The sequence below is a fragment of the Blautia caccae genome (assembly GCF_040095955.1).
GTDB lineage: Bacteria > Bacillota > Clostridia > Lachnospirales > Lachnospiraceae > Blautia > Blautia celeris.
This window is the reverse complement of the sequence record NZ_JBBMFP010000011.1, coordinates 57,672-115,342: the sequence shown is the minus strand read 5'-3', so window position 1 is coordinate 115,342 and position 57,671 is coordinate 57,672. Positions and strand designations below refer to the sequence as shown.

Genomic DNA, 57,671 nt, shown 5'->3' with positions numbered 1-57,671 from the left:
CTTTGTGACATCCGTCTTGATGGCAATGGTCTTCACGCCGTTTTCCTCGGCAATGCTACATGCTGTCTTCTCTGCCTCCTCAATATCCACGTCCACGATTGCCACATCACTGCCGGCCTCTGCAAGGGCGATCGCGATCTGTTTCCCGATACCTCTGGCGCCTCCTGTTACGAAAGATACTTTCCCATCCAGTCTCATTTTCTCGATAATTCCCATGTTTTTTTCTCCTTTTCAAAGTGGATTTGTTTTTGTGATTCTATTTTGTAAAATCATTTTGTAAAATCTATTTATATAATAATCCCCGGATATCAATTCGTCAATATGTATAACTATCCAAATATGGATGGGGATTTTTATGAATTTCTACCAAAGGTGTTTGCCGGCTGTTTGTGCTATACTCTATTGTATAAAGTTTTTTTATAAATATCCTTTACAAATCTCCGGGCCAATGTGTCTGCCGGGCCGGAATCATGGTATAGATTTTCACAGAGAAAGGAAAAGAAACATGGGAAATATTACATTGACGGATATAAAGAAAAACAATTATTCTTTAATTTACAACCTGCTGTATGAGCAGGAAAAGCTCTCCAAACAGGAGATTGCCAACCAGCTTCATCTCAGCCTGCCCACGGTCACACAGAATCTGGTTGCTCTGGAGGATGCCGGCCTGATTGAAAAGGGAGGACAGTTTGCATCCCAGGTGGGGAGAAAAGCCGTTGCCTACACGCTCTGCCTGCAGGCAGGGATTGGAATCGGTGTGGAGATTTTAAAGAAGCAGATCCGGATTCTGGCCGTTGACTTGAAGGGGCAGATCTGCGGATGTATGGAATATGAGTTATTGTACAGAAATGATGATGCCTACTATAAAGAGATTGCCGGATATGTCAGCACCTTTATAGAGGACAGCGGATTTACGAAGAAACAGATTCTGGGTATCGGCTTTGCTGTACAGGGTCTGACAACAGCCGACGGACAGGAGATCATCTTTGGCAAGACCCTGGGTTATACAGGGCTTAAGATCACTGCCCTTTCCGGATACCTTCCATATCCCTGCATGTTCCTGCACGATGCCAAATGTGCCGCTGCCACAGAGCTGTGGAACCGCAGGGATCTGACCGACGCCATTTATCTCTCCATCGGCAAGCATCTGGGCGGTGCGGTGATCATCGGCGGACAGACCGTGATGGGAAAACAGGACCACGGCGGCGCAGTGGAGCATATGACCCTGATTCCCGGCGGCAGGCAGTGCTACTGCGGCAAATCCGGCTGCATGGAGACATACTGTTCTGTCAATGCTCTGCTTTTGGAGGATGAGAGCCTGGAAGAATTCTTTGACGGACTCAGGAATGGAAAGGAAGAGAACAAGGTACGTTTTGAGGAGTATCTGGAGAATCTTTCCACGGCGGTAAATAATCTGCATATGGTGATGGACTGCGATGTGATCCTCGGCGGGCATATGGCGCCTTATCTGACGGAGGAGGATCTGGCTGCGCTCCATAAAAAAGTGAAGGAAAAATCCGCGTTTCCGGATGAGGCGGATTTTATCTTTTTGTCCGAGGCCGCAAGGGATTCGGTGCCGGTGGGGGCAGCGCTTGCATATGTGAAAGGGTTTTTAGAAGAGATTTAGATAGATAAAACACCAGTTTTTCGCTGCCGATCTGTGGCACGGCCGCAGCCTAAATAAGAATCCAGCTCTCCTGCATCCTCTTCAGAGACTTGACCTTCCGCTCTGTCACTTTATCCTCCGGCAGTATCTCACTGCACAGGATGGGGGATTCTGCCGTGTATCTCCTTCGCCCGGCTGCGGCGGCCCGGCTGCTTTGGTTGGCATAGCAGTACAGGCATCCGTGGGGACAGGTATCATAGGCACCGATATCTATACTCTCCACACAGCCGCATTCGCTTCTCTGGTTTTTGTCTTTTTTCACATCCAGGCTGCAGCCGCACAGACGCCGGATCAGTTCCCCGTCCACACAGCTTCCGTGGGCGATCCCGTATTTCTGCAGGTCTGCTTTTTCCGCGCAGGTCACGATCTCCATACCGTGAACATGGGCAGTGCGGGCCAGCTCCCCGGCGAATCTGCCCAGGCTTTCCTCCTCCAAATTCTCACATTCCAGCATTTCCAGGTTCTTTTTTATCTTCGGATAGTAGTCAAGAAAACTGATCACCACCCGCTCTGTATAACCCTCCAGCGCCTCTGCGATTCCGGAAAATGCCCGCAGATGATATTGCGGTGTATAGCGGGCATTAAAGAAAACCGGGTCATAGCGCCACACCACCCGTTCTGCCCCTATAGTCTCTGCCAGTGTTTGGAACGCGGGAATCAAAACCTGTTTCTTATCCGGCAGCCCCGGCTCCACATCCCTTCCGTACCCGGTCAGGGTAAACTGAAAATAATACATATACGGATCAAGAAGCGGCAGCTTCTCAAACATAGGGACCGGATTCTTGGTCCAGAACACAATACAGTCCACCACCTCCGGCTTAAGGGATATCCTGCTCACCTGATGAAAGTTAAAAGGATTGCGGACACAGGCATATCCCTCCTCAATCCTTTTAAAAAACCAGTCCCGGTAATAGGCCGGTATATCTGTCCTTCGGCTCACACTCAATATCATTCACGCCACCTCTTTTTCGAAAATATGTTCGTTTTTCTGATTATACACCTTTTTTTCACCGGACACAACTGTGACACAAATTTCAAGGAAAATCCCCCAAAATTCGTCTTGTCCCTTCCCTCCCCATTGTCTATACTTATAGACATGAAAAGGTTTATGACAGGAGGAAAAATCATGAACAGAGAATACCATGTAGCCGTCACCGGCTCTGACTATGCAAAGGGGACGAAAGAGGATCCCTTCCGAACCATACAAAGGGCAGCCAAAGCCGCCGAGACAGGAGACAAAGTCATTGTACATGAGGGCGAGTACCGGGAATGGGTCAAGCCGGAACACAGCGGCTACAGCGACATCAGCCGTATTGTATACGAGGCAGCCGAGGGAGAAAAGGTCGTGATAAAAGGCTCCGAACGGATCCAAAACTGGGAGAATACAGAGGGGACCGTTTGGAAAGCAGTGATTCCAAACACTGTTTTCGGTGACTACAATCCCTACAAAGAGCCGCTCTGGGGTGACTGGTTCATCTATCCGGATGACAATTCCGTCCATGCAGGAGATGTCTACTTAAACGGCAAATCTTTCTACGAAGCAAAATCCCTGGATGAGGTGAGAAATCCCCAGATCCGCACAGAGGGATACAACCCGCCGTGGACCAAACACCCGGAACCCATCAAAGATAAAGAGTGGACCATTTATCAGTGGTATGCTGAGACAGACCATGAAAATACATATATTTACGCCAATTTCCAGGGAGCTGATCCCAACAAAGAGCTGACCGAGATCAATGTGCGTAAGTGCTGCTTCTACCCTGAAAAAACTGGCATGAATTATATCACCGTGCGCGGCTTTGAGATGGCACAGGCTGCCTGCCCCTGGACACCGCCTACTGCTGACCAGCCGGGCCTTCTGGGTGCTAACTGGAGCAAGGGCTGGATCATTGAAAACAATATGATACATGATGCGAAATGCAGCGGCATCAGCATTGGCAAGGAGGCCTCCACAGGCCATAACCTCTGCACCAGAAGACACAGAAAACCGGGATACCAGTATCAGATGGAGGCAGTGTTCCGCGCCCTGAAGATTGGCTGGAGCAAGGAAAAGATCGGTTCCCACATTATCCGCAACAACGTCATCTATGACTGCGGACAGAATGGTATCGTAGGCCATATGGGCTGTGTGTTCAGCCAGATCTACAACAACCATATCTATAATATTGCCGTAAAACACGAGTATTTCGGCTATGAGATCGCAGGCATCAAGCTGCACGCAGCCATTGACGTACAGATCCACGACAACAATATCCATGACTGTACTCTGGGCACCTGGCTTGACTGGCAGGCACAGGGCACGCGCGTCAGCAAAAACCTGTATTATAACAACGACCGTGACCTGATGGTGGAAGTGACTCACGGGCCTTATATGGTAGACAACAACATCTTTGCCTCTGCCTACAACTTCGACAATATCGCCCAGGGCGGTGCATATATCCACAACCTGTGCTGCGGAACCATGAGAAGAGAGGATGTCCTGAACCGATCCACTCCCTATCACTTCCCGCACAGCACGGAAGTTGCCGGCACCACACCTGTATACGGCGGAGATGACCGTCTGTACAACAACATTTTCGTGGGCAGCGTGGATGCCTATACGGAGCAGTCCTTATGCGGAACCATAGGCTACAACGGCTCCACCAAAACCCTGGAGGAATATATGGAAACCGTTGCTTCCATGGGAAATGAGGACCTGGAAATGTTTGAACAGGTAAAACAGCCTGCCTACATCAATCACAACGCTTATCTGAAAAATGCCCCGGCATTTGACGCGGAGAAAGAGAACTACACAAGTGCTGCTGATCCCCAGGTAAAAATCTCCGTGGAGGGAGAGGAAACCTATCTGGAAATCCATGCAGAAAAAGAGATGCTTCATATGCCCGCCGGAATCATCTCCACAGAAACACTGGGTATGGTCCGCATTCCGGAAGCCCCCTTTGATGGCCCTGATGGTGAATCCATTGTTCTGGATACTGACTATAACGGTGCCGTACGCTGTGAAACACCGGCTGTTGGACCTTTAGAAGGACTGAAAGAAGGATATAATAAAATAAAAGTCTGGGGATAACCCAAAACCTCAGAACGGGACACCCCATAACAGGGTGTCCCGTCTTTCTTTGCAGCAGAGCTATTTTTATTTATCTAAATACCGTTTCTCGTATTCATCCACAGAAATGGGTTTGCTGAACAGAAATCCCTGGGCCAGCTCCACACCGCAGGTCCGGAGAACCTCAAGCTGTTCCTCCGTCTCAATTCCCTCCGCCACGATCTGAATGCCCATCTTTTGCCCCATATCCACAATGGAGCTGACAATAGCCTGGGCCTTGGGATTACTCACCACATCGTCTACCATGCTTTTATCCAGCTTCAAAACGTCGAACTCCACTGCGGATAAAAGGGCCAGATTGGCATATTCCGTGCCGAAATCATCAATCGTCACAATGAATCCCGCCTCTCTGAGGCTTTCTATCAGGACACAGATATCTATGTCATTGCCATTTCTCACAGTCTCCGTAATCTCAATTTCCAGACATGTCGGTGATATCCGGTATTTATCGCAGATGGAAAGAAGATGCTCAATAAAATGCGGCTGTGTCAGGGAATACCTTGAAAAATTCACAGATACGGGGAAGCCCTTTTTCCCTTCCCTGCCCCATGCCTTAATCTTGGAACAGATAAATTCAAACACAAAGAAATCAATCTGGCTGACTGTCCGTGACTCCTCCAGCAGAGGCAGAAAATTTCCCGGAAGGACCAGGGAGCCATCCCTTGACTGGTACCGGATCAGTGCCTCCGCTCCCACTGCCGTCCGGTCCGCTGAGGAAATCTTCGGCTGCAGATAGACCACAAACTGGTTTCTGCTGATTTCCTGCCTGAGGATTTCCGGGTCAGTCAGATAGAGCAGCTCATCGCTGTGATGGCGGTACCTCTTGGAAGCCGGGTTATTTCTGTAGAATTCCTTTTTGTCCTCGTACATCTGCGCATCCGCGTTTGCCACGACCTGTCCCACATCCACTAATTTCTCAGTCCACTGGGAGCCGATAGCAGCTTTGCACAGTGCATCCCGCTTAAATGCAGCCCTCAGCTCATTGACTCTTTGGCAGAATCGTTCCTTTGGCACATCATGGCAGATGATCACAAACTCATCGCCTCCCACACGATAAAAACTGCCCTCCTGAAAGACCTGTTTCATGCGCTCCGCGCATTCTGTGAGTATTTTATCCCCAAAGGCATGGCCGTACCGGTCATTGATGTCCTTAAGTCCATTGACATCCAGATAAACGATGCCCACGCTTCCCTCTTTGCCGGTCATCCTCTGCATGTCCTCAATATAACGGTTTCTGTTATAAAAGGAGGTCAGAGTATCGTATTAACTGAGATGGGCTAACTGCTGCTCATCCTCTGCCCTCCGGTAGGCAAGCAGGATAAAGTAGCAGATAGTCTGAAGGATAGAACCAATGTTCATCAGACGGTCCTCCGGAAGATTGTCCACCCCCAGACAGCCCATCAGCACATCATCTATCTCCAGAGTGGAGATTGCCACATTGCGGATATTCCGTTCTCTGGCAATCGCTTCACTTCCCTGAAATATTGTCATGAACTCTTCCGCGTCTTTCATGACAATACAGCCTTTTTGATTCAGAACCCTGCGCCACTCCTCCAGTTGTGCAGCGGATATATCCTTCAGAGCCTCATGCCGGGAACCCGCGTTTTCGGCACACCATTCATAGTCATTGTGAAGAAATCCCTCACGCAGATTAAACATATAGGTTCTCTCTGCCTTTAAAAATGTTCCGATTTCCCGCAGTACATCTCCCACTGCCTCTTTCATATCTTTTTTACAGTACAGTGTCCTGACACACTCCATCACCATCTGCTCTGAGCTCAGAGCGTATTTCAGTTTTTCTTTCTCCTGCTCCGCGTCAGTGGTGTCAAAGGCCAGCTCCAGCCGTGCCCGTCTTCCTTCCCACTCGATCAGGCGGTCTTTCAGAAGATAATGGCGGCCTGTAATGGGATTGGTAATCTCCCAGGTATAGTTCTCCCCGCTCTTTAAAAATCTGTTGGTACAGAATGGACAGGGACTATCTCTTCCCTGAAGGACACGGTAACAGATCTTCCCCTCAATATCGTCCAAATGAAAGCTTCGTTTTCCTGCGTCGTTGATAAATAACAGCTCATATGTATCCATATCTGAGACGTATAGGAGCTCCGATATTTCGTTCATGGGAGCCTGCAGGTCCTGCGTCATTCTGGAGAGCTTACGGCTCTTTTCCAGATTGGCGTTTTCCATCATTTCCACTTCTCTGCGCCGCTGTTCCTGCTTTCTCATATAGACAGCAAGCAGAATCGCCGCAGCCGTACATATCAAAGTCAGCGCAGCAAAGCAAATCTGTGCCATACGGACATAGCGCTCCGCGTACTGCTCCGCAGTACCCACACTCTCATCTGCCAGTTCAAAAAAATCTTCGCTCAGATTATAAAGCCTTTGGCTGTCCGCGCCCGCCCGCACCTTCCGGATTTCCTGCTTCATCTCTTCCCAGCGTTCCTGCATGAGCGCCACCATTTCCTGGTACTCATCGTCCTTCAGCCTGACCAGCCTGTTCTCGCCTTCTCCTGTGCGCAGTTCCTCTATGATGCCGTCCAGTTTTGAAATCAGGGCATCATCCCGGCGTCCCTCCAATTCTTCTTTAACAAGTCTCTGGGTTGCTCCGCGAACAACTCCGGTGTAATTGATGACCCTTGCATTTCCCTGAAGATTCCCCATAGAATACAGGGACAGGAGTCCCGACAATACAAGAACGACCAGCAGGAAAATGGTCATCATCCTCTTCTGCATATTTATTTGCCCTCAAACTTTCTCACAGACAGCCACACAGTTTCCCAACCGGACGGCAGTATTCCGTTAATCTCTAAACCACTTTTCTTAAGTATAGAATGTATTCTGCTGCAAGTCAATTGGCTTTGTCTTTGTCTGTTAGAAACCTTTTTCTGTACTTTATTTTCACATAATCCAGTATTCTTCTTAAATAGATGGAGTCATAGGCTCCACCGATCACTCCGGCCACGGGGATCCCCTGCAGGAATTTCATATACAGAAGCTCTCCGGAAAGAACAGCGGATGTCTCCTTTATCTGTTCCCTGCTGTCATATCCTTTAGGGACAACAGGTTCCAGAATATATCTGTCTGCTTTGGCGTTCATCTGTTCCAGTGTCTCTGCGTAGGACAGTGACCCCTGTATAAGCAAAAGTATGAAATACTTTTCCTCCTCCGTATCATATGGGTATCCGTAGTGAAGCGCTGTCTCATAGATACTTTTCAGTATCATCCCCGTAAAAAGCGGGATATCCGGAAGACCGATTCCCAGGACACCGAGTCCCACCCCTTCCACACCGGCCAGAAGCAGATTTCTGTTCCCTGCAGCCTGCGCTTTTTTCGTAAATGTGCGCAGTGTCTTTTTGTTCTCCATCAGTCCCGCAGCGTAGGCGTCCACTTTATAATTGTGCTCTATCTTCTCCCTGGAATATGTCTTCTCTATAAAATCCGTACCTTTTTCAAAAATAAGGCCGAATGCCTTTTCAAATGCTTTATCCAGCGTCTCCTGCAGCCTGGCCGGAACTTTCTCCTCCAAAGTCCGGTCCAGAAAAGATGCCTTCTTCTCCGCGTTTTTCTTCAGAAATGCCTGCTCCTTTTTCAGGACAGCCTCCATCTCCGCACGCAGCGGTGATTTTTTATTTCTCTTGATCATGGTACCACCTTTCCGGAAAATTCCTGCCTCACTCTTCTATATATATTCCAGTTCGCTGAAAGCTTTTATAAATTCTTTCGTTCCATAACCCTCGAATTCTGCCTCCAGCATAGTTTCATCCTCCCGCACAACCACACCTGTTCCGTATCTGGGATGCCGGACACGCTTTGTTGGGGCTGGCTCCTGTTCCCGCAGACTTCGCTTCTGTTCCTGCAGACTTCGCTTCTGTTCCTGCAGACTCCGCTCCTGTTCCTGCAGACTTCGCTTCTGTTCCTGCAGACTCCGCTCCTGTACCTGCGTTCTCTGTTCCTGCACCTGGCGTTTCAGCTCCTGCAGGCTGACAGCGGGTCCCCGCTCTTCCTCCCCTTCCAGAAGGCGCGGCGGAATCATGCGGATGTATCGGCTCTCCCCCGGCATGGCCCTCTCACCGGGATTTGTATAATAAGACAGCTCCAGTCTGTCTTTTGCCCTGGTGATTCCAACGAAAAACAGCCTGCGTTCTTCCTCTTCTCCATCCATGTCTCTGGTTTTAAGGGGAATCAGGCCATAATTTACCCCTGTGATAAACACACAGGAAAACTCCAGCCCCTTTGATGCGTGCAGTGTCATAAGCTTCACACTGTCTTTCTCTTCGCTGATCTCCTCCCTCAGCACATCCAGCCCGTAGAGAGAGGAGGAATTGATAAACGCCCGCATTCCCGCCTCCCGGTTCTCTTGCTGCTCCTTCACATAGTCAAACATGATCTGAAACAGCCTGTGCACGGCATCCCTGTCCTCCATGTAAGAAGCAGACACAGGATTCAGATACCGCTCCAGTTCAAAATAGGAAAACAGTGCTTCCTCATCTCCGAGTTCCTCACAGATTCGGCTGAATCCGCACATCTTATCAAACAGAAGACTGGCTCCCGGCTTACTGTTGCAGACAATCTCTTTTGCCTTCTTCTCACTGATTCCCTCCCCGTACTCCCGGCTGGCGAGCACATAGATGCCGGATGGGGTATCTTTTTTATTCAGTGAAAAGCGCAGCAGGCGGATGCACCACCGAAGCACAGGCACATCCCCCACCGTTCTTTTTAATGAGACCTCAAAGGGAATCCCCTCTCTGGAAAACACATCCTCAAACATTCCGGACTGGCTCTGCAGGCGGTAAAAAACAGCCATCTCCCCGTATGGCGTGCCCTCCCTATGCAGCTTTTTTATTCTTCCCGCAAGATAGCAGGCATCCTGAAAAGCATCATACTGCCGTTTCACGATTATTTTATTCCCCGGCTCCCGCACGCCTGTAAGGGGGCTGCCGTTCTGCAGAAAGCACCGGGCAGCCTCCAGGATAGAGGAGCTGGAACGGTAATTGATGGGGAGGGTCAACTCTTTTGCCCGGTATTTATGTTTCAGGGTATAAAAAATTTGAAACGCACTGCCCCTCCAGCTATAGATCACCTGATTGGGATCTCCCACGGCAAAAAGATTGGCGCCTCTGCTGACCAGCCGGTCAAGGAAAACAAGCTGCTGGCTGTCACTGTCCTGGACCTCGTCTACAATGACCCATTTGGGAGACGGAGAATTTCCAATCTCCTCCCTCAAAAGAAGATTGGCATTTTCCAGCAGGTCAAAAAAGGTCATTTTGTCCTGACTGGCCTTTTCCTCCCGCAGCAGACGGACCAGATCAAAGATATCGTCCTGATATTTTGAAACTTTTTTCTCCTCCCCGCGGACAGCCATTGCCGACTCCAGTCTTTTCTTCAGGCGGTTCTTATATTTTATTTTCAGTTTGTGCTGCCGGATCAGATCAAGTGCCAGCTCCAGCTCTTCCTCAGGGTCTATGACCAGAAAATCTCTGGTATATCCCAGCTTTTCCACCGGAAGATATTCCCGCAGATAATACAGGGCTGTGCTGTGAAAAGTACCGAATCCTCTGAGCTTTTCCACAGGCAGCTCCGGTTCTGCGGCCAGAAGCCTGGACTTTATCTCATCTGCGGCTTTATTTGTAAAAGTAAGGACCGTCATCTCCTCATAATTCACCTTTTTCACATGGTGGAGATACTGCACTTTGGATATCAGCACTGTGGTCTTGCCGCTCCCCACATTTGCATTTACTATGCAGGCAGGGCTTTCATCCAGAACTGCCTCTTTCTGATAGGGATTCAGTCTGTCCAGCTCTTTTTCATTGTATAATTCCATATTTTCATCCTCGCCCGCAGCCGTACGGTTCAAATCACTGAACTGTTGTCCTGCTGTTTGTTACTGCATTTTGACTGGGGAGTATTCGCCCCATCGCAAAACAATTTTTATTTGGTATCATTTAGATGGGAATACCTTCGCCTGATTTTTTCTTCTGTATCTTTCCTGTTTTCTGTTCCTTCCGCCAGACGCACCTCCAGGCGCAGGGACGGGGGTGCATCCGTATAGAAGGAAATGATGTTTTTCAGGCTTAATCTGTTAGACGGTTCCAGGATCCAAGCCTGGTAAAAAGTGCTGGATGTGGGAAGAAACAGGGTGTCTCCCTCAATGCTTACCTGCTCCACGGTATTGAAAAACGCAGCCATGGTTTCCCCTTTCCGGCCTAAAAAGACGCAGAACTCCTTCCATTTCCGGGGCAGTTCCTCAAAGGAAAAGGGCTTCTGCATATAAGTGGAAGGTGTATGTTCCGGCAGTTTCATGCCCATAGGGGAATCCAGCTCTAAAAGCAGGTTTTCCAGGCCCCAATAGACAATCTTCTTATCCAGACGGTAATCTCCCACACAGGCAGCGCAGCCATCCTTACATTTGCAGCCTCCCACCATTTCCATGGCATGTTCTATGATTTTCGGCATCAATTCATAGGCTTTCTCCGCGTAACCCAGACCGCCCACATACTCGTCAAAAATGTACAGGCACACTTCCTCCTGAAGCCCTGCGCCCAGATCCAGTGCATTGCCGGACATAGTGACACCTATGTCCTCCTGTTCTGTCATGGTCGCCATGCGGGCCGCATTTCTGATGGCATAGCAGATACCGTCAAAATGGTTATTTCTCAAAATCTGTCCGTTTCCCGATTCCCTTATAAGACTCCGGTACACCTGCACAACGTTTTTAGGAATGGTGATCCAGGTACTCTCCGTGTCAAAATCTTTTGACAAAGGACGTGTAAGCTGCCCGTAACCCAGGTTCTGGTGGTTGTGAAACTGCAGCTTTTTATACATGTAGACAGATTCTTTTACATTTACATCACCGAAAAAAACTTTTGTCCTTTTGTAATCCTTTTCCGCATTTCCGTGTATGACCCGGATGGTGGTGCTGCTGCCCGGCATAGTGTAATAATTTCCACGGAAAGGAACCGCGTAGGAGGTCTTTGTCTCCTGATCCATGCGGACCACTTCATACTGGGCACCTCCGTGCATGTACACAGCGCCCTCATGGATTTCACGGAACGCCTGCATCTCATCCATCTCTGTTATGATTCTGGCATTTTCCTGGTCCACCAGTTTATATCTGACTTTATCGATATTCCTCAAGCTGAAATCTCCTGCCGGAAAGGTGTCTCCGCACCAGGAAAATCTGCCGTCCTGGGCGCTCAGCTCTTTGACTCTCAGCAGCACCGGGATCGTCTCACCCAAATCGGGAAAGACAGCGATATCATCAAGGGTGAGAGGCAGCTCCGCCGCCGCTGCCCGGATGTGGGCAAGCTCAATCAGCAGGTTGTCCCGGTCCACCACTGCACTTTCGCTCTCCCCGTCGAACAGCCAGTCCGGATTAATGGAAATGTACTGGTCAAAGGGCAGGTTATCCAGGATCAAATAGTTGGAACATGCCTTGCCGCTCCTTCCGGCCCTGCCGGTCTGCTGCCAGAAGGAAGCCTTGGTTCCCGGGTATCCGGCGAGTACGGTTGTGTCTATCTTGCCGATATCAATGCCCAGCTCCAGAGCGTTGGTGGAAATCAGGCCGCAAAGCTCTCCTGTGGTCATTTTGCGCTCGATCTCTTTTCGCTCCTTTGGGGTATAGCCTCCCCGGTAGCCGGAGATCCGGTCAGCAGGCCCTGTACCGGATATATCCTCCCCGTCCAGCATGTCCCGGGCTTCTTTTAAGATGACCTCCACATTTCTGCGGGATTTTGCAAAGGTGAGAAAACTCTGTCCTTCCTCGGCAAGCTGTGCCGTCATGGCTGCTGCCACAGCGGTACTCTGTACCTGGCCGTAGTATTGGTTGTCTTTTCCGTAAATCTTTGGCGGCTGGAGAAAGAAATACCGCTTTTCAGGTGCCGGAGAACCGTCCCTGTCAATGCGGATGAATTCTCTCTGGCACACTGCCCGGGCAAGTTCCACGGGGTTTGCTATGGTAGCGGAACTGCAGAGGAACCTGGGTGATGCGTGATAGTATCTGCAGATTCTGGAAAGACGGCGGAACACATTGGCAAGATGGGAGCCAAAGGCGCCGCGGTAGGTGTGGAGTTCATCTATGACAATGTATTTTAAGTTGGAGAATATGAAGTCAAAGCCGGCTTTGCTGTGGTTTGGGAGAAAAGCGCTGTTGAGCATTTCCGGGTTGGTCAGGATAATGTTGGCATTCTTCCTGATACGGCTGCGCTCCGTGGGCGGCGTATCACCGTCGTACACCCCTGCCGACAGTCTGTGTTCTCCAAATGTCTCGATCCAGGGGCGGATGGCACGGTACTGGTCGCTTGCCAGGGCTTTTGTGGGGTAGAGGAAAATGGCTCTTGACTGAGGATTGGAGAGGATTTCCTGTACGACCGGGAGGAGGAAACCCAGGGTTTTGCCGCTGGCGGTGGAGGTTGTGATGACGATGTTTTTGCCCCGGGTGGCCTGGGTGAACATTTCGGCCTGGTGGGTGTAGAGGCTGGGGATGCCGTGGGTGGCCAGGTGGGTGCGGATTTCCTCTGACAGGGTCTGGGGGTAGGGGGCGTACTGCGGGGGGATGGAAGGGGTTGTTTTTTGGTAGGTGATGAGGTTTTCTATTTGCATGGTTTTGACTCCTGGGGTGATTTTTTTGTTTATAGGAACGTTTGTTCTTAGTTTAGCATTTTTTTTGGGGGGATGCAATGGGGTTGTGGCTTCGATTGTGGCTCACGGACGGAACCATCAGAGGGCCGGGAGCGGGAGGGCAGAGGCCCTCTGATGGTTCCTGACGGTGAAGTGCGGATGTAAGAGTAAACAGAGCAGTTTTTAGATTAATTGAGGATTTGCGGATTGACATTGGGGGTGGATGTGGTATTATGGAAGCAAGTGTTTTAAATCGTATGTTTTAAATCAGATGATTCAAATTATATTTTGCTGAATATCTATGTGTATATTATGAGAATGGAGGGGTTTGGGATGCCGCCTAGGGCTAAGTTTACGAGGGAAGAGATTGTGGATGCGGGGTTGAGGATTGTTCGGAGACGGGGGATGGGGGGTGTTACGGCCAGGGAATTGGGGGCGGAGCTGGGGAGTTCTGCAAGGCCGGTGTTTACGGTGTTTCAGAGTATGGAAGAGGTGCAGGCGGAGATTGTGAAGGCTGCCAGGGAGGTTTATAACAGGAGTGTGAAGCGGGGGCTTGAGCAGGATATGGCTTTCCGGAGTGTGGGGATGGAGTATATCCGGTTTGCACAAAGGGAACCTCAGCTTTTTCGGCTTTTGTTTATGACGGAGAGGGAGGAAATGCCTGATGTGAAGGATGTGCTCTTCGCTATTGATGATAACCATGAGGAGATTCTGCAGTCGGTTCGGGAGCAGTATGGATTGAGTGATGAGGATGCGTGGACTTTGTACCGGCATTTGTGGGTCTATACTCATGGGATCGCTGCTCTCTGCGCTACCAATGTGTGCAGTTTTGAGGAGAAGGAGACTGAGGAAATGATGACTGAAGTTTTTACAGGAGTATTGAAAAATATAAAGGCAGGTGAACGGCATGATCAGAGCTTGTGATCTTTTTAAGTCTTATGGGAGTGCCGATAATCCGTTTCCGGTGCTTCGGGGGATTTCCCTGGATATTGAGGACGGGGAGTTTGCCGTTATTTTAGGGGCTTCCGGGTCCGGGAAGTCTACGCTGCTGAATGTTTTGTCGGGATTGGAGACGCCGGATCAGGGGGATGTCTATTATGAGGAGAAAAAGATCACCGGGCTCAGTGAAAGTGAACTGACACGGTTTCGGAGGGAACAGGTGGGGTTTATTTTCCAGCAGTATTACCTGCTGCCTCATATGAATGTGGATAAGAATGTGAAAATGGGGGCAGACCTGTCCGGTAATAAGGATTACCGGGAGGTGATCGAAGCTGTGGGGCTTGGGGATAAGCTGGAAAAGCTTCCCGGGGAGCTGAGCGGCGGGGAACAGCAGCGTGTCTCCGTGGCAAGGGCACTGGCGAAAAAGCCCAGGGTGCTGTTTCTGGATGAGCCGACAGGCGCTCTTGATGAGGCTACCGGAAGGCTGGTGCTTGACTATATCTGCAGGCTGCAGAAAATGTATCATTTTACGGTTGTGATGGTTACGCATAATCAGAATATTGCGCAGATGGCCCACAAGGTCATTCTTATGAACAGCGGTAAGATCAGGGATCTGTACAGAAATGACACACAGAAAACAGCTTATGAGATAGGATGGTGATGGTATGGTAGTGGGACTCAAGGACGCCGCTAAATTTACCGGAATTTTTATTATATCCTGCTGTGCAGTGTTTGTCTGTACCCTGTTTTTGAACTTTAATATGGATATGGCAGGGATACGGGATGAGATTGCGCCCGGGCCTGTCACTGTGTTTTATGAGGCTCAGGTCTCCTCCGGCAAAATGATAAGCAGCGTGAGCGGAGGGTGCCTTCTGCTCACCTCTGTGGTCATACTGTTCTTTTATATTAAGCATTATATTGACAGTCACAGAAAAGAACTGGGGATTTTAAAAGCTCTGGGGTATTCTGATTTTAAGATCGCACGCGGGTTCTGGGTGTTTGGGTTCAGTGTGCTGTTTGGAACCGGTGTTGGATTCGGGGGAGCTTTTCTCTTGATGCCCAGATTTTACAGGGTGATGAATGAAGAGAATATCCTGCCGGATATTGCCGTACAGTTTCATTTCTCACTGCTTGTCTGCCTGGTTCTGATTCCTGCTGCATTCTTTTCCGCTCTCGCTGTCCTTTACGGATGCCGAAAGCTGGGAAGCCCTGTGCTGACACTTCTCAGCGGGAAACAGGGCGGGATCTTCAAGATAAGACGACAGAAAAAAAGCGGCAGAAAGAATCTTTCCTTTCTGCAGGATTTAAGGCAGAGCACGGCCAGAAGCCGTATCTCACTTGTGTTTTTCATTGGATTTGCTTCTTTTTGTTATTCTTCTATGATGCAGATGACTTTCGGTATGGATGAACTGGCAAGCCCTATGTTCACGGCCATCATATTTGTGATCGGGATTGTGCTCTCTTTTACCACGCTTCTTCTGTCTGTCACAACCGTTGTTGACTCCAATACCAAGACCATTGCCATGATGAGGGTATTTGGGTATTCGCAGAAAGACTGCAGAAAAGCCATTCTGGACGGGTACAGACCTGTGGCTTACACAGGATTTGCCATCGGCACCGCGTATCAGTACGGGCTGGTGAAAGGCATGGTTTCCATTATTTTTAAGGATGTGCCTGAAGTTCCCGATTACACCTTTAACTGGCAGGCGCTTTTTATCACTCTGCTCTCCTTTGCTGTGGTATATGAGTGTATGATGCTTTGTTATTCTGTGCGGATCAAAAACATTTCTTTAAAGGAAATCATGCTAGAGCGTGTTTGAAAATTGCTTTCGGCAAGCTGTGCGTCACAGTTTGTGGGAGATTTGACCCCGATGAAGGAGGCGTAGCGGGCTACGCTGACTGAATTGGGGGCAAATATCCCGCAAAGTGGGGCGTGCAGATTGTCGGAATGAATTTTCAAACAGGCTCTAGACTGACCATTCTTCTCACTGCTGCATTTTCCCTTGCATACTTTTCATAAAATGCGTATGATATACAAAAGTAAACCAGGAGGTTTCATATGAAATTAACCGTTCTAGTGGACAACAACACGTATATCGACCAATATTATGCAGGGGAACCGGCAGTCAGCTACTACATCGAAACCGATGATATAAAAATTCTCTTTGACACCGGGTATTCGGATATCTTTATTAAAAATGCGTGCTCCATGGGCATTGACTTAGATTCCCTCACGCATATTGTTCTCTCCCACGGCCACAATGACCACAGCAGAGGATTAAAATATCTGCGGCATCACTATGATCTGCCGGATATCCGGCTTATCGCACATCCCCTGTGTTTCCAACCAAAATACTACGAAAATGAATACATAGGCTCCCCCTATTCTTTGGAAGAGATCACTGAAAACTTCCGATTTGAGCCTGCCGAATCACCCGTTTTCCTCTCCGAAAACTGCCTTTTTCTCGGCCGGATACCCGATCTGCATGACTTTGAAAAACGCAGCCCCATCGGTACAGCCACAGCAAACGGTCAGGAAACAGAGGATCTCTGCCCGGATGATTCCGCCTTGGTATGCAGGACAGACAAAGGGCTTTTCATCGTCACCGGCTGCTCTCACAGCGGAATCTGCAATATCACGGACTATGCACGCAGTGTCTGCCGGGAACAGAGGGTTGCAGGCATCATAGGCGGATTCCATCTCTTTGATACAGACACACGGCTTGCCCGTACCATTGAATATCTGAAGGCTCTGTCACCGGATATCCTGTATCCCTGCCACTGTGTTTCCCTTAAGGCCAAAGCCGAAATGCTGAAATATATGGACATCGAAGAGGTCGGCGTGGGCCTTACCATAGAATTGTAGACAACAGGTGAAAAAATGTTTAAAATAGGAGAATTTTCAAAACTGACGCAGGTATCCATCCGGATGCTGCGCTATTACGACGAAGCCGGCCTTCTGAAACCGGCCAGCACAGACCCCTGGACCGGCTACCGTATGTACTCTGCCGACCAGATTCCCACCCTGAATAAGATCATTTATCTGCGCGACAGCGGTTTCCAGATCTCGGAGATCGCCGCTGCTCTTGCAGCAGAAAATGAGACTTCCCTCCTGGAACAACTGGATCGGAAATACAGGGAAATCCGGGAAACCATTCAGTCAGAACAGGACAAACTTCAAAAGATCGAACTGATCAAAAAAGATATCCTGCACGGAAAAAATGAAATGCAGTATCAGGTCTTCATAAAATCCATCCCCGCCTGCCAGGTCCTCTCCCTCAGACGAGTCCTGCCGGATTACTATGCCGAGGGCCTTCTGTGGAAGGAAATGTCCCGCTTCGCACAGGAAAACCGGATACAGGTTTCCTCTAACACCTTTTCCATTTACCACGACAGGGAATACAAAGAGACCGACGTGGACGTGGAAATATGTGCACCGGTAAAAAAGCCCGGCAAAAGTACGGAAGATTTCGTTTTCCGCCTTACAGAACCAGTCCCTTCCATGGCGTGTACAATGGTTTACGGCCCGTTTTCCAACATCGCCGGCGCCTACCTCTCCTTTGCGGACTGGCTGCAGAAAAACGTCCGCTTCCAAATGGCAGGGCAAAGCAGACAGATCGTCCACCGCGGCCCATGGAACGAAGAGGACCCCAAAAACTATCTGACAGAGATACAGATACCCTTAGAGAGTGCCTGAGCAATCACTCCGGCCTCCATATAAAAAGCAGCTTGACTCTCACACCGTGTCAGGGTCTACATTGACCTTACAAATAAATTATATGGAGGAACACATTATGACAACATACCAGTTACATCCCATCGGAACCATCCACAACAACGGAGAGGACATGTTTATAACCCTCAGCCCGGAATACATCCCGGCTCTGCAGGCCTTAGACGGCTTCAGCCACCTACAGGTACTCTGGTGGTTCAGCGACTTTGACACCAAAGAGGCCCGGGCCGTACTGGAAACAGAACAGCCCTACAAAAATGCCCCTGCCGTCATGGGCATCTTCGCCACAAGGTCCCCCATCCGTCCAAACCCCATAGCGCTCACGACAGCGCCTGTCACATACATTGACTACGAAAACGGTGTCATCCATATTGCCTACATGGATGCCAACGACAACACCCCGGTCCTGGACATCAAGCCCTACACACCCAGCATGGACCGCATAGAATCCCCAGCCGTCCCCGCCTGGTGCAGCCACTGGCCCATAAGCCAGGAGGAATCCGCTGACTTCCCCTGGGAAGACCAGTTCAATTTTTAACAAAAGTTATAATGTAGTTTGGAAAATATTCTTGAATAAATTGATGAAATCTGCTATGATATAGATATGAAAAGGAACAACCGCCCACAAGTTGGGTTGGCCTGTAATCAGAATAGAAAAACCACCCTGTGACTGGTCAAGTTTTCGGGTGGTTTTTCTATTTTAAGTTAGTGACAAATCAAATAAATGAATGTCAGCAACGCTAAAATAAACATTCCAAAGGCCATTAGGTCTTTAAAGTCGAAATGTTTCATAGACATCACCTCCATTCTATGTAGAATGAAGGCCAACGCCACCCTGCAACACGGTTGTTCCATTTTCAAAGTATAGCATACTTTTTGCACATTCTCAATAAGCAATCATCACATATTGTCGGCCCAAATCCTAGATTACTCCCTTTTGCAGCATCACATTGGCGTAGACCGCCCCTTCCCCTGTCGCCACAATCGCATACGCCTTCCTGGCTTCCTCGTAGAAAGCAAACCTTTCCACATTCCGGATCACTTTGTCCCCCCGTTCTTCATACTTCCTCACGATTTTCCTGTAAGTATCCCAGATAGGCGTCTTGGCATCATCTCCGGGCATAACCTCCATAAGACTCATTGGATGCTCTACATACCCGTCAAGCGGGATCAAACTGAGCACTGCGTCCAGCACCTCCGGCACTCCGTGTCCGTCCATTCTTATAACGATACAGTCCTTTCCCATACTCTCCGCAGGAAAATTCCCGTCCGCGATCACGATCCTGTCACTGTGCCCCATCTCCGCCAGTACTTTCAAAAGCTCCGGCGATATAATTTTCGGAATTCCTTTTAACATCTCATTCACCTTTTATCCTTCACATATATTTTTCACTGCCCAAAACAAAACACGCCCCATCTGCTCCCGGCATAATTCCCGGCACCATATGAGGCGCGCCTCTAACCGCTGTTTACCGGCCTATCTGTCCTCTTCGGAATACTTCTTATATCCGGGATGCCTTCCCGTCACACCGTATCCCTTCCGCATGGAAATCAGCCTGTCGATATTTTCCCGGGAAATTTCCTTTGCCCCGCCGAGCAGGTGGGCATTCAGACTGATCTGCGCGAAAAGCTCCAGGGTCTCCATCCGGTAATACGCGGTGATCACATCCGCTCCAACCGTCAAAGCCCCATGGTTCTGCAGAAGCACAGCGTCGTGCTCTCCCAGATAAGGAGCAATGGCCTCCGGTACCTCGTAAGTGGAGGGTGTCCCATATGGAGTCACCGGCACAGAGCCGAGAGCGATCACGGTCTCTATCATGGAATACTCATCCAGAGGCTTATTTGCCACTGCAAATCCTGTGGCCACCGGCGGATGTGCATGGAGGACAGCCCCCACATCCTCCCGTTCCTGATAGCAGCGCAGATGCATCTTGATCTCCGAAGAAGGGCGGCACCCTTCCTCTGCTTCCAGAATATTTCCGTCTCCGTCAATGTGCACCAGCTTTTCCGGGGTGATAAAGCTTTTGCTCATTCCCGTGGGGGTTGCCAGAAATGTCCCGTCCTCCAGTTTCACGGAAACATTTCCGTCGTTTGCTGCCACCCAGCCCTTCTGCCACATTTTATGGCACACATCGCAAATCTGTTCCCTGAGCTCCATATAACTTAATTCCATTTCATTTCCTCCATATTTGTGTCACCGGACAAATGCTCTGTACTGTCCGTAAGCTTCCTGCCACAGTTCTGCATCCTGCGGCTCATACACTTTCATATTTTCTGAATTCCGGATGATGCTGCGAACCTCTTTCAAATCCTTTACTTCCCCTGCCGCCACAAGCTGCATGGCCAGGTTTCCGTAGACAGTTGCCTCCACAGGCCCTGCGATCACGGGAATGCCGCAGGCATTTGCGGTCATCTGACACAGAAGGGCACTCTGGGCCCCGCCGCCAACCAGATGGACCGCCTGATATGACCTGCCCGTACACGCGCAGATTTCATCCAGCACCATCCTGTATTTCAGAGCGAGACTTTCGTCAATGCAGCGCACCACCTCACCCACACGCTCCGGAACCTTCTGCTCTGTACGTCTGCAGAACTCCCGGATACGGCGCGGGATATTTCCCGAAGGCACGAACTCCGGCGCGTCCGGGTCTATAAAGTAGACAAAGGGCGCCGCGTCTCGGGCCATGGATTCCAGATGCCCGAAACTGTACTCGCAGCCCTCGCGCATCCACTGTCTTCTGCTCTCCTGGATCAGCCAGAGACCGATGATGTTTTTCAAGAAAGATGTCTTGCCGCCGCATCCGCCTTCATTTGTCATATTGCAGGCAAATGATCTCCCGTCAATCTGAGGCACGTCAAGCTCTGTTCCGAACAGCGACCAGGTACCGCAGCTTAAGAACAGAAAATCATCCGTTTCTGCCGGCACTGCTGCCATGGCACTCTGCGTATCATGTCCTGCCACTGCTATGACATCCATAGGACCAATGCCCAGCTCCCGGCATATTTCATCTCTCAGACTTCCCAGCCGTGTTCCCGGCATGAGCACGGGTTTTAATATCCGGGAAGGAAGTCCCAGACCTTCCAGCACCTCCCCGGACCAGTCCTTTTTGACAGCATCCAGCATCTGGGTGGTTGACGCAATGGTATACTCACTTCCCATTTCCCCTGACAGAAAATAGGAGAACAGATCCGGCATTAAAAGCATACTCTCTGCCTGCTCCAAAAGCTCTTCTCTGTATTCCTGCTCTGCCATAAGCTGAAATGCCGTATTGATCTCCATGAACTGGCTGCCTGTGATCTCATAGAGTCTTTCCCTGTCCATGCGTGAGAAAGCCTTTTTCAGCATTCCCTCTGTTCTGGCATCCCGGTAGTGGACCGGGCTTGATAAAAGCATACCGTCTCTGCCAAGCAGTCCGTAATCCACACCCCAGGTGTCCACACCGATACTGCTGATATCCGCCCCTGACCTGCCCTGCATGATTCCTGCTCTTGTGATTCCGGTCTTAAGCTCATGAAACAATCGTAGGAAATCCCAGTACATGGTACTTCTGTCTTTTCCGTTTAAGATCACAGGCTCATTGGCAAAACGGTGCATCTCCCCAAGAGAGATTTTTTCACCGTCAAAGCTGCCCAGCATCACTCTGCCGCCGGAGGCTCCGTAATCTGCTGCCAGCATCTGTTTTCCCAGCATTTCCATCTTCCTTCCTATTTATATAGCGGACCGTAAGCTGCACATGCCCTGTAGTCCTGTCCTTCTTTGTCCATACCAAACGCGTTCCATGCAGCGGGACGGAAGATTTTTTCCTCCGGTACGTTGTGCATGGCAACAGGGATTCTCAACATGGAACACAGAGTGATCAGATCTGCACCGATGTGGCCATAGCTGATGGCGCCGTGGTTGGCTCCCCAGTTGTTCATCACATCATACGCGGTCTTAAAGGCGCCCTCACCGCTCACTCTCGGAGCAAACCATGTACACGGCCAGGTGTAGTCCGTGCGTTTCCAGATCGTGTCTGACACCTCAGCCGGAAGCTTGATGGTCCAGCCCTCTGCAATCTGCAGCACCGGTCCCAGCCCCTTGACCAGATTCAGACGGATCATAGTCACAGGCATCTCCGCATCTGTCAGGAATCTGGATGAATAACCGCCTCCCCGGAAATATCCGAAATCCGCGGCATTCCAGGTAGTTGCCTTCATAATGGCATCCTGGTCCTCCTCGGTCACGTCAAACCATGGTTTGATCACACTGTTTCCGTTTTCATCCTTTGCCTCCCCGCAGGCATCCAGACAGGCTGCGCCGGAGTTGATCAGATGAATGAAACCGCCGGCCTGTGCTGCTTTGCCCTCCAGAGTATAGCCGGTAGCTTCTTTCACAGCCTCCGGGCTCCAGTATGTACGCACATCCGCAAAAATCTGCGCCCGGTTGGTGAGCAGCTTCATGAACATCATGCCAAGGCCGTTGAGCACATCGTTCTCTGTGGCCAGGATATACGGCTCTCTGGCTCCGTTCCAGTCAAAGGATGTATTTAACATGGCTTCTGCAAAGTCTGCATTGGGATAAAAGTCTGTCCACTGTCTCTGTCCCTGGAAACCTGCTGCCAGGGCATTGTGTCCCACTTTTTCTTCCTCGCATCCCTCCGGAAGGTTTGCATTTCCGTTCATCAGATCTTTAATGATGCACATCATCTTCACAACGAATTCCCAGTCTGCGTCCTTCTGCTCTCTTGTCTTCTGCACCGCCTCCGGATTCTTGTCAAATCCCTCTATGCAGTGTTCCTTTGTCCATGAGAGCGCTTTTTTAAACTCTTCCTCATCATAGATGCCCTCTGTCATGCGGCGGATCAGCTCCACTTCATCTACCGATTCCACCCGCATTCCCAGATAGGATTCAATGAAATCCGGGTCAATGATGGAACCGCCGATTCCCATGGTCACAGAACCGATCTGCAGATAGGATTTGCCTCTCATGGATGCTGCCGCCACTGCCGCACGTCCGAACCGCAGCAGTTTTTCCCTGACATCATTGGGGATTTCCGTGGCATCCGCTGCCTGTACATCATGGCCGTAGATTCCAAAAGCGGGAAGTCCCTTCTGTGCATGGGTTGCCAACACACTTGCCAGATATACGGCACCCGGGCGCTCTGTTCCGTTAAATCCCCAGACTGCTTTTATGGTCTGGGGGTCCATATCCATGGTCTCTGCCCCATAGCACCAGCACGGTGTCACAGTCAGGGTAATATCCACGCCCTCTCTTCTGAATTTGTCCGCGCAGGCCGCTGCCTCCGCCACACGTCCTATGGTGGTGTCCGCAAGGACTACCTTGACCGGCTCGCCGTTTGAGTATTTCAGGTTCTCCTCAAAAAGACGCGCTGCGGATCTTGCCATATTCATGGTCTGTTCTTCCAGGGATTCCCTTACCTTCAGGTATCCTCTTCTTCCGTCAATCGTGGGTCTGATCCCGATCACAGGATATGTTCCGATCAATCTGCTCTCTGCCATTTTTCGTACCTCCATACATTTAAAGTTTTTAACAGTTTTCTTATATTCCCATCCTAATCTTGTTTCAAACATATTTCCTGTGATATAATGGCAAAAAACAGGACAATATTCACCTTTTTACAAATAGTCAGGAGGCAGCTATGCACTATCTGGATTACAACGAAAAACAGGCCCACGGCACGGCGGATTTTCCCCTTGCCTATTATTATGTGGATGAGCATCATCCGCGTTACCACATGCCCTTTCACTGGCACAAGGAGACAGAACTGCTCCGGGTCGTGGAGGGACAGCTCCGGCTCAGTCTGGATGACCGGGAGTATGTGGTGAGTGCAGGAGAACTGATCTATATCGGGGAAGGCGTCATCCACGGCGGAGAGCCGGAAAACTGCATCTATGAATGCGCCGTTTTTGACCCAAAGCCTCTGCTCATGCACACACACGCCATCCGCCGCTACCTCTATCGAATTCAGCGCCGCCAGATCCAGATTCTCATGCGCTTTACCCAAAAGCAGCCGGAGATCCTAACCCGCGCGGAAACCCTGTATGGTTCCCTGCGCAAAAAAAGCCCCGGATGGGAAATGACTTCCCTCGGAGCACTTTTTGAACTATATGGTATGATTTTTGACAGGGAATATTACACGCCCTGCGCCTACGGCGACCATACACAGGGAAAACTAAAGCAGCTAAAACCTGTGCTGGAATATATGGAGCTGAATTATCAAAGCCCCATAACCCTGGAGGACCTGTCCAGGCTGGCCGGCATGTCCTCCAAATATTTCTGCCGCTTCTTCCGTGCAGTCATCCACAGGACACCTATTGATTATCTGAATTATTACCGCATTGAGCGGGCCTGTTATCTCATGGCCGCAGAGGACATTTCTGTTACGGAGGCTGCCTACCGGTGCGGATTCAATGACAGCAGCTATTTTGTCAGGGCCTTTAAAAAATACAAAAATGTGACACCCAGACAGTATATGCAGCGCCTGGAAAAGTCGTAACTGTTCACTGCGTGCACAGTAACAGAAAGTCCGCTTAATATCTCTTTATTTTCTTGGAAGGCGTCTTTTCAAATTCTTCCTCCCTGATCTTCAGGCCGTGAATCTTTTTATAGGGAGGAAGGCCTTTGTTAAAGTTGTCGATCACTTCCTGAAGCTTTTCCCTGACATCCCTGATCCTCTTTTTAGAGGCATATTCATAGTCCGGGAATATCTCAGCTTCAATGACGGATTCTGTCTCCCTGACAATGACCTCTTTTACCAGAGGAGATCTGCTGATCTCATTTTCCAATTCCTCCGGGGATACATTTTCTCCGTTTTTCAGGATGATCAGGTTCTTCTTCCGCCCTGTGATGAACACAAAATCATCCTCATCCACATAGCCCAGATCCCCTGTTTTCAGCCAGCCGTCCTCCAGAGCTTTTTCTGTCTCCTCAGGCATCTTGTAATATCCCATCATGACGCTGGAACCCCGTACCCAGATTTCCTCATCCACAACCTTGGCCTCACAGTTTGGAAGGAGTTTTCCCACAGACCCCTCTTTGGAATCCCATTCCAGATTGGTGCTGATGACAGGGGAACATTCTGTCATGCCGTACCCCTGAAGAATGGTGATGCCGTACTCAGCAAACGCTCCCACCATTTCTGGGGGAAGATAGGCCCCGCCGCTGCAGATGGTCTTTAAACTGCCGCCGAAAGCAGCCTTTGCCACCATTTTTTTCGGCAGGATACCTGTGGATTCCTTCAGTTTCTTGTATATGGATTCAATGACCATGGGGACTAAAAGCACGATCTCCGGCTTGAACAGCTTCATATTTTTTGACACATGCATGATAGAGTCATTGATGCAGATGACCATGCCGATGTAGATTCCTTTCAGGATATCCATGGTAAAGCAGTAGGCATGATGGATGGGAAGCAGGGTCATGGATACCGTACCTGCAGGTATCTTCATATCCAGGCAGGAGGCATTGTCAGCCAGATTGCGGTGTGTGAGCATTACCCCCTTGCTTTTGCCTGTTGTGCCTGAGGTAAATAAGATGGCACACAGTTTGTCCGGGTCCAGTTCACAGGAAAAGCTCCCTGCATGGTTTTTCAGAAGGACATCCAGGGATTTTGCCTGTTCGGTATCCTCTTTTGCCTGCATGGAAACCATGCACTTGATCTCCGGACATTTCTCCCCTGCCAGTTCCGCCACATCCCTGCGCAGTTCATCATAGACGAGTACACTGATATCAGCCCTGTTCAAAAGCTCGCACACATCCGCTGCCGGAAGCTGAGCATCCAGGGGCACGATCACGCATCCGCTGTCCGCCGCTCCGAAATAAGAAATGATCCACTCATATGTAGTCGGCCCGATGACCGCCACGTGTTTTCCCAGCATTCCCATGCCCTCCAGGGCTCTGCTGAAGGCCTCACTGTCCCTTTTTAAGTCCAGATACGTCTTTGTTACCACTTCTTTTCTCACTTTATAACGGATGGCCGGATTTTCCCCGTAGGTCTTGGCTGCATAGCCGATAATATCCTTCATGGTGTTGATCTGACTGCTCATATTTCCCCTCCTGCTCTAGTCCTGAAGACTCTCGATGTAGTGTACCGCTTCGCCTACGGTTCTGATCTCCGCAACCTGGCGCTCCTCCACCTCAATGTCAAATTCATCCTCCAACTCCCCTACCATGCTCATAAAATCATAGGAGGTGAAACCAAGGTCCTCCACGAACCTGGAATTCTCCGTAACCGCATTTTTATCCACTTCCACATATTCACAGATCATGTCTTTTAATTTTTCTAACATTTCTCATTTCCTCCCAAAAATATTATACAGATTCGATAATCTCTCCCACTGTCATGTCCGGATTCTCCACGCCTTTGAAGATGATTCGGCACAGATAGTAATACAGATACTGCAGGTCCTCAAAATGCACCACTCCGGTCTGGTGTTCAAAATTAAAGTTCATGCCATTGTCCTCTGCTCTGTGCATAACCGTCAGATAAAGGGCATGGGCTGCCGCGCCGTTACTGTACCATGCAGATTTATATTGAATGTTCTGCAGACGCTCCAGCCCTTTTCCCTGAAGTGTCAGAGGCTGGTAGGTCAGGCTCAGAGGCTCATACGTCTGCCCTGACTTTAATTTATAATATTTGTTCCTGTATGCATAATAGGCCGTCGGGTCATAGTTTGCATGGCGGAAAATCTGGTTCTGCCCATCCCGGATCTTCTTCAGGCCCTCCATAAACGTATCCTTCTTCTCCACCACTGTGCGGAAGGGGAAACAGTGAATCCTGGTGCCGCCGCATTTCTTTTCAGCCAAAGTGGCTCTTCTGGCAACTGTGGTGTTGATGGAGACATCATCGTTGCCGTTCACCTTCTGCAGATACGTGCGGAGCCCCATCATCAGCAGGCACACCATGGAAATATGGTGTTCCTCGCAGAACTGCATCAACCTCCTGGATGGATCTGCCTCTAACTGGAAGGTGATAATATTGGCATCCACATTGTCCGAGACGTTGGTGACTGCCCTTAACTCGGGATTCTTCTCTTTTTCCCGCTCAGCTTCCAGCTTGCCGGGACCGAAAATGCTGTTGAAGACAGGTTCTGAGGAGGAGATCATCTTCTCAAAGAACTCTGTGTCCCGTTTCTTTGCCTTGGAATCCGCCTCATACTCCAGGTCCTTTTCAAGCTGCGCTATGTAGGATTTCATCTCCTTTGGATATTCCATGCCCTCATATTTCATGTTGGCATAGATCTCTATCACATCCTTGAGAAACAGGATCAGAGACTGGGCATCCATGGTCATGTGGTCCACCAGCAGGTAGATGCCCTGAAAACCATCCGGCGTAATGATCATGACTACCCGGTTTAAGGGGGAATCGAACCGTTCAAAGGGAATGGAGGTCCATTCCTTCATCTTATCCACAGCATGGCACTCCTGCCATCCGGTAAAATCAAAGAACTCAATCTCCCTCTCCTCCCTGTCAGCAATGTACTGATACACGCTGCCGTCCTCGTCCTGTGTAAAACGAAGGCGCATGGACTCACATCTGGCGTATGCCTTATAGACAGCCTCCTTCAGCGCGCCAAAATCCAGGCTCTGCTGAATGGTCAGGCTGGTGCCGATATTGAGCACCTGCTTTTTCGGACAGTATTTCTGATAGAAAAAGTGCAGCTTCTGTGCTGCGGTCAGCGGATACAGTGGTTTGCCAAACTTCTCTTTCATATGTTAAACTCCTCTCATTTTCAAACGGGAACGGATTCCCCGCTGTTTCCCTCTCCGGTTACATCTGATACATAAATGCTCTTTCCCGCAGGCGCCCAGGCCTCCCCTGCCGTCTCCAGAAATTCCGTCAGCTTCTGTTCATACAGCGCCTGCTCTTTGTAAAAAGCTTCCACATGGCCCGCTCCGTGTACTATGAGCATGTTCTTCTTAGATGCGCAGTTTTCATATATCTCAAAGCACATACTGCAGGGAACAAAGGTGTCCGCATCCCCGTGGATAAAAAGGATGGGAACCTTTGCCTTCTTCACTTCCAGAGCCGCACTGCACTGCTTCAGCCCATATCCCGCCTTTTCCCTGCACATGCGGTCCGATATCTTAAGAATGGGATAGGAGGGCAGATGGTACTGGTCCTTCAGCACATGGGCAAACACGTCCCAGGCGGTGGTAAAGGCGCAGTCCGAGACGATTCCCTTCACCTGCGGCGAAAGTTTTAGTCCGCTTGCCATGAGAACCGTGGAGGCCCCCATGGAGGTGCCGTGAAGCCAGATCTCACAGCCGCTGCCAAAACGCTTTGCCGCATACTCGATCCAGAGAAGCGCATCCTCCCTGTCCAGGCAGCCAAATCCGATGTATGTGCCTTCGCTGTCCCCGTGTGCCCGCTCATCCACCAGAAGCATCTTAAATCCTTTCGGCAGATAATAATTGGATAGTCCAATGTAATCACTCATTCCTCTGCTGGTATAACCGTGAAAACAGATCACCAGCTTTTTGCCTCCCTGCCCCGGAAAATATGTCCCGTGGAGCTTCAGCCCATCGCCGGACGTGATGTACACATCCTCCCGTTCCTGCTCCATCATCCACGCTTTCATCTTCTTGATCTTCGGCATATACAGATCCCAGTTTGTCCCTGCCATATCCATGGTCCTTTTGGTCTCTGCCTTCTGCCGGAGCATGGTGCGCCTGAAAAAATAAGACGCAATTCCGTATTCCCCCGCAGCAGCCAGCGCCCCTGCTCCCAGTAACAAGCTCCATCCGTTCATAGATACTCCTCCCGTCTCCGCGGCTGCCTGCGCATCCGCGGTGCATCACTCTCAGTTCCCGGAACGTGTTTATTTTTTCAGAATTCTTCTGACTGTCCTCTTAGGTGTCTTATCTTCTGTCTTTACCTGTTTCTTTTTTTCTTTTCCGGCCTGCTTGGAGAAACTCTGAAGCATCAGTGCTTTGTCAAAGCTGCCTTCCACCTGCAGTTTTCCCTGTGTGAATGCCGCGACAGCATCCATGGTGCCCCCTGCAATGCCCAGAAGTGTCTCGGCTGTGGTTGTAAACAGCACATCCCTGTCGAAATATTCATATGGCTCTATGTACAGCTTCCCCTCTGATACTTCCGCGTAAAAGGCTCCCTCGGCCTCTCCCCTGATATTAAACTGATAGGCAATGTGCTCCTTGATCCCGCTTACATCCGCCTGCATAAAAATGTCTCTGATCTCACTCACTAATTCCTGATACGTCATTTATTTTTCCTCCAAACATATTTCGCCATTTTTCGACCACCGGTCGAATTTAGGTTGTAAACAAGATACCACTTTTTCGACCGATAGTCAAGTTTACATTTTTATGCTATCATGTTACTATCAAAGAAAAACGGAGAATGGTATTTATGCAAAACAATAGAAAAAAGGATATGATCCTGGATGCCATGCAGAGATTGATGAACCAAAACAGCGCCCAGTCCATATCTGTCAGCGATGTTGCCAAAGAAGCGGGCATCGGGAAGGGAAGTATCTACTATTATTTCAAATCCAAGGAAGAAATTCTGGAAGCTGTCATCGAACGCTCCTATTCCGCTGCCATAGAAAAAGCCAAAAATCTGCTGGAAGCCCCTGATATGGATGCCCTGACCAAGATGGAGATCATATTCCGCACCTGCCGGGAATCCTCCATGGAGCTTCTCCGCCAGGAGTCCAACAATTTTTTCGAGCTGCAGCAGAGCGCTCTTCTGCATCAGCAGTATATCCGCATTATGGTGAGAAACCTGCGCCCGATCCTGTCAGACATTATCCGCCAGGGCAACCGGGAGGGGTCCATGCACTGCAAATCCCCTGAGGAGGTTTCCGAGATTGTCCTCATTATCCTGACCATTAAGCTGGACAACCATCTCACAAGAGACAGCAGGGAGCACACCAGAAAGACCCTGGATGTATTCTCCTATATGCTGGAGACCAGCTTTCACATTGAAAAAGGAAAATTAGATTATCTGTGGGAGGATTGAACCTGCCGGACCTGCGCGCCGGAATACGGTTTTTCGGCACAAAAAATGCAGCCGGATTTTGTTCCCGGCTGCACGCTCTTATTTTACTGCTTCTATAAATGTTGCCCCGTCAATACATTCCAACCCCGCTGCATTTGCAAATCCCACGCTCTTTAAAAGCTCAGTCTCATGCTCCAGGGTCAGAGGAATGTCAAAGTGTACAAACTGATCCTCCGAGATCCCTCCTGCCTTTCGTTTTCTCCGGCATTCCAGCCGCAGGAGATTTTCCTCCTCCTCACAGCAGGCAATGTAATCCCCTTCCAGGAATCGTCCTCCCGGCTTCAGAGCTTTTTCGATCTTTGCAAAGAGTTCCCTCTTTTTCTCAGGCAGAAAATGATGCAGGGATTCAAAGGAAATCACCATGTCATAACAGGACTCCCCAAAAGGCTCCTGAAAATAATCCCCGCATATCAGTGTGATATCCTTTCCCCGGTATTTCCGTCTCAGCTTCTCCAGCATAGTACCGCACAGATCGATCCCTGTCACATGGATATGGGGATATTTCCGGAAAATGGATTCCAGTTCCAGCCCCGTCCCGCAGCCCAGATCCAGCATCCTTTTCGTATCCCCGCCGATCCAGCCGGCGATTTTTTCATAGGCTGCCTTCCAGGTCTGCATCTTCTCCTCATATGTATCAATACGCCTGTGAAAAAAATCAGCCATCTCCTCAAGCGGCACATCTCTTTCCTGTTCCAGCCAGTCCCGCAGCTCCTGCATGTACTGCTCCCTGTCTTCTCTTATAACAACCGGCACTTTTCATTCCCCCTGTACATTTCTTCTGTTTTCTTCTATTGTACAGGTCAGCATGTGGAAAATCCACCTCATAAATGATTCTACTTAAAATTGCGCCTCTCTCCGGATCCTCTTTTTCACTCTGCCTTCATTTCCCGCTCCAGCAAATCCCGTTCAATCTGCGGATACATCTTATCCAGCTTGTACACCAGCAGGATCAACACCGCCGCACCCCAGACAATGACCGGGCCGAACTTATAGATATTTCCAATGGTTCTGACAGCGGATTCCGGCTGTACCACCTGCGCTCCGGTTGAGCTGATATAGCCGCTTACGGTCATGAGTCCTGTCATGACAGCACTTGTGATACCCGTTCCCACCTTGAATCCCAGGCTTGCGCCGCCGAATACGAGGCTTTCCTGGCGGAACCCGTTTTTCCAGCAGCCGTATTCCACCACATCCCCCAGCATGCCGAAGATGGTGGCTGACAACTGGGATGCACCTATAGAACGGATAAGTGTCACAAAAAACAGCCATTGGAAGTTATAAGGGTTGACCAGCACCAGAAGCTGGGAGCCCACCGCAATGAGGCAGCCCGCCAGCGTAACATTCCTCTTTCCCCATCTTTTGATCAGAAACGGACAGGCCACTGCGCCGCCAATCATGCACACAGTTTCCAGAAAATACAGGGTGCTGTACATCCACGTATCATTTCCGAAAATATATTTACAGTAATAGGGCAGATCCGTTCCCACAATTGTCATATGGATGACCTGGATTGACCACAGCCCGAGCACGCACCAGAAATACTTGTTCGTTACAAGAGCCTTGATGTTCACGCCCACAGAACGCTTCTCTTCTTTTTTTGTCTCTGTTACCACAGTCTCCTCACACCGGAAGAAGCAGAACAGCAGCAGAACCACAGCGATCACCACCCAGATGCACATGGTCTTGATCCATGCAGACTGGTCATTTCCGAATATTTTCACAAGAGGCATGGTAAAGGTCACGGAAATAATGCGTCCCACCGGGGACAGGATCATCCTGAAAATGGACAGCAAATCCTGCTGGTAAGAATCCCTGGTCATCATGGTGGACAAGGAACCGTAAGGTACATTGATAGCTGTATAGATAACCGTTGTGGTCAGATTATAGGTGACGAATATGTATATCCCTTTCAGAAAATCTGTGGTGTGCGGCACTGTGAACATAAGAATCGCCGCTATGGCATAAGGAATTGTCATCCACAAAATCCAGGGTCTTGATTTTCCCCATTTAGACCTGGTTCTGTCTACCAAAAATCCCATGATCAGATCTGAACTGCCGTCAAATACTCTGGACACCAGCATGACAATACCGATGGTCACCGGTGAAATCCCCACATAATCCGTGTAAAACAGCGTCAGCAGTGTGGATATCATCCCGTACACGATATTACAGGCTGTATCCCCGCATCCATATGCTACCCTTGTCCCAAAGGTTATTTTCTTCTTCATAATGACCTCCCCGCCACATAATTTCTCAATTCGTTTTTCAGCACGCTTCCATAATCGCCTTCACAGCACTCTCTGTATCTGCAAGCGGAAACAGCTCATAACCCACATATCCTGTATACCCGCATGCCTCCAGATGACGCAGCACCTTTTTATAATTGATTTCCCCCGTCCCCGGCTCATGACGCCCCGGAGCATCCGCCACATGGATGTGTCCAAACTGGTCTGCGTAATGGGAAATGGTATCACAGATACAGCCTTCATTGATCTGCATATGATACACATCGTAGAGAAGCTTCAGCCTGGGTGACCCGATCAGGCGGCATATCTCCGCTCCCATCTGTGTATTCTCAAGAAAATTTCCCACATGGTCTGTGGTAATATTCAGGGCCTCCAGGTTCAGGTTGATCCCTTCTCTCTCCGCTGTCTCCACACAGTCCAAAAGTGTACGGTACATGGAGCAGAGCTTCACCGTATGGGAAAGGTTATCATAGTGGTCCACCACAATTCCTCCCTCACCCAGGGCATTGGAGTGAATGGTCACACTGCCTGCGCCCACGGCTTTTGCTGCCCGGATGGATTCCTCCAGATATTTCACGTACTTCTCTCTGTGCTCCGGGTCAACCAGGGAATAATCCGCGTCCCCGTTAAATCCGCTGATCGCAATGCCGGCCTCGCAAGCCGCCCTCTTTGTAGCTTCCAGATCCCGGATTCTCCAGTCCCAGAATTCCACCGCGTCAAATCCGTCCTTCTTTGCCGCCAGGAATCTTTCCTCCCAGGGCAGCTCTGTGTACAGGGTGTCAATACATGCGCATTTTCTCAGACTCATCATCCTTCTACCTCCTCAATTTTTACAGGCCTTCCCTCTTTCAGAGATTTTGTGGCAGCGGCTGCCATCAGTACCGGATACAGCCCGTCCATTCCGGTTACAGGTGTCTCCCTGTCGTTCTCCACGGCATCTGCAAATGCCTGGATTTCTGAGACAAAGGCACCGGTATAACGATCCCACATTACCTTATATGTATTTTCACAGCTGGTCCTCTCGGCATCTGAGAGCACAACCGTATTCGGCACATCATTTTCATTGCGCACACAGCCCTCGGAGCCAAATACCTCCACTCTCTGGTCATACCCATAGACGGCCTTCCTGCTGTTGTCAATGGTGGCAATTATGCCATTGTCAAACTTCAGCATCACAACAGCGGTATCCACATCCCCCGCCTCCCCGATAGCCGGGTCGATCAGCACAGAGCCGGCAGCCACAACCTCAGTCACCTCAGCCCCTCCTGCCAGAAAGCGTGCCATGTCAAAATCATGGATCATCATATCATAGAAAATACCACCGGAAACCTTCACATATTCAATAGCCGGCGGCTCCGGGTCCCTGGAACTGATTTTGATCATCTGCACCTTCCCGATCCTTCCTGACTGCACCATATCATAGACGCCTCTGTGATTATGGTCAAATCTGCGGCAGAATCCGATCTGCAGCTTCACACCGGCGTCCTCTGCCGTCTGAATGGCTTCCCTCACCTTGCCCAGATCATAATCTATCGGTTTTTCACAAAAAATATCCTTTCCTGCCCTGGCAGCCTCAATAATATACTTGGAATGCGTGTCCGTGGAGGAACAGATCAGAACCGCGTCTATCTCCTCATCCTGCAGAATATCCTCCGCGTCCTTTGTCACATTCTGCACACCGCATTTTCTCAGAAACTTCTCTGTCTCTTCATTCATAAAAGGGTCTGCAACCGTCTTGATCTCCACCTCCGGCACAAACATAGAAATATTTTTTGCATGCACCTTTCCGATCCTACCTGCTCCAATAATTCCTGCTTTCATCTCAATACGCTCCTTTGCTCTCCGCTATTTTGTTTTTGCCCACCCGCTAGTCCCCCCGGCATTGCACCCCGCATTGCGAAGCCCGGCCTTTTTGACCCCCTCCGGCGTCTGGCTGTGAACTGTTTTTCTTTGTGCTTTTACACTTTATGTGCTTTTGCACTTATAATTATAGAAAAGCCTCCCGGTTTTGTCAACATCTCTGCCCTTTCTTTTTCATTTTTAGCTACATTTCACAATATTGTGCTTTTGAACATCCCATTTTATCAGCCCTCACTTCTTCTCCTTTTGTTAAACTTAACCAATCCCCCTATTTACAACCCCCTTCTCCATATGATAGAATTTAATCATAAGATGCCGCAGAGCAAAAATACCATCCCCGTGCAATAGCACGTGCACATAAACAGGAGGAATCATGATAAACAAAAAACCAACCATACAGATGGTCGCTGACAAAGCGGGCGTGTCCCGTGGAACGGTAGACCGTGTTCTCAACAACCGTTCCCATGTAAGTCCTGACGTATACGAAAGAGTCATGGCAGCCATTCAGGAGACCGGCTACCTTACCCCCCGCAGCACCTACCAGAAAACCTTGTTTGGTCAGGGCTTTCCGCCGATCAAGCTTGGTGTGCTTCTGCCCAACTGGACCGGCCATTTCCGCTGGGAGATCATGCGCGGCATTGAAGCTGCCCAGGCCGAGCTCACCGATTTCCATGTAAAAATTCTGGTAGAAGAATGCGAAACCGACATCCCGGAGGAAAGCATCGAAAAACTGGACGCACTTTTAGAGGCGGGCATTCAGGGGGCTGCTGTCTGCACCATGAACGACCCATCCATTGAGGAGAAGATCCGTTCCCTCACCCAAAAAGACATCCCGGTCATCACCTTCAACAGTGACCTGCCCGGCACCGACAGACTCTGCTTCATCGGTCAGGACTACAATAAAAGCGGCCGCATTGCCGCCGAACTCATCAGCAAATGCATCCCCTCTACCGGCAGAATCCTTGCCGCGGCGGGCAACCTGGAATTCGACGGCCACCGTGCCCGTCTGGACGGCTTCTGCACCCGCATGTCTGAGATTGGCTTCCCCCGGGACCAGATCCAGGTCATAGAGACCTACAACAACTACCAGCTCACCTACAAAAAAGTCCTCAGCGCCCTTCAGGAAGACCCGGCCATAAAAGCCATTTACATGGCCAACCGCAGCGTAGCCGGCTGTACCAAAGCCGTGGAGACGGCACAAAAAAAAGGAGAGATCCGCATCATCTGCCATGACATGTCAGAACACACGAAATCTCTCCTTCTGGATGGAACCATAGACTTTTCCATCTCCCAGGACCTCCACCGCCAGGGCTACCTCCCCCTGATCTACCTAAGAGACTACCTTCACAAACAAAAACTCCCCCCAACCCAGGACACCGCCGCCAACATCTCCATCCTCTGCTCCCAAAACCTGTAAAAAGCTCCGGTCCTGGATTCACCACCACAGCCCCCCATACACATCCTCTCCTCCCGCGTCCACAACCAGTCGGCATGGATAGGAGACCGTATGGGCCGGCGGGCCGTGGAGCTTCCTTCCGGGCAGCATTCCGGAGGAGGCTCCACGGCTCGCCGGCCCATTACCGGTCTCCTATCCATACCGACGTCCGTGAGCCACCATCACACGACCGCCCTACTCCCCTTCCGATTCACCCAAAAGAAATACCCCACACACAAAACAATCTGCACCCCCGAAGAACAAGGCGTCGCCAGCCCCACCCCAAACAAGGAAACCGGCACCATCCGGCTCATCAGAAACGATACCGGAATCCTCACTCCGAAAGCACCGACGATTCCCTGCACCATCACAAACAAAGTCTTCCCACACCCATTAAAATACCCGATCATACAAAACATCACCGAAACCAGCAGACAGTCAATGGCATACGCCTTCAAATGCTCCGCCGAAGCCGCAATAACCTCCCCATCCCTGGCAAAGATCCCCGACAGGATATCCCCGTGGAAAAATGCCCCATAAGCCATCAAAACACCCACAGCCAGCGACATCCCAATTCCGCACAGCAGCGCCTTCTTCGCCCTTCCGGCCTCCCCGGCCCCCATATTCTGGGAGACAAACGCTGCCATGGACTGATTAAAAGCAGACGGCACAAGCATAATAAACCCACACAGCTTTTCCGCAACCCCTACTCCCGCGGAGGGAATCACTCCCAGAGAGTTGACGATGGCAGTGATCGCCAGAAACGAAATACCTACCAGCACATCCTGAAACGCGATCGGAAATCCCAGCCGGAACACTTCCCCCATCCGTTTTCTGTCAAATGCAATATCCTTTCTGTGAAAAACAAACGGAAACTTCCTCTTCCGGATGATCTGCAGCGAGATCACCACACTCAGCACCTGAGCAAGCACTGTGGCAATGGCCGCCCCCGCAGTGGCAAGCCCGAAAACACCCACCAGCAGTAAATCCCCGACAATATTAAACACACAGGCGATCGCCACCGTAAGAAGCGGCATCCTGGAATCTCCAAGTCCCCTGAAAATACTTCCGATCACATTATACGCCACAATAAACACAGCCCCTGCGGAACAGATTCTCACATAAGAGACCGTGGCATCAAATGCTTCCGGCGGTGTCTGCATGATCCTGGCAATGGGCACCGCAAACGCTTCCATGATAACGGTTATCACGATACCTATGATGATGAACAGCATGATACTGGCTCCGATGATCCTGCCGCCTTCCTCTGCTCTCCCCTCACCGATTTTTCTTCCCAGAAGAATCGTAGTACCCATGGCGATACCCACCACAAAAGCCGTCACAAGCTGCATCAGCCAGCTCCCCGTGGATACTGCCGACACGTCTGCCGCCTGGGCAAACTGTCCCACAACCAGCATGTCCACTGCTCCATACATGGTCTGCAGAAAAATAGCCGCCAGCACCGGCAGGGCAAATTTAACAAGCGGCATCAGGATTTTTCCTTTTGTAAAATTCTGTCCTTGACTCATACTCTCATTTTTCTCCTTTTGCTCGTAATGTACATTTCACGGAGGTTTCATACTATAAAAGGCTCTAAACCCACACAAAAAACCGGATAAGAAGCAGGCATCTCAGCCAGCATCTTATCCGGTTACCATTTCTGTCAGAATGGTTCACCCTCCGATGAACGCTGTCATTATATAACATGACTTTTTATTTGTCAAGATTCTTCCGAAGCCGTCAGAGAAAAAATGCGGTGTATATTACCCTGAATCTATTCTTCGCTCTTTTCTCCTAACACTTCGCGCAGCTGCACTTTGCGGTTCTCATACCTGGACATGGTACATGCATCGGCTGTTGCTATGGCTGCCCTTGCTGCCTCTCCTGTGAGCAGAGGCTTGAATTCATCATCTGCCTTTGCTCCGTGCATAATGCCGTTTAAGTATTTCATTTCATTTTTCATAATACTGTGAAGCCACATAGGTGGTTTTTTCCCCGGTTTTCCGTACATAATGGCTCCGTCCATCTCGGTGCCGTGGTATATTCTGGTACGGTCATCATCCTCCTCCTGGGACTCATGGACAAGAAAATGCTCCTCTTTTCCATCCACCTTTAACGTGCCCCCGCAGTCACACATATCAATACGGATGGCACCCTTTGTACCCTGTATCAGCACATAGTGCTCAGGCCAGTGGAAGGCAGACCCCCACTCCAAAACCGCATAACGGTTGTCGGAAAATTCCATGTTTACAAACAGCATGTCATCCTCGTCACCGAACTCATCCCCCTGGTGCGCAACATTTCCCCCTGTCATGGTCACTGTTTCCGGCATTCCGCCCATGAGGAACTGTACACAGTCCAGTTCATGAATGTGATGATACAGATGTCCTCCTGATTTTTCCCTGATCTTTTTCCAGGAGATCGACGGCTGCGGTTCTTCCCATCCGTTTCTGGCCGAATGACAGTACAGAACTTTTCCGATCACTCCGTCATTGATCAATTTTTTCGCATGACGTACACCCCGGAAGAAATTCATGACATGGCCTGCCATAAAGGTAACACCGTGCTGCTGACACGCTTTTACCATCTCGTCGCAGTCCTTATAACTCAGCGCGATAGGCTTTTCGCAAAAAACATTTACCCCGTGCTCTGCCGCCTTTATGACCGGTTCCTTGTGCAGGTAATTAGGTGTTGCCACAATCACGGCCTCCACATCTTCCCGGCTGTACAAGGTATCTAAATCTGTTTCCACGTCACATCCCAGTTCCTCTGCAACGGTTTGGGCGTTTTCCGGGTCAAGGACAGCCACGATCCTGGCCCCTTCCTGCTCCTTCATAATACGTCCAAGCTCCGCGCCGAAATAACCGGTACCCACAATTGCATATCCTATTGTCTTCATATTTTATTACCTCCAAATATATCCAAAGTTATTTTACTGCTCCGTCAGTCATGCCGCCTGCAATCTTATTCTGTATAAACATAAAGAATATTACGGACGGTACCACCACCAGGGCAGATGCTGCCATCATATCTCCCCAGTTCAGGATTTCTGAACCCTGAAGAGATTTTAAAGCCACAGACACTGTCATCTTATCTGTGCTGTTGATCAGGATCAAAGAGTATAAAAATTCATTCCACGCATTGATAAATGTATAAATGGCTGTTGCCACGATCCCCGGCATGACCAGGGGCAGTACAATCCTCACAAAAGTCTGGAGTTTATTGGCTCCGTCCACTCTTGCCGCTTCCTCGATTCCCAGCGGCACTGTCTTGAAAAAGCCTACCAGCATCCATACAGCATAAGGTACGCTGAAGGAGAGATACACTATGACAAGTCCGACTCTGGTATTGACAAATCCCAGCTTTGCCATGACCATCGAATAGGGAATCGCCAGAAGGATGGGAGGAAACATGTAAGTTGCCACCAGAACCTTTGACATAATGGAACCCAGCTTCGGAAAAAATCTTACGATTCCGTATGCCGCCATGGATGATACCACAATGGCGATGCAGGTAGTTGATATTGCAATGATCAAACTGTTGCTGATATTCCCTGCAAATCCCAGGTCCTGAATCACATGGGTAAAGTTTTCCAGTGTAAAGTGCTTTGGCAGAAATCGGGTTGGATTTGCGGTCAGCTCTCCCGAAGATTTTATGGAACACAATAAAACCCATACCAGCGGGAAAAAAGCAATCACGGACAAAATGATCAAATATACATGGCAGAGTCCATTGCCGATCTTTTCTTTTTGATTTGTCATCACTTGTCCTCCTTTTCCCATTTTCCAATAATCGTAAAGTAAACCAAACAAACCAGCAGCAGGAATGCCAGCAAAAGTACAGTGACTGCAGATGACCTGCCCAGAAGTTTTGTTCCCCAGCCCATATTATACGCATAGACAGGAACTGTGGTCGTGGCGTTGGCAGGGCCGCCGCCTGTAAGAAGATAAATAATATCAAAGTTATTGAATACCCAGATGGTACGAAGCACTACCAGCAGGCCGACTACGACTTTAATATGCGGTACTGTTATATGCCAGAACTGCTGGAATTTGGAAGCACCGTCAATCTGAGCTGCCTCATACTGGTCCTGGGGAATGGTCTGCAGTGCAGACAGCACATTTACCATGATCATCGGCGCACCGAACCAGACATTAATAAAAATCAATGTCAGAAATACCAGGCTGCTGTCACTTAAAAACTGCGGAAGTTCGCTGCTGATGCCCAACTGGACAAGAATATTCGGAAGGAAACCTGAAACACCGTTCAGTATCCATTTCCAGGAAAGTGCGATTACAATAGAGGGGAATGCCCAGGGAATGATCATCAGGGTTCTGTAAATTCCCTTTCCGATCTTCACCCGATTAATGGCCAGTGCTGCTGTAAATCCGATGAACAACTGTCCTAACAATGAACCCACGGTCCAGAGTATGGAGGTCAAAAATGCCTTATAAAAATTAGAGTCTGATAAAACCGCTTTATAATTTTCCAATCCTATAAAATCATAGGAAGCCTTGATCAGATGCTTGGTCGTCATACTGTAATATAAACTGGAAAAGATAGGATATACCAACAGTATCCCCACAACCAGCAGTGCAGGAAGTACGAAAATCCAGCGGGCATAATCAAATTTTACTTTTCTTTTCACAAAAATGCCGCCTTTCTGAGGGATGGGACTGCCCTTCGTGGTGGTTCGGGCAGTCCCTGGTAACAGGTTATGTATTCAAAATCACTGTACAGTGCTGAATACCTCATTCAGTTTGTCTTCTGCTGTCTGTGCAGCTTTTTCCACATCCGTTCCGTTTGTGATAATATCCTGGAACATACTCTCTATGATTCCCTGAGATGTGAGAAGACCGGCCTGAACACTGGGACCTTTTTCAAATCCTATGGCAGTACCCATATCCGTGGTTTTTGTGATTACATCTACCGCATTGGAGAACTTCTGTACGGTTTCGTTCTCTTTGTATTCCGGTGTGTCCGAAATACCTGTAATGGAAGGCAGCATACCTACCGGTGTTGCCTCCAGGAATTTGATATAGGTATCTTTCTCGTATAATTTTTTGATAAATTCCTTGCATATTTCCGGGTGTTCTGAGTTCTCCCATACCACCATCGGAATATTGGAAGTTTCCGCTCCGTATTCCGGGTCATCCGCATTTATCTTCGGAAGAGGCGCACAGTCAATCTGATCCACCAAATCAGGGGAGTTCGTTTCAACGCCGCCGATCTGGAAACCGGAGTTAAAGTCAAAGGCTGTCTTTCCCTGATAGAACAGGGTTGCCTGATCTAATACTGCATAATTTACAGAATCCTTCGGAGAACAATTCTCATAAATGTCCAGCCAGTAACGAATGCCGTCAAGTGCCAGATCACTTGTCAGATCTGCTTTCAGATCATCTGTAAGAAGGCTCCCGCCGCCGCTTCTCACATAGAAGTTTAAGAAACGTGTTCCCATAAGGTCATTGGAACCGCAGGGGAAGGAACATCCGTAAACCCCGTCTTTTGTCAGGGTTTTTGCCGCATCGGCAAATTCATCCCATGTCTTGGGAACTTCAAGTCCTGCTGCATCCAGCAGATCCTTTCTGTACCACATGACCTGTGCATGGGAATACAATGGCAGGGAATAGCAGGTGCCGTCCTTTTCTCCTTCCGACAGGGCAGTTTTTGAAAACTTATCTCTACCTATGTCATCGATCAGATCATCCAGGGGAACCAGGGCCTCTGCGTCCATCATCTCTACCACATGACCGGGAAGCGCAGTGCTCATATCCGGCACATTCCCGGATGCAAGACCGGTGGTCCATTTCGTATAAAAATCCCCCCAGGAAAACGTCTCTATGGTTATGTTTACATCCGGGTTATCCTTCATAAACTGGTCTGCGGTCTCCTGTATCACCTCCAGACGCGGCCCCTGTGTAAAGGAATGCCAAAATGTAATGTCACCTTTTAATTCTCCTGTTTCCGCTGCTGTCTGTTTGCTTTCTGTATTCCCGTTCTGTCCGCATCCTGCAAGCATGGCGGAACCTATCATGGTACCCACCAGCAAAACTGCTAATTTTCTTCTCATAAAGCTCTCCTCTCTGTTCACTTTTTACTGTTCCCCGATATCGGCCGTATCGATTTGTTTATTGTAAGTTTATTTTACCTATTTTCTTTGTGTACATCTACTAACCAAACGCTCAATAATAGCACTAGACACTTATTCTTATTCTCTTGCCACCCTCCGGTACTGATTCGGTGTAAACCCGAAAGCTGCTTTAAACTCTCTGATAAAATAATTGGCGTCCTCATATCCCACCTCGTAGGCAATATCATTGACATTATCATTGCTCACCAAAAGAGCCCTTGCCGCAGTGGTAAGCCGGATCTCTCTCACGTATTCCATGGGCGTTTTTCCCATGTTTTCCTTAAAAAGACTGCTGAACCTCTGCTTGCTCAGTTCCGCCATATTTGCCATTTTTTCAGGCGTATATTTTTCTTTTGGATGGAGAACGATATAATCCGCCACGATCTGTACCCTGGGATCGATCTGCTTCTTCGTTTTCATGGCTCTTTTTTTGATTCTCTCCAAATCATACTCTTCTGTTTTGATTTCTCCTTTCACCCTGTCTATCTTCTCTCCTCTGACTGCAAGAGAGCCTATGAGCAGGTCCAGGTATCCCCGCACAAAACATTTCTTCGCGATATGCTCTGTCTTCACCCACCTGTAGATCTCTTTGAAATAATTATCTTCTCCCATACTCTGTGTAACCCTTGGTATTCCATAGTATTCTTTTAACACATCTTCACCTTCATAAAAAACAGAGGTGGTAAAACGGATACTGAAAAATTCAAATGTATCGCTGAGTGCATGGCAGGACATTCTGCACCCGCTGGGTATGTACACGATCTGGTTCTCCTCCACCAGAATCTCTTCGCTGTCAATACAGAACTCTGCCTTTCCCTTCACTATGTACCGAAAAATGTTATATGGTATGACTGATTCCGGATATACCCATGTCCTTCCCATGGAATACAGATCAATATAGAGAAATGTAAAACGTATATTGTCAATCACTGACATGAAGGAATCCTCCTTATAAATTTTTTATGCAGCTTTCAGCAATAAATAAGGCAGCTATCCGTGAAGATACACCTGTCGATCTACACTTTATAGCTGCCCCGCCCGCTCTTACTGACTACTGTACTTTTATTTTAACTACTACTTTTTCTATATTTTCCGGCTTATTTTCCATGATTGCCACCATGTGGGCATCGCTGGGGTAACACACCATAAAATCACCCGGTTTCAACAGATAACGGCCAAATGCACTGCCTTTATAAAAGGCAATATCCCTGTCCGCATTGTATGGGACTGACGCAGTCAGGGATTTGACATCCGCTGTGGCGATTCCCTCTCTGCCTGACACAATGTAGTGTAAATCTATATATTTTTTGTGTGCTTCATAAATACAGGCTTCTTCCGGTTTTGATGTCAGAGAAACAGGATTACAGAAAGCGCGGTCCTCACAGATCACTGTATCCGGCAGAGGAAGTTCTCCCTGCTTCAGCCCCTCCAAATAGCATAGTATCTGATAAAGTGTTTCGTACTCCCTGTAATTTTCTTTGTTTTGAATGGAATCAAAGATCATTGTATTTTTCCTCCTGATTGATCACAGATCGATCTTGTACTGGTGCAGTGTATTCTTCAAAACGGCTGCCATAATTTCATACCCCTTTGCATTGGGATGCAGACCGTCATAGGTAATGCCGTCCAGCAGCTTTTCGGTTCCCGGAAATGTGGTGGTATTATAATAGTTTACAAAAATCAGCTTATTCTTTCTCGCTGTCTGCGTCAGCCATGCATTCATCTCTTTAATATACCTTTTGCGAACCGCTTCATTTAACAAAATGGGAATATGTATCGGCAGAAGAGAGGTCAGAATTAAAGTGGTATCTGTATTTTCTGCCTGGCATATTATATTGCTGATATTGTTCTGAGCTGTTGTCAGGACCTCCTCATAAGGCTTCGGCTCCAGCCTTTTCCAATAATCCCCCTCCAGTTCAATGGAATCATTGATTCCAATGCCCATTATGCAGTATCTTGGCTTTAACTGCAGAGCATCCGCATAAAACCGCCTTTTTAAGAATTCTGTTGTGTCACCGCCGATTCCCCGGTTCACGATCAACTGTCCCGGCAGATTAAAGTATGCATTTAACTCCCAGTAATGGGTAATCGAATCTCCGATAAACAGAAAATCCGGCTTCTGCTCCGTATAAATAAGAGAATGGTTCTTAATGTCGAATTCCTTTCTTCTGCTGTCCGCTGCCGCAATGCTGGAAAAATATTCTGCTCTTGCATATCCCTCCTTTGTTGAAATCATGCGTCATCCCTCCTCCCTGCCGCTGTACAGACCGCTGATACGGTTGTCCGCTCGCAGCCGTCTGTGATTTAATATTTTTTCTAATTATAACAAATCCTTCCCGGTTTCGATATGGAACACGCGCTCAAAAATAGCACAATATGCTTATTTTGCAGTACACAAAAAAAGGCTGCCCAAAAGGTTTTCCAAAGAACCTTTTTGGGCAGTCTTCCAATTTCCGGACATGCCTGTTATTCTGTTGCTTCTAAATAAAGGACTGCGTTCATCCTGCCTGTTTTGCCAGTGTCTTTATTTTCTGATAGGACGCCAGGTCTGAATACAGCTCTGTCCTGTAGGGATTGCGTTTTGTCTTTCTTATATGAAGGATCATATAGATAAATACCGGGTTCCGCCAGTGCTGTGGGAACGCCCTCGTAAAATGCAAACATACCCATTCCCCCTATTTACATAGAATTTCCTTGATCATCAGGTCATTTCCTGAAAGGATCTCCATCTGCTGCCCCTCACACATTGGACAGCGCATGTCGTACTCCATGGCGTTGAAGATTCTGCCGCAGTCCCGGCACTTTACAATGCCGGGCACTACGCATACTTCCAGTTCTGTCTCCTCCATGGAGGTTTTGTATCTGGCTGCCGGCCAGCACTCCTCCAGATATCTGGGCACGACACCGGAGAGCTCTCCCACATCCAATACGATTCGTTCCACCTCTTCGGCTCCTTCTTCCCGCACCACATCCTCAATGGTGTGGATCATGGCGTCCAGGATTCCAAGTTCATGCATAGGATCAGTCCTTTCTGCGGGTAGTTTTCACAGATGAGGCGGCAATTTTTCCGCTTCTCTTCACTGCATTTGCCGCGATTTTCACCGGAAGCTTCTCATACAGATCCGGTTTGGAATGACCGGTACGTTTCAGATGAATGGCATCAAATTTACATTTTGTGGTGCACATACCGCAGCCCACACACATATAGGAATCCACCTGTACGGCACCGCAGCCCAGGCATCTCTCCGTCTCTTTTTTCATCTGTTCCTCTGTAAATGTCATCCTGTCATCCCGGAAAGTGCCCTTCTTCTCCTGTGCATGGGCAGGGCGCTGTCTCGGTGTATTGTCAAAACTCTGCAGATCCACAGCCACGTTATTTTTATCAAAGGCATGGTATTCTCTTCTGTCGCGGCCCAAGGTCAGAGTCTGTCCCGGCTGCACATATCTGTGGATGGAAATTGCTCCTTCCTTGCCGGCTGCGATGGCGTGAATAGCAAATTTCGGACCGGTACAGCAGTCGCCGCCCACAAACACGTCTTTTTCTCCGGTCTGATAAGTAAGGCTGTCAGCCTGCGCAGTGTTTCCACGGCCCAGTTTCACTTTGCTGCCTTCCAGCAGGCTGCCCCACTCGATAGACTGCCCAATGGAGAGAAGAACCGTATCAGCCGGAACCGTAATGGTATCCTCCTCATCGTATTTCGGTGCAAAACGGTGCATCTCATCAAAGACAGAGACACAGCGCATAAATTCCACGCCTGTCACCTTTCCATCCTCTGTCAGAATGCGTTTCGGGCCCCATCCGTTCTGGAATTCCACATGGTCAGCCTCTGCCTCTTCAATCTCCTCATCCAGGGCAGGCATCTCCTTACGGCTTTCCAGACAGTACATTTTTACCGTGGCAGCTCCCTGCCTTGTGGCTGTGCGGGCCACATCCACAGCTACGTTGCCGCCGCCCACTACCACTACATTTCCGGCGAGGGTACGGCCGCATCCCAGGTTTACTTCGCGCAGGAATTCCACACCGGATACCACACCGGAAGCGTCCTCTCCTTCCACGTTCAGCCTGCGTCCGCCCTGGGCGCCGACTGCTATGTAAAATGCCTCGTAGCCCTGTTTTCTCAGTTCATCCAGCGTCACATCTTTTCCCACTTCCACGCCGGTCTTAAATTCCACACCCATCTCTTTCAGCACATCAATCTCTGCATTCAGCACCTCTTTTTCCAGGCGGAAGGAGGGGATTCCAAGTGCCAGCATGCCGCCCAGCTTCTCCTGTTTTTCAAAAACAGTCACCCGGTAATCATCAATGGCAAGGTAATACGCGCAGGAAAGTCCTGCAGGGCCGCCGCCGATAATGGCGATCTTATTGCCCAGATGGTAGCGTTTCGGCGGAATGTAGCGCACATCACTGTCCAGTTCCTTATCCGCGATAAATCTCTTGATCTCATCAATGGCGATGGGCTCGTCAATATCCCCGCGGGTACATTCATCCTCACAGCCATGCGGGCAGATACGGCCGCAGACAGCCGGGAATGGATTTTCCTTTTTGATCAGTTCCAGGGCCTCTTTGTATTTTCCCCTGGCAGCCAGCTTGATATAGCCCTGTACCGCAATATGGGCCGGACAAGCGGTTTTACAGGGGGAAGTTCCCTCCTCCGCCACATCCTGACGGTTCTCCCTGTAGTCCATATTCCAGTTCTTTTTGCTCCACACATGATCCCTGGCCGTAGGTTCCTCTGTCTTTGGAACCGGCTTTTTGGCACAGAGTCTCTGTCCCAGCTTCAGGGCATTTGTGGGACAGTTTTCCACACACTGCCCGCAGGCCACACACTCCTCCGGGTTCACCTCCGCTGTAAAATTGGAGCGGATGGCATCCGGTGTGCGGAACAGTGTTGCGATACGCATGGAAAAACAGGAACAGCTGCAGCAGTTGCAGATTGCCGCCGATTCACCCAGCCCGTCTGTTGCGGGCATCTCATGCATAAGGCCGTTGTCCTCCGCAAATTTCAGGATTTCCAGCACTTCCTCCCGGCTCACCTGACGGCCTCTTCCTGTCCTGATATAATATTCTGCTCCTGTTCCCATCTGGATACAGATATCCTTTTCCAGATGTCCGCAGCCCTCGCCAAGCACCTTTCTGGACTGGCGGCAGGAACAGTCAGACACACTGAATGTATCGTATTTTCTCAGATAATAAGACAGCTTTTCCCAGGGCTGTACTCCCGGAAGGTCTTTGACAGCACTCTCCACAGGCGTCACACGCATCATTGCCATGCCTTCCGGAAAAAGGGGCGCCATAGGTGCGATCCTCTTTCTGGTATACTCCTCAAATGCCTTGCCGATCTCAGGATGCGCGGCAAGCTGCTCCCGGTTATTTACCATCATTTCCAGCATGCCAGGTGCAAAAATATTGATGAAATACCGGTCCTTCTTATCCTTTTTATCTGTCCATACCTTCACCACGCCTGTGTATGTAAGCTGGTCCAGAAGCTTTTTGGTCTCTTCCCGGCTTCTGCCGCATTTCTCCACAATATACTCAAAGGTACGCGGTTGGCGAAGCCCCATAACAAGGGCTACATCTGCCATATCATCCGTGACCACAGCATTCAGCGCATAGTATTCCGGAGCCTTCTCATCGATCCGGTTCATTGCCCCTGCAACACCGCCCACCATTTTTGCCAGTTTCACGATCTTCGGTCTTAAATTTGCCATATACAAACCCACCCTTTCTACCATTCTGCAGCCGCCTCGCTGCTCTTTTGCAACTCTTTAGATGCTCTTTTGCAGCTATCCTGCTGCTGTTCACAGTCCTGCTTCCGGATTACCTTGCTTCTCTCCACGTGTTTACTTCTGTCCTCAGCCAATCTGCCCACGCATCCACACCTTCCCCTGTCTTTGCGCTGATTGGGATCACTTTCGCCTCGGGATTGCGCAGTCTGATGTTTTCTCTGCATTTTTCCAGGTCAAAATCAAAATAGGGCATCACGTCGATCTTGTTGATCAGCACCACATCACATACGGAGAACATCAGCGGATATTTCAGAGGTTTGTCATCTCCCTCCGGAACCGATAAGATCATGGCGTTCTTCACTGCCCCCGTGTCAAATTCCGCCGGGCAGACCAGATTTCCCACGTTTTCCAGCACAGCCAGGTCCACGCTTCCGGTTCCCATGGCGTCAAGCCCCTGCCTCGTCATATCCGCATCCAGGTGGCACATGCCCCCTGTATGGAGCTGTATTACTTTTACCCCCATATTCTCTATGGTGCGGGCATCCACATCAGAGTCAATATCCGCCTCCATAATGCCGATCTTCAGCTCCTCCTTCAATGCCTCAATGGTCCGCTGCAGGGTTGTCGTCTTGCCTGAACCCGGGGAAGACATGAGATTCAGCAGGAATACCCTCTTCTCTTTCAGTTCTCTGCGAAGTTGCTCCGCCTGCCTGTCGTTATTATCAAAAATGCTTCGTTTTACTTCAATGGTACGGAATGCTTCCATTTCCACATCCCTCCTTTCCGTGCTGTTTCATACTCTCATCATACTATGCCGGAACTGCTTTTACTATAGACAAAACCGGCAGTCTGTCAAAAATTTTGACAAACCGCCGGTTCCGTAAACATGGCTGCTGTATCATGCTGTTTTATCTTCGTCCGGTTTCATGACCAGACATTCCTTTCACTATCGGAATACCAGCACAATTCCCATCCCGTCCTTCTCCTTCTCTGCAAACACTTCCCCGTCCATCTTCCGCATGATCTCCCTGCAGATATAAAGTCCCAGCCCGCTGCCCTGCTGCCCAAGACTATTCGTCCCTCTGAAAAAGCTCTCGAAAATGTGATTGAAATCATTCTCCGACACGGCCTCCCCCGTATTAAAAATGCGGATGAGCTGGCAGAAATCCTCCTCATAAAAGCTGATCTCAATTCTTCTGCCGTCCCCGTATTTAAAGGCGTTTTCCATCACATTGTCAAACACTTCCAGTATACGGTCAAGGTCCCCGCGCACCAGCCGGTTCTCATATCTGCCGATCTGCAGCTCCATCATTCGCACTGCGCACTTTTCCACATAGGTGTCTGCCACCCGCTTTACCAGTTCCTCCAGATAAAATTCTCCCATTTCCACCCGGATATCTAAAATATCTTCCTTTGAGCTTCTTATGATCTCCGCCACATATCCCTCAATCTCTTCTGCTTTCGCACAGATCTGCCGGGCAGCGTGGCACTTCCTCTCCTCTGTATCGTAGAGTCCCTGCTCCAGGGCTTTTCCGTAAAGTCTGATGGTCCCAAGAGGCGTCTTCATGTCATGGGACAGGGACAGCAGCATTTTTTTCTTTTCCTTTTCCAGCTCAAGCCTCCGCTTTTTCGTCACTTCCAGCGTATCTTTTAACTGCCCGATTCCCCAGAGAAAGTCACCGAAATATCTGTTTTTCTCCTGCTTTACCTCGCCTTTCAGGTGGCCTTTTGCCAGCTCATAAGGCAGTTCGCTTACCCGGTTGAATGGACGGATGACCCGGTATTTCAAATACAGTAAAATCCCCACCACAAATGCTGCCATAAGTGCAAGACCAGCCTGCACGGTCACCATCACACCGCCCAGGCTCATATTTTCTTCCCTGTATGAAAACCGGAGATACCCTTTCAGACGGCTGTCCGTATACCAGGGTTTTATAACACTGCCTCCGTTACTTTCATCACTGTAAAATGCTTCTGACTTCTCCCTGTCAGCCGCATCAGCAAGGGGCAGACTGTCAATCCTGTATACATCCCGAAATCCGCTCAACTCCACTTCCTCCGGGTGTGTTCCCGCTGATATGGTATGATACAGACGGTTGATCTCCACCCGGAATTCCCTGTCTCTGTGCTCCTGCATCTGGTAAAGAATCTGACCTGTTCCCAGTGCCAACAGCAGATAGAGACATACCGTTACTGCCAGAATCCTGTCATATTTCCTCATACCGATACCCCACACCCCAGACAGTCTGAATGCGCCTGGGCGCCCTAGGATTTTCCTCTATTTTGTTTCGCAGCATTCTGATATGCACCGTCAGCGTCTGATTCTCACTGAAGCTGTCCATACCCCAGATCCGGTCAAAAAGATATTCCTTGTGAAGGGTCCTCCCCGGGTTTTCAGCCAGTAATAACAGCAGTTCATACTCTTTTACATTCAGCTCCACTGCCTGCCCGTCCCGGTAAACCTTCCGCGCATTTTTGTCTATGGTAAGGCCGCCTGATACCAGATAGTCCGTCTCACTTCTGGCCCCGTAAGTTCTCTGCAGCAGTGCCCGCACCTTGGCAGTCAGCAGGTCCGGGTCCACAGGCTTTTCCATATAGTCATCTGCCCCCAGACCGAATCCGTTTAACTTATCATCCTTTTCCGCTCTGGCACTCATGATCAATATGGGGATATCTCCTTTCTCCCGCACTGTCCGGCAGACGGCAAAACCATCCATGCCGGAAAGCATAATGTCGAGGAGCATGATCTTCACATTGTTCTCTTCCAGATATACTGCCGCCTCCTCTCCGGTAGGTACCGGATGAACAGTAAACCCGTCTTTTTCCAAAAATGCCTGCAGAAGCTCTGCCAGCTCCCTGTTGTCTTCCACCAGCAAAATATCTTTCATACAAATCCTTTCTTTACCAGCCCAGCTTGATGAGCCAGTCATTCAATGTCCGCTCTCTTGCCCTCATATCCTGGTCTTTCTGCCATTTTCCAAGTGTAATGTCCTCCCGGATATCACCGTCCTCTATATAAAGCACCCGCTCACAGCGCGCCGCCACTTTCATATCATGTGTGACCAGAAGGATACTGGTCCCGTCCAGATTGATGCGGTTTAACTCCTCCATAACCTCTATAGAATTTTGTTTATTCAGCGCACCTGTAGGTTCATCCGCAAAGATGATCTTTGGCTCATTGATCAGGCTGCGGCAGATACAGGCCCTCTGAAGCTGCCCGCCGGATACCTCGTTGATGTCATTGTCCGCCACCTCACTGATTCCCAGCTTCTGCATCAGTATCTTTGCCCTCTCATTGACGGCCGCCCGGCCTTTCTTTGTCTTTCCCGCAGGTGTCTGGTAGGCCGGCATAATAATGTTATCATAAATAGAAAGATTTTTCAGCATATACATCTGCTGAAACACAAACCCCATCTGCTCCAGCCGCATATCACTGATCTCATTTGCAGTAAGCCCTGTCATCTCCCGTCCAAAGAAATCCACCTTGCCCGCAGTGGCATTGTCCATGCCGCTGACTGTATAGAGAAGGGTCGTTTTGCCGGAACCGGAAGGCCCCATTACAGCCACCATCTCCCCTTGTTCTATCTCCAGATTAACATTTCTCAGAACATTATTCTGACGCTTCTCTATAATATATGTTTTGCACAAATTTGAAACTTTCAAAGACTCCATTTCTTTCTCCCTCCACCTGGATTTTTATTCTATATTATTCATTTCACGTATATGGATCTGTTTCACTTTTCCGGTTGCAAATATGGTAGCTGCGATGATTCCTACCATCAGGATTCCCGGATAGACACCGTACACCTGCCAGGGCACGACCTGGATCTCCACATCAGCCCCCATAATGGCAAAGATAGGTCTTAACATAAACCGGTTGCTCAGAAGAGACAGGGGAACTGCCGCTATCATAGATACCAGAACCACCCAGACCATACGAAGGATCTGCCACCTGCGGATACTCCGGTTGCGGAACCCCACACTTTTCATCATGGCGATCTCCCCCTTCTCTCTTACAATAAACAGCTTTTCCATAAGGGCAGTGATCAGCATGATAATGGCGCAGAGAAGACCGGTCATGGGCAACAGAAGCTTTGCCAAAGAGTCCTGGATCCCGCCCACATTCTGGTCAACCAGAGACTGGGCGTCATCCCACTCATACTGCGGAAAATCCTTCTTAAGGTCAGCGGCCAGTTCCTTTTGTGTCTTATCCGTCTTCATATCCACAAGGATATTCCAGTAATCCGCCATCATCTCTTCCTTCATATCGATCACAGGATTCATCCTGCCGGACTGTCCCATCTGCATATAGTCAGAATACGTCCCTGTTATTAGTAATCTCTTCTCTTTGCTGCCGATATTTACATCTACCCAGTCTCCAATGTTCCATTTATTCTGCTTCAGCACTGTCTCGGAGAGAGCAATCTCATTTTCCAGCCTGGGGGCTTCCCCCTTGTCATAATGCAGATAATCATTGTTCTGTCCCAGATTCTGTAATACCAGAAGCTTCTGGTCTGAGACGACACCATCCTTAGAGATTTTCAGGAAATAAAACGGAATGCCCGTAAGCTCTGCATCATATCCCTTCGCCTTCATCTCCTGCTCCACACGCTGCATTCCTGCCAAAAGGTCATCCTTGTATCTGTAATTTCCCTCACTTGCCTTCTCGATTCTTCTCACATACACGGCGCTGTCAGGGTCCAGGGCAAACTTGACTACCATCTCCCGGCTCCTCATGGTATTGATGGTATTCAGCGGTATGGTGATCAGCACGAAACTGATGCAGAAGGTGATCATAAGCACCAGATACCGCCTCATATGGGTAAGCATATCGTTCAGTCCCAAAAACATGGGAACAGACATTTTCCCTCTCCTGTTCAGTCTGATTCCGGCTCTTCTTTTGAATCTCTCCCCTGTCTTTCCGCTCCTGATGGCAGAGATGGCTGATATCTTATCCAGCTTTCCGGTACTGGTATAACAGAAAAGCATTACCAGCAAAATAATGCAACCGGAACATATAAAATTCACCCACAAATTGGAGCCGCTGTCCTCCATGATCATATTTCTGCTGACACTTGCCACCATGGCCCTGCTGACCGGAATACTGGCTGCGAATCCCACCACAGTACCTGCCGTCACAAGAACCAGATATTTTAAGAGATATACCTTTTTCACAGCGAAATTCCGGAATCCCACTGCCTTCATGATCCCGATTTCCCGGTATTCTTCCTCCATGGTAAATACCAGCGTAAAGCGGAGTACCAGAAGGGCAATGAGGATCAGGCAGATACCGACCAGGATCAAAAGCGCTGCCATGATCATATCAAAAGAATAGATCATTTTATACATACTCTTTGAGACCGTACTTAAAACAGTGGTAAAGTCCTGGTTGTTCAGATCTCTCACAAACTCTGCCGCCTTGTCGGTCATAACACAGAACATACGGATATTCTCTGCATTCTCATCCTTTAGGAATGTTTCATAATCCTCTTCGCTGACGATGATCCGGTTCATTCCAACCATGTCGCTTCCAAAAGCCGCGTCCTTTATCTGCTCGGAAACCGTCAGTTTCCTTTCTGTCTTTCCCACTGAAATGGAGATCTTATCCCCGGACTCCAGATGGTTTCTCTCCATGGCATCCCTGGTCAGGGCAGCTTCACCTTTTTTCAGAGAAAACGGCTTTCCATCCAGGTCAAAAACCTTACAGTATTCCATACCTGCAGCGGCTAAATAAACGCTGGTGCCTGCGGCGGCGTATTCCTTTTTCTTTCCGTTTTTTATGATTCTCATATTCTGGTCATTGAGAGCGATCATACTGCTGTCTCCGTATTCCTTCACATCTTTCGCCCCATCGTCCAGCCACTCTTCTGTTTTCTCTTTCTCCGTATCTCCCTTCAGAATAAAATTCACATCCGGAACCCCGGAAAACTCCATGTAATAACTGATGGCCGAACTCACCACCAGGATATTGTTCACACTGCTGGCCAGAAAGATCGTGGCTATTGTGATGAACAGAAACAGTATCACATTGACCCCTTTTCTCCTCAGCAAATCCTTCTTTAATATTCTGTAAAGCATCTGACTATCCTTCCCTTTCCTGTTTTCTGAGAGGATTATAAACCTGTAATTGTGAAAAAATCCTTAAATCGGGGATTTTTCCTGTTTCATGTATCATATCATAGCCGCTGTACAAGTCTCATTCTTTTTTGTGAACATGTCTCTTTTTCTGCTATAATATAAAAAACATACCTCAGGTCACGTAAAAAGGAATGGTGCAGATGAAGAAGAAAAAGCCCAAAATGGAGTTCAGATATTACAAAATACCGGCGGACAGCCATATGCTTCCGCTGACAGGTGAAAATTTAAAACAGTGCTATGGTGTGGAGGTAGATTACCTTCATTTTCACAATCACATGGAAATAGGATACTGCTATTACGGAGAGGGTACATTATCCCTGGAAAATACAAAACATGAATTTCAGGGCGGCATGTTTTCCATCATACCCAGAAATTTCCCACACACTACCAACAGCAAATTAAATACCATAAGCAGCTGGGAATATCTGTTTCTGGATGTTTCCTCAATCATCAGCCAATTCCACCAGGCAAATCCTATTTTGTCGGATAAGATCATTCGGCAGATCAATAAAAAAGCATCCTTTCTCTCAGAGAAAGATTATCCTTTTACAGGACAGCTGATCCGTCGTCTGCTGGCTCTGGCCAAAGAACATCCGGTCTACTACAAAGAGGAGGCCGATGGGCTTCTGTCAGCACTTATGATGGAAATTGCCAGGATGAATCAGAGTGACACGCTGGAACCCGGGGAACATGACGCAGACAAACTGACAGTACTTTTATTAAATGTCGTGGACTATATAAGCATCCACTATCCTGACAATATTTCCGTAAAAGACCTGGCTGACAGATGTTTTATTACAGAAAATCATTTTCGCAAGGTCTTTACTGCATACATGAAAATGTCCCCGGCCCGCTATATCAATCTGGTGAGAATACAAATGGCATGTGACCTTCTGCAGATGAGCAATGATCCTATCGCAGATATTGCCTATAAAACAGGCTTTGAAACTCTCACCACCTTTAACCGAAATTTCAAAAAAATACTTGGTATTTCCCCCAGAGAATGGAGAAACCATCCCGAAAATTATGAACGCAAGCTTCTGGAATACAATATCCAGACAGAAGAAGGATGGTAATGCACAGAAAAAATGAGTGAAATTGCATAGTTTTTAACCGGAATTGATGACATGGATACCATTACCTATACTATAATGTGACCACAGTGAATCACAGAGTTTTCCGCACTTATAAGGTTCGGAGAAGGGCCCGTTCTGTGAAATATAAGAACCGAGAGGGATTATTATGAAGAAAAAAATGATTACTTTACTGTTGGCAGGCATTATGGCATTTTCTTTAAGTGCATGTGGCGAAACACAAGACACCAATGAGGATAAAAAAGAAACAAACGCGGATACTGAAACTACTCCTCAGGCTGAAAAAACAGAGGACGATAAAAATACGCTTATGGTCTGGGCCTGGGACCAGAATTTCAATATTTACGCCATGAAAGAGGCCGAAAAAATCTATCAAAAGGATCACCCTGATTTCAAACTGGACATTGTGGAACTGACTTCAGGCGATGTGGAAACCAAGATCGCAACCGCGGCTCTGGCTGATGATACCAGCATACTTCCTGATATTTTCCTTCTGCAGGATCATACATATCAAAAGTTTCTGGAGAGCTATCCTGACATTTTTTCTGATCTGAGCGATTCAGGAATCCCCTTTGACCAGTTCAGCGAATCAAAGGTGGCGGAATCCATGAAAGATGGAAAAAACTATGCCGTTCCCTTTGACAACGGAGCGTGTGTAGCTGCCTACAGGACAGACATTCTGGCTGATGCCGGGCTTTCATTGGACGATTTTACTGATATTACCTGGAGTAAATTTATTGAACTGGGAGAACAGGTGAAAGAAAAAACCGGTATTTCCCTTCTGTCAGGCAATGGAGGCAGTCCGGAACTTGTCATGATGATGATGCGTTCCACAGGTGCTACCGCCTTCCATGATGACGGCAGTGTGAATATGGTGGACAATGAATCCCTGCGCGCTGCTATGAACGTATATATAGAACTGGTTCAAAAGGGAATTCTTACAGAAGTCACTGACTGGGATCAGTATGTAGGCTCTCTCAACAGCGGCAGCGTAGCCTGTGCAATCAATGGATGCTGGATTTCCGGCAGTATTCAGGGTGCAGAGGACCAGTCAGGAAAATGGGGCATCACCAATATGCCGGCTCTTGATAATATCAAAGGTGCCACCAATTATTCCAGCAACGGCGGTTCCAGCTGGGCCGTTTCCAGTACCTCAAAGAACCCGGACCTGGCTGTTGATTTCCTTGGCAAAACATTCGCAGGCAGTGTAGAACTGTATGAAACAATTCTTCCGAAATCAGGAGCATTAGCCACATGGCTCCCAATGAAAGACAGCGATGTCTACAACGAAGGACAGGAGTATTACGGTGGTCAGGCAGTCTATGCAGACATTGTCGGATTTGCAGAAAAAGTCCCTGTAAGTGTCAGGGGAACATATTATTATGATGCCGTGGATGCTGTGGGTGTTGCGGTCTCCAACATTATCCAGACAGGCGCTGATTTTGAATCCGAGCTGAAGCAGGCACAGGATACCGTTGCATTTAACATGAACAATTAAGCGTATAAGCGCTGTGCTTGGAAAGGATGGATGATAATGCATCTGCATTATACCGGTAATGTATATGAAAACCTATCACGATCGATTAAAAGAACTGGAAACCTACACAGGAATGGGGGAAAAGCCGGCTGATTTCACAGATTATTGGAAAGATGCCCTGGAAGAATTAGACCGGATAAACCCTGATGTCAGTCTGCAGAAAGCAGAGTTTCAGGGCACACATACAGAATGCTTTCACCTGTATTTCACCGGAGTGAACGGAAGCAGGATCCATGCCCAGTATTTAAGGCCAAAAAACATTTCACACCCCATTCCTGCCCTGCTGCAGTTCCATGGATACCGCTGGAATGCCGGTGACTGGTGCGAAAAAATGGCGTATACCGACATGGGATTTGCAATAGCCTCCATGGACTGCCGCGGCCAGGGCGGACTGTCCGAAGATCTGGGAAGCGTCCGCGGAACAACTGTAACCGGCCACGTGATCCGTGGGATCACGGATACCAAAGAGAAACTTCTTTATCGTCAGATTTTTCTGGACACTACACTGCTTGCCAGAATCCTGATGCGTTTTGAAGAAATAGACGCCGAGAAACTGGGCGTATTCGGAACCTCCCAGGGCGGCGGCCTGGCAATTGCCTGTGCTGCCCTTACGCCGGAAATCAAAAAAGCGGCTCCGTGCAGCCCCTTTTTATCGGATTACCAGGGTGCCTGCTGTCACCAGGAATGCCAGGGTGCTTATTTGGAACTGTGGGACTACTTCCGTATCCTGGACCCCTGCCACGAGCAGGAGCAGGATTTTTTCAGACAACTGCAGTATATTGACATCAGAAACCTGGCTCCCTGGGTAAAGGCAGATGTTTTATGGGGAATTGGACTGGAAGATAAGGCATGCCCGCCTTCCACCCAGTTTGCAGCTTACAATGCCCTTACTTCCGACAAAAAAATGATTATATATCCGGAATATGGCCATGAACCCTTTCCTGGTTTTCAGGACAAAATGATGCAGTTTATGACCGAATTGCTTTAACTTTTCCTATACAAATGCCTCCACATACAGTATAATCAAACCAGAAAATCAAAATAATTTTTTCGAACAATAAAAGGAGGCATTTTTTATGAAACGATATGTTATGTCCGCGTAGCAAAGGCTATTGCGGATACTCATCAAATATAAAATAGCCTTTGTGAATCCTGGAATTTTAAAAATCAAGGAGGACAGGATGAGCTACAAAAAGGCTGATAAGATTCTTCCCAAAGAACTGCTTGAAATAATACAGCAGTACGTGGAGGGAGAGAGTATTTATATTCCCAGAAAGACGGAAAACAGACGTTCCTGGGGGGACACTACAGGAATCCGGCAGGAAATCGCCGCCCGCAATACCAGGCTGTTTCGTGATTATCAAAATGGCGCGGACCCCGTCCGGCTGGCAGATAAATACTGTCTGTCCCTGAAAAGCGTACAG

General features: G+C 48.9%; 51 protein-coding genes and 2 pseudogenes (2 of these 53 cut by a window edge). 16 read left to right on the top strand and 37 right to left on the bottom strand.

Going from position 1 to position 57,671, the window contains the following annotated elements; all coding sequences use genetic code 11:
* Positions 1–216, bottom strand: the start of a protein-coding gene (locus tag WMO65_RS13895) for an SDR family oxidoreductase (RefSeq protein WP_148393171.1). Its footprint begins 561 nt before the window's first position; only the first 216 of its 777 coding nucleotides appear in the window; its start codon is at positions 214–216; the stop codon falls past the left edge of the window.
* Between the two features lie 289 nt (positions 217–505).
* Between WMO65_RS13895 and WMO65_RS13890 the strand changes: the two genes are divergently transcribed.
* Positions 506–1,627: an ROK family transcriptional regulator gene (locus tag WMO65_RS13890; protein WP_103731998.1), complete on the top strand. Its 1,122-nt coding sequence runs from the start codon at positions 506–508 to the stop codon at positions 1,625–1,627.
* A gap of 49 nt (positions 1,628–1,676) precedes the next feature.
* Here the strand turns inward: WMO65_RS13890 and WMO65_RS13885 are convergent, their stop codons facing one another.
* Positions 1,677–2,618: a DUF1848 domain-containing protein gene (locus WMO65_RS13885; RefSeq protein ID WP_033141289.1), complete on the bottom strand. Its 942-nt coding sequence runs from the start codon at positions 2,616–2,618 to the stop codon at positions 1,677–1,679.
* Positions 2,619–2,792: 174 nt separating this feature from the next.
* Here WMO65_RS13885 and WMO65_RS13880 point away from each other — a divergent pair, with 174 nt between their 5' ends.
* Entirely contained in the window at positions 2,793–4,736 is a 1,944-nt protein-coding gene (locus WMO65_RS13880; RefSeq protein WP_054351845.1) for a right-handed parallel beta-helix repeat-containing protein, read from the top strand.
* Between the two features lie 66 nt (positions 4,737–4,802).
* Here the strand turns inward: WMO65_RS13880 and WMO65_RS13875 are convergent, their stop codons facing one another.
* The 5 genes from WMO65_RS13875 to WMO65_RS13855 all read right to left on the bottom strand — a co-directional run bounded on the left by WMO65_RS13875 (position 4,803) and on the right by WMO65_RS13855 (position 13,370).
* Positions 4,803–6,029, bottom strand: coding sequence for a putative bifunctional diguanylate cyclase/phosphodiesterase (locus WMO65_RS13875; RefSeq protein ID WP_306799901.1), 1,227 nt, complete (start codon positions 6,027–6,029; stop codon positions 4,803–4,805).
* Positions 6,030–6,038: 9 nt separating this feature from the next.
* On the bottom strand, positions 6,039–7,505 hold the full coding sequence (locus WMO65_RS13870; RefSeq protein ID WP_306799892.1) for a type IV pili methyl-accepting chemotaxis transducer N-terminal domain-containing protein: 1,467 nt from the start codon (positions 7,503–7,505) through the stop codon (positions 6,039–6,041).
* 115 nt (positions 7,506–7,620) lie between these two features.
* Entirely contained in the window at positions 7,621–8,415 is a 795-nt protein-coding gene (locus WMO65_RS13865) for an EcsC family protein (RefSeq protein WP_148393172.1), read from the bottom strand.
* 36 nt (positions 8,416–8,451) lie between these two features.
* Positions 8,452–10,593, bottom strand: a complete 2,142-nt coding sequence (locus tag WMO65_RS13860; RefSeq protein WP_148393173.1) for an ATP-dependent helicase — start codon at positions 10,591–10,593, stop codon at positions 8,452–8,454.
* A 107-nt stretch (positions 10,594–10,700) separates the two neighbouring features.
* Positions 10,701–13,370 carry a DEAD/DEAH box helicase gene (locus WMO65_RS13855; protein ID WP_148393174.1) on the bottom strand — a complete coding sequence of 890 codons (2,670 nt, stop codon included), beginning with the start codon at positions 13,368–13,370 and terminating at the stop codon, positions 10,701–10,703.
* Between the two features lie 423 nt (positions 13,371–13,793).
* On the opposite strand from WMO65_RS13855, the gene WMO65_RS13850 reads away from it, so the two are divergent.
* From WMO65_RS13850 to WMO65_RS13840, 3 genes are read left to right on the top strand one after another with little or no spacing between them, the layout of a single operon-like run.
* Positions 13,794–14,312, top strand: a complete 519-nt coding sequence (locus tag WMO65_RS13850) for a TetR-like C-terminal domain-containing protein (protein ID WP_243128834.1) — start codon at positions 13,794–13,796, stop codon at positions 14,310–14,312.
* Entirely contained in the window at positions 14,296–14,988 is a 693-nt protein-coding gene (locus tag WMO65_RS13845) for an ABC transporter ATP-binding protein (RefSeq protein WP_033141296.1), read from the top strand. Before WMO65_RS13850 ends, WMO65_RS13845 begins: the two co-directional genes overlap by 17 nt.
* 4 nt (positions 14,989–14,992) lie before the next feature.
* The gene (locus tag WMO65_RS13840; RefSeq protein ID WP_148393176.1) at positions 14,993–16,147 is read left to right on the top strand and encodes an FtsX-like permease family protein; all 1,155 of its coding nucleotides are present in this window, start codon (positions 14,993–14,995) and stop codon (positions 16,145–16,147) included.
* On the opposite strand, the pseudogene WMO65_RS13835 reads toward WMO65_RS13840, so the two are convergent.
* Positions 16,090–16,227 (bottom strand): annotated as a pseudogene (locus WMO65_RS13835) (DUF6783 domain-containing protein); the annotation flags it as partial. The gene WMO65_RS13840 and the pseudogene WMO65_RS13835 sit on opposite strands and share 58 nt — an antisense overlap.
* Here WMO65_RS13835 and WMO65_RS13830 point away from each other — a divergent pair.
* The 4 genes and pseudogenes from WMO65_RS13830 to WMO65_RS13815 all read left to right on the top strand — a co-directional run bounded on the left by WMO65_RS13830 (position 16,165) and on the right by WMO65_RS13815 (position 18,598).
* A pseudogene (locus WMO65_RS13830) lies at positions 16,165–16,347 on the top strand (DUF6783 domain-containing protein). The pseudogenes WMO65_RS13835 and WMO65_RS13830 sit on opposite strands and share 63 nt — an antisense overlap.
* 39 nt (positions 16,348–16,386) lie before the next feature.
* A complete protein-coding gene (locus WMO65_RS13825) occupies positions 16,387–17,193 on the top strand; it encodes an MBL fold metallo-hydrolase (protein WP_148393177.1) in 807 nt (268 codons plus the stop codon).
* A gap of 15 nt (positions 17,194–17,208) precedes the next feature.
* Positions 17,209–18,024 (top strand): MerR family transcriptional regulator, encoded by an 816-nt coding sequence (locus WMO65_RS13820; RefSeq protein WP_148393178.1) that lies wholly within the window; start codon positions 17,209–17,211, stop codon positions 18,022–18,024.
* A 97-nt stretch (positions 18,025–18,121) separates the two neighbouring features.
* A complete protein-coding gene (locus tag WMO65_RS13815) occupies positions 18,122–18,598 on the top strand; it encodes an SAM-dependent methyltransferase (protein ID WP_054351841.1) in 477 nt (158 codons plus the stop codon).
* 384 nt (positions 18,599–18,982) lie between these two features.
* Here the strand turns inward: WMO65_RS13815 and WMO65_RS13810 are convergent, their stop codons facing one another.
* The 4 genes from WMO65_RS13810 to WMO65_RS13795 form a co-directional block, all read right to left on the bottom strand.
* A complete protein-coding gene (locus tag WMO65_RS13810; RefSeq protein WP_033141301.1) occupies positions 18,983–19,417 on the bottom strand; it encodes an RbsD/FucU family protein in 435 nt (144 codons plus the stop codon).
* A 120-nt stretch (positions 19,418–19,537) separates the two neighbouring features.
* Positions 19,538–20,233, bottom strand: coding sequence for a class II aldolase/adducin family protein (locus WMO65_RS13805; protein ID WP_033141302.1), 696 nt, complete (start codon positions 20,231–20,233; stop codon positions 19,538–19,540).
* 21 nt (positions 20,234–20,254) lie between these two features.
* On the bottom strand, positions 20,255–21,751 hold the full coding sequence (locus tag WMO65_RS13800) for a rhamnulokinase (protein WP_148393179.1): 1,497 nt from the start codon (positions 21,749–21,751) through the stop codon (positions 20,255–20,257).
* A 14-nt stretch (positions 21,752–21,765) separates the two neighbouring features.
* Positions 21,766–23,559 (bottom strand): L-fucose isomerase, encoded by a 1,794-nt coding sequence (locus tag WMO65_RS13795; RefSeq protein WP_103732049.1) that lies wholly within the window; start codon positions 23,557–23,559, stop codon positions 21,766–21,768.
* A gap of 140 nt (positions 23,560–23,699) precedes the next feature.
* Between WMO65_RS13795 and WMO65_RS13790 the strand changes: the two genes are divergently transcribed.
* Positions 23,700–24,557, top strand: a complete 858-nt coding sequence (locus WMO65_RS13790) for an AraC family transcriptional regulator (protein WP_148393181.1) — start codon at positions 23,700–23,702, stop codon at positions 24,555–24,557.
* Positions 24,558–24,591: 34 nt separating this feature from the next.
* On the opposite strand, the gene WMO65_RS13785 is transcribed toward WMO65_RS13790, so the two are convergent.
* The 5 genes from WMO65_RS13785 to WMO65_RS13765 form a co-directional block, all read right to left on the bottom strand.
* Entirely contained in the window at positions 24,592–26,106 is a 1,515-nt protein-coding gene (locus WMO65_RS13785; RefSeq protein WP_148393182.1) for an AMP-dependent synthetase/ligase, read from the bottom strand.
* Between the two features lie 15 nt (positions 26,107–26,121).
* Positions 26,122–26,349 (bottom strand): acyl carrier protein, encoded by a 228-nt coding sequence (locus WMO65_RS13780; RefSeq protein WP_033141307.1) that lies wholly within the window; start codon positions 26,347–26,349, stop codon positions 26,122–26,124.
* 22 nt (positions 26,350–26,371) lie between these two features.
* Positions 26,372–27,772 carry a condensation domain-containing protein gene (locus WMO65_RS13775; protein ID WP_033141308.1) on the bottom strand — a complete coding sequence of 467 codons (1,401 nt, stop codon included), beginning with the start codon at positions 27,770–27,772 and terminating at the stop codon, positions 26,372–26,374.
* 20 nt (positions 27,773–27,792) lie between these two features.
* On the bottom strand, positions 27,793–28,812 hold the full coding sequence (locus WMO65_RS13770; protein ID WP_033141309.1) for an alpha/beta hydrolase: 1,020 nt from the start codon (positions 28,810–28,812) through the stop codon (positions 27,793–27,795).
* A 69-nt stretch (positions 28,813–28,881) separates the two neighbouring features.
* Positions 28,882–29,283, bottom strand: coding sequence for an SCP2 sterol-binding domain-containing protein (locus tag WMO65_RS13765; protein WP_148393183.1), 402 nt, complete (start codon positions 29,281–29,283; stop codon positions 28,882–28,884).
* A gap of 146 nt (positions 29,284–29,429) precedes the next feature.
* Here WMO65_RS13765 and WMO65_RS13760 point away from each other — a divergent pair, with 146 nt between their 5' ends.
* On the top strand, positions 29,430–30,041 hold the full coding sequence (locus tag WMO65_RS13760; protein WP_033141310.1) for a TetR/AcrR family transcriptional regulator: 612 nt from the start codon (positions 29,430–29,432) through the stop codon (positions 30,039–30,041).
* 78 nt (positions 30,042–30,119) lie between these two features.
* Here WMO65_RS13760 and WMO65_RS13755 read toward each other — a convergent pair whose 3' ends face one another.
* From WMO65_RS13755 to iolG, 4 genes are all read right to left on the bottom strand, one after another.
* Positions 30,120–30,833: a class I SAM-dependent methyltransferase gene (locus tag WMO65_RS13755; protein WP_227209818.1), complete on the bottom strand. Its 714-nt coding sequence runs from the start codon at positions 30,831–30,833 to the stop codon at positions 30,120–30,122.
* A gap of 116 nt (positions 30,834–30,949) precedes the next feature.
* Positions 30,950–32,308 carry an MFS transporter gene (locus WMO65_RS13750; RefSeq protein ID WP_103731507.1) on the bottom strand — a complete coding sequence of 453 codons (1,359 nt, stop codon included), beginning with the start codon at positions 32,306–32,308 and terminating at the stop codon, positions 30,950–30,952.
* A 37-nt stretch (positions 32,309–32,345) separates the two neighbouring features.
* Positions 32,346–33,137 carry a hydroxypyruvate isomerase family protein gene (locus tag WMO65_RS13745; RefSeq protein ID WP_243128835.1) on the bottom strand — a complete coding sequence of 264 codons (792 nt, stop codon included), beginning with the start codon at positions 33,135–33,137 and terminating at the stop codon, positions 32,346–32,348.
* A complete protein-coding gene (gene iolG / locus WMO65_RS13740; protein WP_148393185.1) occupies positions 33,134–34,147 on the bottom strand; it encodes an inositol 2-dehydrogenase in 1,014 nt (337 codons plus the stop codon). Before iolG ends, WMO65_RS13745 begins: the two co-directional genes overlap by 4 nt.
* A 412-nt stretch (positions 34,148–34,559) precedes the next feature.
* On the opposite strand from iolG, the gene WMO65_RS13735 reads away from it, so the two are divergent.
* Entirely contained in the window at positions 34,560–35,603 is a 1,044-nt protein-coding gene (locus WMO65_RS13735; protein ID WP_225305370.1) for a LacI family DNA-binding transcriptional regulator, read from the top strand.
* A 200-nt stretch (positions 35,604–35,803) separates the two neighbouring features.
* Here the strand turns inward: WMO65_RS13735 and WMO65_RS13730 are convergent, their stop codons facing one another.
* The 16 genes from WMO65_RS13730 to WMO65_RS13655 form a co-directional block, all read right to left on the bottom strand.
* Entirely contained in the window at positions 35,804–37,150 is a 1,347-nt protein-coding gene (locus tag WMO65_RS13730) for an MATE family efflux transporter (protein WP_148393186.1), read from the bottom strand.
* Positions 37,151–37,395: 245 nt separating this feature from the next.
* Positions 37,396–38,520: a Gfo/Idh/MocA family protein gene (locus WMO65_RS13725; RefSeq protein ID WP_148393187.1), complete on the bottom strand. Its 1,125-nt coding sequence runs from the start codon at positions 38,518–38,520 to the stop codon at positions 37,396–37,398.
* Between the two features lie 28 nt (positions 38,521–38,548).
* Positions 38,549–39,382 (bottom strand): carbohydrate ABC transporter permease, encoded by an 834-nt coding sequence (locus tag WMO65_RS13720; protein ID WP_148393188.1) that lies wholly within the window; start codon positions 39,380–39,382, stop codon positions 38,549–38,551.
* Positions 39,382–40,269 carry a carbohydrate ABC transporter permease gene (locus WMO65_RS13715; RefSeq protein WP_033139031.1) on the bottom strand — a complete coding sequence of 296 codons (888 nt, stop codon included), beginning with the start codon at positions 40,267–40,269 and terminating at the stop codon, positions 39,382–39,384. The genes WMO65_RS13720 and WMO65_RS13715 overlap by 1 nt, the downstream gene beginning before the upstream one ends.
* An 81-nt stretch (positions 40,270–40,350) precedes the next feature.
* Positions 40,351–41,640 (bottom strand): ABC transporter substrate-binding protein, encoded by a 1,290-nt coding sequence (locus WMO65_RS13710; RefSeq protein WP_435380248.1) that lies wholly within the window; start codon positions 41,638–41,640, stop codon positions 40,351–40,353.
* 189 nt (positions 41,641–41,829) lie between these two features.
* The gene (locus tag WMO65_RS13705; protein ID WP_148393189.1) at positions 41,830–42,687 is read right to left on the bottom strand and encodes an AraC family transcriptional regulator; all 858 of its coding nucleotides are present in this window, start codon (positions 42,685–42,687) and stop codon (positions 41,830–41,832) included.
* A 115-nt stretch (positions 42,688–42,802) separates the two neighbouring features.
* Positions 42,803–43,255, bottom strand: a complete 453-nt coding sequence (locus WMO65_RS13700; RefSeq protein ID WP_148393190.1) for a NanQ anomerase/TabA/YiaL family protein — start codon at positions 43,253–43,255, stop codon at positions 42,803–42,805.
* 21 nt (positions 43,256–43,276) lie between these two features.
* A complete protein-coding gene (locus WMO65_RS13695) occupies positions 43,277–43,987 on the bottom strand; it encodes an SGNH/GDSL hydrolase family protein (RefSeq protein ID WP_148393191.1) in 711 nt (236 codons plus the stop codon).
* Positions 43,988–44,217: 230 nt separating this feature from the next.
* Entirely contained in the window at positions 44,218–44,415 is a 198-nt protein-coding gene (locus WMO65_RS13690) for a hypothetical protein (protein ID WP_187370643.1), read from the bottom strand.
* Between the two features lie 11 nt (positions 44,416–44,426).
* Positions 44,427–44,768 carry a hydrogenase maturation nickel metallochaperone HypA gene (locus WMO65_RS13685; RefSeq protein ID WP_148393192.1) on the bottom strand — a complete coding sequence of 114 codons (342 nt, stop codon included), beginning with the start codon at positions 44,766–44,768 and terminating at the stop codon, positions 44,427–44,429.
* Between the two features lie 4 nt (positions 44,769–44,772).
* Positions 44,773–47,460 carry an FAD-dependent oxidoreductase gene (locus tag WMO65_RS13680; protein ID WP_349064285.1) on the bottom strand — a complete coding sequence of 896 codons (2,688 nt, stop codon included), beginning with the start codon at positions 47,458–47,460 and terminating at the stop codon, positions 44,773–44,775.
* Between the two features lie 109 nt (positions 47,461–47,569).
* Positions 47,570–48,244, bottom strand: a complete 675-nt coding sequence (gene hypB / locus WMO65_RS13675; protein ID WP_033139025.1) for a hydrogenase nickel incorporation protein HypB — start codon at positions 48,242–48,244, stop codon at positions 47,570–47,572.
* A 180-nt stretch (positions 48,245–48,424) separates the two neighbouring features.
* Complete coding sequence (locus tag WMO65_RS13670) at positions 48,425–49,699, bottom strand: sensor histidine kinase (protein WP_148393194.1); 1,275 nt, start codon at positions 49,697–49,699, stop codon at positions 48,425–48,427.
* The gene (locus tag WMO65_RS13665; protein WP_148393195.1) at positions 49,686–50,366 is read right to left on the bottom strand and encodes a response regulator transcription factor; all 681 of its coding nucleotides are present in this window, start codon (positions 50,364–50,366) and stop codon (positions 49,686–49,688) included. The genes WMO65_RS13670 and WMO65_RS13665 overlap by 14 nt, the downstream gene beginning before the upstream one ends.
* Positions 50,367–50,379: 13 nt before the next feature.
* Complete coding sequence (locus WMO65_RS13660) at positions 50,380–51,150, bottom strand: ABC transporter ATP-binding protein (protein WP_033139022.1); 771 nt, start codon at positions 51,148–51,150, stop codon at positions 50,380–50,382.
* Between the two features lie 24 nt (positions 51,151–51,174).
* A complete protein-coding gene (locus WMO65_RS13655) occupies positions 51,175–53,556 on the bottom strand; it encodes an ABC transporter permease (protein WP_148393196.1) in 2,382 nt (793 codons plus the stop codon).
* A gap of 200 nt (positions 53,557–53,756) precedes the next feature.
* Between WMO65_RS13655 and WMO65_RS13650 the strand changes: the two genes are divergently transcribed.
* The 4 genes from WMO65_RS13650 to WMO65_RS13635 form a co-directional block, all read left to right on the top strand.
* Complete coding sequence (locus WMO65_RS13650) at positions 53,757–54,692, top strand: AraC family transcriptional regulator (RefSeq protein WP_187370644.1); 936 nt, start codon at positions 53,757–53,759, stop codon at positions 54,690–54,692.
* A gap of 166 nt (positions 54,693–54,858) precedes the next feature.
* Positions 54,859–56,208, top strand: a complete 1,350-nt coding sequence (locus WMO65_RS13645) for an ABC transporter substrate-binding protein (RefSeq protein WP_148393198.1) — start codon at positions 54,859–54,861, stop codon at positions 56,206–56,208.
* A 64-nt stretch (positions 56,209–56,272) separates the two neighbouring features.
* Positions 56,273–57,235 (top strand): acetylxylan esterase, encoded by a 963-nt coding sequence (locus WMO65_RS13640; protein ID WP_148393199.1) that lies wholly within the window; start codon positions 56,273–56,275, stop codon positions 57,233–57,235.
* A 193-nt stretch (positions 57,236–57,428) separates the two neighbouring features.
* On the top strand, positions 57,429–57,671 hold the 5' portion of the coding sequence (locus WMO65_RS13635; RefSeq protein ID WP_033139018.1) for a CD3324 family protein. Its footprint extends 30 nt past the window's final position; 243 of the gene's 273 nt are visible here — the first part of the coding sequence; it begins with the start codon at positions 57,429–57,431; its stop codon lies off the right edge, out of view.

Coding starts and splice junctions, on each gene's coding strand:
- WMO65_RS13890 (WP_103731998.1), top strand. CDS start 506: ATGGGAAATATTACATTGACGGATATAAAGAAAAACAATTATTCTTTA.
- WMO65_RS13885 (WP_033141289.1), bottom strand. CDS start 2,618: ATGATATTGAGTGTGAGCCGAAGGACAGATATACCGGCCTATTACCGG.
- WMO65_RS13880 (WP_054351845.1), top strand. CDS start 2,793: ATGAACAGAGAATACCATGTAGCCGTCACCGGCTCTGACTATGCAAAG.
- WMO65_RS13870 (WP_306799892.1), bottom strand. CDS start 7,505: ATGCAGAAGAGGATGATGACCATTTTCCTGCTGGTCGTTCTTGTATTG.
- WMO65_RS13865 (WP_148393172.1), bottom strand. CDS start 8,415: ATGATCAAGAGAAATAAAAAATCACCGCTGCGTGCGGAGATGGAGGCT.
- WMO65_RS13860 (WP_148393173.1), bottom strand. CDS start 10,593: ATGGAATTATACAATGAAAAAGAGCTGGACAGACTGAATCCCTATCAG.
- WMO65_RS13855 (WP_148393174.1), bottom strand. CDS start 13,370: ATGCAAATAGAAAACCTCATCACCTACCAAAAAACAACCCCTTCCATC.
- WMO65_RS13850 (WP_243128834.1), top strand. CDS start 13,794: ATGGGGGGTGTTACGGCCAGGGAATTGGGGGCGGAGCTGGGGAGTTCT.
- WMO65_RS13845 (WP_033141296.1), top strand. CDS start 14,296: ATGATCAGAGCTTGTGATCTTTTTAAGTCTTATGGGAGTGCCGATAAT.
- WMO65_RS13840 (WP_148393176.1), top strand. CDS start 14,993: ATGGTAGTGGGACTCAAGGACGCCGCTAAATTTACCGGAATTTTTATT.
- WMO65_RS13825 (WP_148393177.1), top strand. CDS start 16,387: ATGAAATTAACCGTTCTAGTGGACAACAACACGTATATCGACCAATAT.
- WMO65_RS13820 (WP_148393178.1), top strand. CDS start 17,209: ATGTTTAAAATAGGAGAATTTTCAAAACTGACGCAGGTATCCATCCGG.
- WMO65_RS13815 (WP_054351841.1), top strand. CDS start 18,122: ATGACAACATACCAGTTACATCCCATCGGAACCATCCACAACAACGGA.
- WMO65_RS13810 (WP_033141301.1), bottom strand. CDS start 19,417: ATGTTAAAAGGAATTCCGAAAATTATATCGCCGGAGCTTTTGAAAGTA.
- WMO65_RS13805 (WP_033141302.1), bottom strand. CDS start 20,233: ATGGAATTAAGTTATATGGAGCTCAGGGAACAGATTTGCGATGTGTGC.
- WMO65_RS13800 (WP_148393179.1), bottom strand. CDS start 21,751: ATGCTGGGAAAACAGATGCTGGCAGCAGATTACGGAGCCTCCGGCGGC.
- WMO65_RS13795 (WP_103732049.1), bottom strand. CDS start 23,559: ATGGCAGAGAGCAGATTGATCGGAACATATCCTGTGATCGGGATCAGA.
- WMO65_RS13790 (WP_148393181.1), top strand. CDS start 23,700: ATGCACTATCTGGATTACAACGAAAAACAGGCCCACGGCACGGCGGAT.
- WMO65_RS13785 (WP_148393182.1), bottom strand. CDS start 26,106: ATGAGCAGTCAGATCAACACCATGAAGGATATTATCGGCTATGCAGCC.
- WMO65_RS13780 (WP_033141307.1), bottom strand. CDS start 26,349: ATGTTAGAAAAATTAAAAGACATGATCTGTGAATATGTGGAAGTGGAT.
- WMO65_RS13775 (WP_033141308.1), bottom strand. CDS start 27,772: ATGAAAGAGAAGTTTGGCAAACCACTGTATCCGCTGACCGCAGCACAG.
- WMO65_RS13770 (WP_033141309.1), bottom strand. CDS start 28,812: ATGAACGGATGGAGCTTGTTACTGGGAGCAGGGGCGCTGGCTGCTGCG.
- WMO65_RS13765 (WP_148393183.1), bottom strand. CDS start 29,283: ATGACGTATCAGGAATTAGTGAGTGAGATCAGAGACATTTTTATGCAG.
- WMO65_RS13760 (WP_033141310.1), top strand. CDS start 29,430: ATGCAAAACAATAGAAAAAAGGATATGATCCTGGATGCCATGCAGAGA.
- WMO65_RS13750 (WP_103731507.1), bottom strand. CDS start 32,308: ATGAAGAAGAAAATAACCTTTGGGACAAGGGTAGCATATGGATGCGGG.
- WMO65_RS13745 (WP_243128835.1), bottom strand. CDS start 33,137: ATGATGAGTCTGAGAAAATGCGCATGTATTGACACCCTGTACACAGAG.
- iolG (WP_148393185.1), bottom strand. CDS start 34,147: ATGAAAGCAGGAATTATTGGAGCAGGTAGGATCGGAAAGGTGCATGCA.
- WMO65_RS13735 (WP_225305370.1), top strand. CDS start 34,560: ATGATAAACAAAAAACCAACCATACAGATGGTCGCTGACAAAGCGGGC.
- WMO65_RS13730 (WP_148393186.1), bottom strand. CDS start 37,150: ATGAGTCAAGGACAGAATTTTACAAAAGGAAAAATCCTGATGCCGCTT.
- WMO65_RS13725 (WP_148393187.1), bottom strand. CDS start 38,520: ATGAAGACAATAGGATATGCAATTGTGGGTACCGGTTATTTCGGCGCG.
- WMO65_RS13720 (WP_148393188.1), bottom strand. CDS start 39,382: ATGACAAATCAAAAAGAAAAGATCGGCAATGGACTCTGCCATGTATAT.
- WMO65_RS13710 (WP_435380248.1), bottom strand. CDS start 41,640: ATGCTTGCAGGATGCGGACAGAACGGGAATACAGAAAGCAAACAGACA.
- WMO65_RS13705 (WP_148393189.1), bottom strand. CDS start 42,687: ATGTCAGTGATTGACAATATACGTTTTACATTTCTCTATATTGATCTG.
- WMO65_RS13700 (WP_148393190.1), bottom strand. CDS start 43,255: ATGATCTTTGATTCCATTCAAAACAAAGAAAATTACAGGGAGTACGAA.
- WMO65_RS13695 (WP_148393191.1), bottom strand. CDS start 43,987: ATGATTTCAACAAAGGAGGGATATGCAAGAGCAGAATATTTTTCCAGC.
- WMO65_RS13690 (WP_187370643.1), bottom strand. CDS start 44,415: ATGTTTGCATTTTACGAGGGCGTTCCCACAGCACTGGCGGAACCCGGT.
- WMO65_RS13685 (WP_148393192.1), bottom strand. CDS start 44,768: ATGCATGAACTTGGAATCCTGGACGCCATGATCCACACCATTGAGGAT.
- WMO65_RS13680 (WP_349064285.1), bottom strand. CDS start 47,460: ATGGCAAATTTAAGACCGAAGATCGTGAAACTGGCAAAAATGGTGGGC.
- hypB (WP_033139025.1), bottom strand. CDS start 48,244: ATGGAAGCATTCCGTACCATTGAAGTAAAACGAAGCATTTTTGATAAT.
- WMO65_RS13670 (WP_148393194.1), bottom strand. CDS start 49,699: ATGAGGAAATATGACAGGATTCTGGCAGTAACGGTATGTCTCTATCTG.
- WMO65_RS13665 (WP_148393195.1), bottom strand. CDS start 50,366: ATGAAAGATATTTTGCTGGTGGAAGACAACAGGGAGCTGGCAGAGCTT.
- WMO65_RS13660 (WP_033139022.1), bottom strand. CDS start 51,150: ATGGAGTCTTTGAAAGTTTCAAATTTGTGCAAAACATATATTATAGAG.
- WMO65_RS13655 (WP_148393196.1), bottom strand. CDS start 53,556: ATGCTTTACAGAATATTAAAGAAGGATTTGCTGAGGAGAAAAGGGGTC.
- WMO65_RS13650 (WP_187370644.1), top strand. CDS start 53,757: ATGAAGAAGAAAAAGCCCAAAATGGAGTTCAGATATTACAAAATACCG.
- WMO65_RS13645 (WP_148393198.1), top strand. CDS start 54,859: ATGAAGAAAAAAATGATTACTTTACTGTTGGCAGGCATTATGGCATTT.
- WMO65_RS13640 (WP_148393199.1), top strand. CDS start 56,273: ATGAAAACCTATCACGATCGATTAAAAGAACTGGAAACCTACACAGGA.